Source organism: Tumebacillus permanentifrigoris, from assembly GCF_003148565.1.
Taxonomy (GTDB): Bacteria; Bacillota; Bacilli; order Tumebacillales; family Tumebacillaceae; genus Tumebacillus; species Tumebacillus permanentifrigoris.
The window spans coordinates 1-55223 of sequence record NZ_QGGL01000022.1; the positions used below are offsets into that span (position 1 = coordinate 1).

68 protein-coding genes, 1 tRNA gene, 1 rRNA gene, 1 pseudogene and 1 other annotated feature are annotated in these 55223 nt (G+C 54.5%); of the genes and pseudogenes, 70 read left to right on the forward strand and 1 reads right to left on the reverse strand.

Going from position 1 to position 55223, the window contains the following annotated elements; genetic code table 11:
* Positions 1-39 precede the first annotated feature (39 nt).
* Positions 40-156: ribosomal RNA gene (rrf, locus tag C7459_RS19665) — 5S ribosomal RNA — on the forward strand.
* Positions 157-208: 52 nt separating this feature from the next.
* Here rrf and C7459_RS19670 read toward each other — a convergent pair.
* A complete protein-coding gene (locus tag C7459_RS19670) occupies positions 209-784 on the reverse strand; it encodes a TetR/AcrR family transcriptional regulator (RefSeq protein ID WP_109690993.1) in 576 nt (191 codons plus the stop codon).
* Positions 785-894: 110 nt separating this feature from the next.
* Here C7459_RS19670 and C7459_RS19675 point away from each other — a divergent pair, with 110 nt between their 5' ends.
* The 69 genes and pseudogenes from C7459_RS19675 to rplQ all read left to right on the forward strand — a co-directional run bounded on the left by C7459_RS19675 (position 895) and on the right by rplQ (position 55136).
* Positions 895-1563: an HAD family hydrolase gene (locus C7459_RS19675; protein ID WP_109690994.1), complete on the forward strand. Its 669-nt coding sequence runs from the start codon at positions 895-897 to the stop codon at positions 1561-1563.
* A 165-nt stretch (positions 1564-1728) separates the two neighbouring features.
* Positions 1729-2193, forward strand: coding sequence for a CtsR family transcriptional regulator (locus C7459_RS19680; RefSeq protein ID WP_109690995.1), 465 nt, complete (start codon positions 1729-1731; stop codon positions 2191-2193).
* A gap of 30 nt (positions 2194-2223) precedes the next feature.
* Complete coding sequence (gene mcsA, locus C7459_RS19685; RefSeq protein ID WP_109690996.1) at positions 2224-2802, forward strand: protein-arginine kinase activator protein McsA; 579 nt, start codon at positions 2224-2226, stop codon at positions 2800-2802.
* Positions 2803-2805: 3 nt separating this feature from the next.
* On the forward strand, positions 2806-3882 hold the full coding sequence (mcsB, locus tag C7459_RS19690; protein WP_109690997.1) for a protein arginine kinase: 1077 nt from the start codon (positions 2806-2808) through the stop codon (positions 3880-3882).
* Between the two features lie 53 nt (positions 3883-3935).
* Entirely contained in the window at positions 3936-6386 is a 2451-nt protein-coding gene (locus C7459_RS19695) for an ATP-dependent Clp protease ATP-binding subunit (RefSeq protein WP_109690998.1), read from the forward strand.
* Between the two features lie 215 nt (positions 6387-6601).
* The gene (gene radA / locus C7459_RS19700) at positions 6602-7981 is read left to right on the forward strand and encodes a DNA repair protein RadA (RefSeq protein ID WP_109690999.1); all 1380 of its coding nucleotides are present in this window, start codon (positions 6602-6604) and stop codon (positions 7979-7981) included.
* Between the two features lie 7 nt (positions 7982-7988).
* The gene (gene disA, locus C7459_RS19705; RefSeq protein ID WP_109691000.1) at positions 7989-9068 is read left to right on the forward strand and encodes a DNA integrity scanning diadenylate cyclase DisA; all 1080 of its coding nucleotides are present in this window, start codon (positions 7989-7991) and stop codon (positions 9066-9068) included.
* Positions 9069-9118: 50 nt separating this feature from the next.
* Complete coding sequence (pssA, locus tag C7459_RS19710) at positions 9119-9847, forward strand: CDP-diacylglycerol--serine O-phosphatidyltransferase (protein ID WP_425450735.1); 729 nt, start codon at positions 9119-9121, stop codon at positions 9845-9847.
* Positions 9848-10024: 177 nt separating this feature from the next.
* A complete protein-coding gene (locus tag C7459_RS19715) occupies positions 10025-10516 on the forward strand; it encodes a CarD family transcriptional regulator (RefSeq protein WP_109691002.1) in 492 nt (163 codons plus the stop codon).
* A gap of 94 nt (positions 10517-10610) precedes the next feature.
* Entirely contained in the window at positions 10611-11693 is a 1083-nt protein-coding gene (locus C7459_RS19720) for a PIN/TRAM domain-containing protein (RefSeq protein WP_109691003.1), read from the forward strand.
* Between the two features lie 87 nt (positions 11694-11780).
* Positions 11781-13388: a WXG100 family type VII secretion target gene (locus C7459_RS19725; RefSeq protein WP_109691004.1), complete on the forward strand. Its 1608-nt coding sequence runs from the start codon at positions 11781-11783 to the stop codon at positions 13386-13388.
* 16 nt (positions 13389-13404) lie between these two features.
* The gene (locus tag C7459_RS19730) at positions 13405-13839 is read left to right on the forward strand and encodes a hypothetical protein (protein WP_109691005.1); all 435 of its coding nucleotides are present in this window, start codon (positions 13405-13407) and stop codon (positions 13837-13839) included.
* A gap of 5 nt (positions 13840-13844) precedes the next feature.
* The gene (locus tag C7459_RS19735; RefSeq protein WP_109691006.1) at positions 13845-14537 is read left to right on the forward strand and encodes an enhanced serine sensitivity protein SseB C-terminal domain-containing protein; all 693 of its coding nucleotides are present in this window, start codon (positions 13845-13847) and stop codon (positions 14535-14537) included.
* An 84-nt stretch (positions 14538-14621) separates the two neighbouring features.
* Positions 14622-15314, forward strand: coding sequence for a 2-C-methyl-D-erythritol 4-phosphate cytidylyltransferase (gene ispD / locus C7459_RS19740; protein WP_109691007.1), 693 nt, complete (start codon positions 14622-14624; stop codon positions 15312-15314).
* A 3-nt stretch (positions 15315-15317) separates the two neighbouring features.
* Entirely contained in the window at positions 15318-15794 is a 477-nt protein-coding gene (gene ispF, locus C7459_RS19745) for a 2-C-methyl-D-erythritol 2,4-cyclodiphosphate synthase (RefSeq protein ID WP_211320431.1), read from the forward strand.
* 46 nt (positions 15795-15840) lie between these two features.
* Complete coding sequence (gene gltX / locus C7459_RS19750; protein ID WP_109691008.1) at positions 15841-17283, forward strand: glutamate--tRNA ligase; 1443 nt, start codon at positions 15841-15843, stop codon at positions 17281-17283.
* 299 nt (positions 17284-17582) lie between these two features.
* Complete coding sequence (cysE, locus tag C7459_RS19755) at positions 17583-18257, forward strand: serine O-acetyltransferase (RefSeq protein WP_109691009.1); 675 nt, start codon at positions 17583-17585, stop codon at positions 18255-18257.
* Positions 18238-19626 carry a cysteine--tRNA ligase gene (gene cysS / locus C7459_RS19760; protein ID WP_109691010.1) on the forward strand — a complete coding sequence of 463 codons (1389 nt, stop codon included), beginning with the start codon at positions 18238-18240 and terminating at the stop codon, positions 19624-19626. The genes cysE and cysS overlap by 20 nt, the downstream gene beginning before the upstream one ends.
* Positions 19627-19631: 5 nt before the next feature.
* Positions 19632-20075 (forward strand): Mini-ribonuclease 3, encoded by a 444-nt coding sequence (locus tag C7459_RS19765; RefSeq protein WP_109691011.1) that lies wholly within the window; start codon positions 19632-19634, stop codon positions 20073-20075.
* A 349-nt stretch (positions 20076-20424) separates the two neighbouring features.
* Positions 20425-21162, forward strand: a pseudogene (gene rlmB / locus C7459_RS19770) (23S rRNA (guanosine(2251)-2'-O)-methyltransferase RlmB); the annotation flags it as partial.
* Between the two features lie 20 nt (positions 21163-21182).
* Positions 21183-21695, forward strand: a complete 513-nt coding sequence (locus tag C7459_RS19775) for an NYN domain-containing protein (RefSeq protein ID WP_109691013.1) — start codon at positions 21183-21185, stop codon at positions 21693-21695.
* Positions 21696-21779: 84 nt separating this feature from the next.
* Complete coding sequence (sigH, locus tag C7459_RS19780) at positions 21780-22427, forward strand: RNA polymerase sporulation sigma factor SigH (RefSeq protein ID WP_281272793.1); 648 nt, start codon at positions 21780-21782, stop codon at positions 22425-22427.
* 95 nt (positions 22428-22522) lie between these two features.
* A tRNA-Met gene (locus C7459_RS19785) sits at positions 22523-22598 on the forward strand.
* A gap of 212 nt (positions 22599-22810) precedes the next feature.
* Positions 22811-22960 (forward strand): 50S ribosomal protein L33, encoded by a 150-nt coding sequence (gene rpmG / locus C7459_RS19790; RefSeq protein ID WP_109691014.1) that lies wholly within the window; start codon positions 22811-22813, stop codon positions 22958-22960.
* A gap of 34 nt (positions 22961-22994) precedes the next feature.
* Positions 22995-23237, forward strand: a complete 243-nt coding sequence (gene secE / locus C7459_RS19795) for a preprotein translocase subunit SecE (protein WP_109691015.1) — start codon at positions 22995-22997, stop codon at positions 23235-23237.
* 68 nt (positions 23238-23305) lie between these two features.
* The gene (gene nusG, locus C7459_RS19800) at positions 23306-23842 is read left to right on the forward strand and encodes a transcription termination/antitermination protein NusG (protein WP_109691073.1); all 537 of its coding nucleotides are present in this window, start codon (positions 23306-23308) and stop codon (positions 23840-23842) included.
* Positions 23843-23958: 116 nt separating this feature from the next.
* Positions 23959-24384 carry a 50S ribosomal protein L11 gene (gene rplK, locus C7459_RS19805; protein ID WP_109691016.1) on the forward strand — a complete coding sequence of 142 codons (426 nt, stop codon included), beginning with the start codon at positions 23959-23961 and terminating at the stop codon, positions 24382-24384.
* A 105-nt stretch (positions 24385-24489) separates the two neighbouring features.
* The gene (gene rplA / locus C7459_RS19810) at positions 24490-25176 is read left to right on the forward strand and encodes a 50S ribosomal protein L1 (protein WP_109691017.1); all 687 of its coding nucleotides are present in this window, start codon (positions 24490-24492) and stop codon (positions 25174-25176) included.
* 65 nt (positions 25177-25241) lie between these two features.
* Positions 25242-25386 (forward strand) — a sequence feature (ribosomal protein L10 leader region).
* Positions 25387-25410: 24 nt separating this feature from the next.
* Positions 25411-25902: a 50S ribosomal protein L10 gene (rplJ, locus tag C7459_RS19815; protein WP_109691018.1), complete on the forward strand. Its 492-nt coding sequence runs from the start codon at positions 25411-25413 to the stop codon at positions 25900-25902.
* A 46-nt stretch (positions 25903-25948) separates the two neighbouring features.
* Entirely contained in the window at positions 25949-26308 is a 360-nt protein-coding gene (gene rplL, locus C7459_RS19820) for a 50S ribosomal protein L7/L12 (protein ID WP_109691019.1), read from the forward strand.
* A 127-nt stretch (positions 26309-26435) separates the two neighbouring features.
* On the forward strand, positions 26436-27047 hold the full coding sequence (locus C7459_RS19825; RefSeq protein ID WP_109691020.1) for a class I SAM-dependent methyltransferase: 612 nt from the start codon (positions 26436-26438) through the stop codon (positions 27045-27047).
* Positions 27048-27272: 225 nt separating this feature from the next.
* Entirely contained in the window at positions 27273-30809 is a 3537-nt protein-coding gene (rpoB, locus tag C7459_RS19830) for a DNA-directed RNA polymerase subunit beta (RefSeq protein WP_109691021.1), read from the forward strand.
* Positions 30810-30832: 23 nt separating this feature from the next.
* Entirely contained in the window at positions 30833-34498 is a 3666-nt protein-coding gene (gene rpoC, locus C7459_RS19835) for a DNA-directed RNA polymerase subunit beta' (RefSeq protein ID WP_109691022.1), read from the forward strand.
* A 198-nt stretch (positions 34499-34696) separates the two neighbouring features.
* Positions 34697-34945, forward strand: coding sequence for a ribosomal L7Ae/L30e/S12e/Gadd45 family protein (locus tag C7459_RS19840; RefSeq protein WP_109691023.1), 249 nt, complete (start codon positions 34697-34699; stop codon positions 34943-34945).
* A gap of 106 nt (positions 34946-35051) precedes the next feature.
* Positions 35052-35471: a 30S ribosomal protein S12 gene (rpsL, locus tag C7459_RS19845; protein WP_109691024.1), complete on the forward strand. Its 420-nt coding sequence runs from the start codon at positions 35052-35054 to the stop codon at positions 35469-35471.
* Between the two features lie 51 nt (positions 35472-35522).
* Positions 35523-35993, forward strand: a complete 471-nt coding sequence (gene rpsG / locus C7459_RS19850; RefSeq protein ID WP_109691025.1) for a 30S ribosomal protein S7 — start codon at positions 35523-35525, stop codon at positions 35991-35993.
* A 99-nt stretch (positions 35994-36092) separates the two neighbouring features.
* Entirely contained in the window at positions 36093-38168 is a 2076-nt protein-coding gene (gene fusA / locus C7459_RS19855; protein ID WP_109691026.1) for an elongation factor G, read from the forward strand.
* Positions 38169-38202: 34 nt separating this feature from the next.
* Positions 38203-39390: an elongation factor Tu gene (gene tuf, locus C7459_RS19860; protein ID WP_109691027.1), complete on the forward strand. Its 1188-nt coding sequence runs from the start codon at positions 38203-38205 to the stop codon at positions 39388-39390.
* A 372-nt stretch (positions 39391-39762) separates the two neighbouring features.
* Positions 39763-40071, forward strand: a complete 309-nt coding sequence (rpsJ, locus tag C7459_RS19865; RefSeq protein WP_109691028.1) for a 30S ribosomal protein S10 — start codon at positions 39763-39765, stop codon at positions 40069-40071.
* 30 nt (positions 40072-40101) lie between these two features.
* On the forward strand, positions 40102-40725 hold the full coding sequence (rplC, locus tag C7459_RS19870) for a 50S ribosomal protein L3 (RefSeq protein ID WP_109691029.1): 624 nt from the start codon (positions 40102-40104) through the stop codon (positions 40723-40725).
* 30 nt (positions 40726-40755) lie between these two features.
* Positions 40756-41379 (forward strand): 50S ribosomal protein L4, encoded by a 624-nt coding sequence (gene rplD, locus C7459_RS19875; RefSeq protein WP_109691030.1) that lies wholly within the window; start codon positions 40756-40758, stop codon positions 41377-41379.
* A gap of 2 nt (positions 41380-41381) precedes the next feature.
* Positions 41382-41672 carry a 50S ribosomal protein L23 gene (gene rplW, locus C7459_RS19880; RefSeq protein ID WP_109691074.1) on the forward strand — a complete coding sequence of 97 codons (291 nt, stop codon included), beginning with the start codon at positions 41382-41384 and terminating at the stop codon, positions 41670-41672.
* Between the two features lie 29 nt (positions 41673-41701).
* A complete protein-coding gene (gene rplB, locus C7459_RS19885; protein WP_109691031.1) occupies positions 41702-42532 on the forward strand; it encodes a 50S ribosomal protein L2 in 831 nt (276 codons plus the stop codon).
* A 34-nt stretch (positions 42533-42566) separates the two neighbouring features.
* Positions 42567-42845: a 30S ribosomal protein S19 gene (gene rpsS / locus C7459_RS19890; RefSeq protein ID WP_109691032.1), complete on the forward strand. Its 279-nt coding sequence runs from the start codon at positions 42567-42569 to the stop codon at positions 42843-42845.
* Between the two features lie 33 nt (positions 42846-42878).
* On the forward strand, positions 42879-43220 hold the full coding sequence (gene rplV, locus C7459_RS19895; protein WP_109691033.1) for a 50S ribosomal protein L22: 342 nt from the start codon (positions 42879-42881) through the stop codon (positions 43218-43220).
* A gap of 18 nt (positions 43221-43238) precedes the next feature.
* The gene (gene rpsC, locus C7459_RS19900) at positions 43239-43910 is read left to right on the forward strand and encodes a 30S ribosomal protein S3 (RefSeq protein ID WP_109691034.1); all 672 of its coding nucleotides are present in this window, start codon (positions 43239-43241) and stop codon (positions 43908-43910) included.
* Positions 43911-43913: 3 nt separating this feature from the next.
* Positions 43914-44348 carry a 50S ribosomal protein L16 gene (rplP, locus tag C7459_RS19905; RefSeq protein WP_109691035.1) on the forward strand — a complete coding sequence of 145 codons (435 nt, stop codon included), beginning with the start codon at positions 43914-43916 and terminating at the stop codon, positions 44346-44348.
* Positions 44338-44535, forward strand: a complete 198-nt coding sequence (gene rpmC / locus C7459_RS19910) for a 50S ribosomal protein L29 (RefSeq protein ID WP_109691036.1) — start codon at positions 44338-44340, stop codon at positions 44533-44535. The genes rplP and rpmC overlap by 11 nt, the downstream gene beginning before the upstream one ends.
* Before the next feature lie 36 nt (positions 44536-44571).
* The gene (gene rpsQ / locus C7459_RS19915) at positions 44572-44835 is read left to right on the forward strand and encodes a 30S ribosomal protein S17 (RefSeq protein WP_109691037.1); all 264 of its coding nucleotides are present in this window, start codon (positions 44572-44574) and stop codon (positions 44833-44835) included.
* 44 nt (positions 44836-44879) lie between these two features.
* Complete coding sequence (gene rplN / locus C7459_RS19920) at positions 44880-45248, forward strand: 50S ribosomal protein L14 (RefSeq protein ID WP_109691038.1); 369 nt, start codon at positions 44880-44882, stop codon at positions 45246-45248.
* A 45-nt stretch (positions 45249-45293) separates the two neighbouring features.
* Positions 45294-45623 carry a 50S ribosomal protein L24 gene (gene rplX / locus C7459_RS19925; RefSeq protein WP_109691039.1) on the forward strand — a complete coding sequence of 110 codons (330 nt, stop codon included), beginning with the start codon at positions 45294-45296 and terminating at the stop codon, positions 45621-45623.
* Between the two features lie 35 nt (positions 45624-45658).
* Positions 45659-46192, forward strand: a complete 534-nt coding sequence (rplE, locus tag C7459_RS19930) for a 50S ribosomal protein L5 (RefSeq protein ID WP_109691040.1) — start codon at positions 45659-45661, stop codon at positions 46190-46192.
* 32 nt (positions 46193-46224) lie between these two features.
* A complete protein-coding gene (locus C7459_RS19935; RefSeq protein WP_109691041.1) occupies positions 46225-46410 on the forward strand; it encodes a type Z 30S ribosomal protein S14 in 186 nt (61 codons plus the stop codon).
* A gap of 34 nt (positions 46411-46444) precedes the next feature.
* On the forward strand, positions 46445-46843 hold the full coding sequence (rpsH, locus tag C7459_RS19940; protein ID WP_109691042.1) for a 30S ribosomal protein S8: 399 nt from the start codon (positions 46445-46447) through the stop codon (positions 46841-46843).
* Positions 46844-46873: 30 nt separating this feature from the next.
* Positions 46874-47413, forward strand: coding sequence for a 50S ribosomal protein L6 (gene rplF, locus C7459_RS19945; protein ID WP_109691043.1), 540 nt, complete (start codon positions 46874-46876; stop codon positions 47411-47413).
* A gap of 41 nt (positions 47414-47454) precedes the next feature.
* Positions 47455-47823 (forward strand): 50S ribosomal protein L18, encoded by a 369-nt coding sequence (gene rplR, locus C7459_RS19950; protein ID WP_109691044.1) that lies wholly within the window; start codon positions 47455-47457, stop codon positions 47821-47823.
* A 26-nt stretch (positions 47824-47849) separates the two neighbouring features.
* Positions 47850-48347 (forward strand): 30S ribosomal protein S5, encoded by a 498-nt coding sequence (gene rpsE, locus C7459_RS19955; protein ID WP_109691045.1) that lies wholly within the window; start codon positions 47850-47852, stop codon positions 48345-48347.
* A gap of 15 nt (positions 48348-48362) precedes the next feature.
* Positions 48363-48548, forward strand: coding sequence for a 50S ribosomal protein L30 (rpmD, locus tag C7459_RS19960; RefSeq protein ID WP_109691046.1), 186 nt, complete (start codon positions 48363-48365; stop codon positions 48546-48548).
* Positions 48549-48581: 33 nt separating this feature from the next.
* Positions 48582-49025: a 50S ribosomal protein L15 gene (gene rplO, locus C7459_RS19965; RefSeq protein WP_109691047.1), complete on the forward strand. Its 444-nt coding sequence runs from the start codon at positions 48582-48584 to the stop codon at positions 49023-49025.
* Positions 49025-50314, forward strand: coding sequence for a preprotein translocase subunit SecY (gene secY, locus C7459_RS19970; RefSeq protein WP_109691048.1), 1290 nt, complete (start codon positions 49025-49027; stop codon positions 50312-50314). Before rplO ends, secY begins: the two co-directional genes overlap by 1 nt.
* 28 nt (positions 50315-50342) lie before the next feature.
* On the forward strand, positions 50343-50993 hold the full coding sequence (locus tag C7459_RS19975; protein ID WP_109691049.1) for an adenylate kinase: 651 nt from the start codon (positions 50343-50345) through the stop codon (positions 50991-50993).
* Entirely contained in the window at positions 50990-51736 is a 747-nt protein-coding gene (gene map, locus C7459_RS19980) for a type I methionyl aminopeptidase (protein WP_109691050.1), read from the forward strand. Before C7459_RS19975 ends, map begins: the two co-directional genes overlap by 4 nt.
* A 46-nt stretch (positions 51737-51782) precedes the next feature.
* Positions 51783-52001, forward strand: coding sequence for a translation initiation factor IF-1 (gene infA, locus C7459_RS19985; RefSeq protein WP_038092324.1), 219 nt, complete (start codon positions 51783-51785; stop codon positions 51999-52001).
* A gap of 26 nt (positions 52002-52027) precedes the next feature.
* Positions 52028-52141 (forward strand): 50S ribosomal protein L36, encoded by a 114-nt coding sequence (gene rpmJ / locus C7459_RS19990; RefSeq protein WP_018131305.1) that lies wholly within the window; start codon positions 52028-52030, stop codon positions 52139-52141.
* A 70-nt stretch (positions 52142-52211) separates the two neighbouring features.
* On the forward strand, positions 52212-52580 hold the full coding sequence (gene rpsM / locus C7459_RS19995) for a 30S ribosomal protein S13 (protein ID WP_109691051.1): 369 nt from the start codon (positions 52212-52214) through the stop codon (positions 52578-52580).
* A gap of 19 nt (positions 52581-52599) precedes the next feature.
* Positions 52600-53007 (forward strand): 30S ribosomal protein S11, encoded by a 408-nt coding sequence (gene rpsK, locus C7459_RS20000; RefSeq protein WP_109691052.1) that lies wholly within the window; start codon positions 52600-52602, stop codon positions 53005-53007.
* 82 nt (positions 53008-53089) lie between these two features.
* Positions 53090-53722 (forward strand): 30S ribosomal protein S4, encoded by a 633-nt coding sequence (gene rpsD, locus C7459_RS20005; protein WP_109691053.1) that lies wholly within the window; start codon positions 53090-53092, stop codon positions 53720-53722.
* 86 nt (positions 53723-53808) lie between these two features.
* Positions 53809-54753: a DNA-directed RNA polymerase subunit alpha gene (locus C7459_RS20010; protein ID WP_109691054.1), complete on the forward strand. Its 945-nt coding sequence runs from the start codon at positions 53809-53811 to the stop codon at positions 54751-54753.
* A gap of 17 nt (positions 54754-54770) precedes the next feature.
* Positions 54771-55136 (forward strand): 50S ribosomal protein L17, encoded by a 366-nt coding sequence (rplQ, locus tag C7459_RS20015; protein WP_109691055.1) that lies wholly within the window; start codon positions 54771-54773, stop codon positions 55134-55136.
* Positions 55137-55223: the final 87 nt, after the last annotated feature.

Consider the following 55223-nt stretch of genomic DNA (forward strand, 5'->3'; position numbering starts at 1 on the left):
GTCTTGAACTCACAAAGTTGCTCTACCCAGTTGTCACAGTCTCGTGATGATGGCGGAAAGGTCACACCTGTTCCCATCTCGAACACAGAAGTTAAGCTTTCCAGCGCCGATGGTACTTGGACCGCAGGGTCCTGGGAGAGTAGGACGTCGCGAGGCACTAGCAGCATAAGGAACAAAAAGACTCGATCCATTGCGGATCGGGTCTTTTTTACTTCTCTTGAATTCCTTCCAAAAACAAGTGCGCGTAAATCTCCGAAATCTCCTTCGTGCTTAGCTTGCCACCCTCACGATACCAGCGGTACACCCAGTTGATGGACCCGAGAATCGAAAGTGCCGTGATCCGCGCGTTTACGGGGCGGAACTCGCCAGCCGCGATTCCTTGCTCAATCACTTGCGTCCAGAGGTTCAAGTACTTGTCAGTCAAATCCTGAATCACTTGGTGCTGATCGGCACCCAGCGAGAACGCTTCACGGAGCAGGACCGTCGTGAGCTGGACGTTTTTCGTCACGTACTGCAGGTGATGCTCAATCGCTCGGTGCATGCGCTCGCGATTCGACATCGCGGAGTTGAGGAGGATCTCCTCCAACTGCGTGTTGAAGTCTTGGATCGAGCGATGCGCCAGTTGCATCAGCAGGTCTTCCTTGCTGGATATATAGTGGTACAGCGAGCCTTTCTGCAAGCCGACCTCATCAGCGATATCTTGCACGGAGGTCGCGTGGTAGCCTTTTTTCTCAAACAGCATGACTGCTGCCTTGGTGATCTCTTCGTATTTATTGGTAGCCATCGTTCCTCATCTCCTTGTCACCTTCCGGACACTCTATAAAAAAGAATCATACTTGGTATTTCCTGAATCAGTCAAGCAATATTCCAAAACGAAAGGAGCAATTGCACGAGATGACACCTGAGCCGTATGAAGCGATGATCTTTGACGTAGATGGCACGTTGTTTCAAACGGAGAAAGTCGCGCTCCCAGCATTCCGCCGCACCTTCGAGGAACTGAAGCGCAAGAGCCCCTCCGACGACGAAATCCTCAATGTGTTCGGCATGACGATCCCCGAAGTCTGGGAAACGTTGCTCCCGGATTCCTCGATGGACGAACGCGATCGCGCCAACGAACTGCTCGCCCATGCCGAGATGGAACTGATGCAAACCGGCACCGGCGCCCTCTATCCTGGTGTGCAAAAAACGCTTCAAACACTCCGCGACGCGGGTGTGAAGCTTTTTACCGCCTCCAATGGAGAACTGCGCTATGTGGAGACCGTGATCGAGACACAAGGCCTCCTGCCGCTTTTTGACAAACTCTATTGCGCAGGTGCATACAAGACGGAGAAAAAGCAAGACCTCGTCCAACTCTTGCTGCGCGAACAGCATCTCGATCCCGACAACACCGCCATGATCGGGGACCGCAGATCGGACATCACCGCAGGCCTTGCCAACGGCTTGTTCACGATCGGATGCGACTTCGGATTCGCCAAACCGCATGAACTGGATCAGGCGGATCAGGTCATCACTTCGTTTGACCAATTGCTGAAGGTCAAACATAGTCAAATTGCGAGAAAATAAAAGAAACGGCCCGACTTCTTCGCGAAAATCGGTTATTCCCCTCCAAAACTGGGCAAAGTGAAGGGAGATCGCCCTTGGACTTTTGCCCTGCCATACATATAATGAAGACCAGAAGGTCAAAGTTAGTCAAAGTCAATGATCAGGAGGAGGGAGGTAGCGGGCACCATGCGCAACATCTCCGACATCATTGAACATCACTTGAAGACCATCCTCACCAACTCACACGAGGGCATCATTGAGATCAAACGCAGCGAGTTGGCCGACACATTCAACTGTGTGCCCTCCCAAATCAACTACGTGATCTCCACACGCTTTACGATTGAAAAAGGCTATGTCGTGGAATCAAAACGCGGCGGCGGCGGGTACATCCGCATCCAGCGGGTCGAATTGGACAGGCAGAATATCGTCTTGCATCGCGCGATCCTCGACATCATCGGCAGCTCGATTACCGCTCGTGAGGCGGATGGGTTTCTGCAACGCTTGTTGGAGGAACAGGTGCTGACCGAGCGAGAGGTCTTGATGATGCGTGCGGTGATCTGCAGCGACATTCTCGCGCTCACACCACAGCTTCGAGATCAAGTTCGCGCCAACCAACTGTCGGCGATGCTCGTCGCCATCCTCAAAGGATGACCTCATGCACTCAGGAGGGGAGCGACCCAAATGATCTGTCAGGAATGCAACCAACGAGATGCCACCGTGCACTTCACGAAGATTGTCAACAACACAAAACAGGAGATCCATCTCTGCGAAACCTGTGCCCGAGAGAAGGGGGACGCGATGATGAAGTCCTTCGGCGGCCCCGGATTCGGGACGAATCCTTTTGGTGAACCGACCTACTCGTTCCACAACCTGTTAAGTGGGTTGCTGGGCTACGAGCAGAGCCAAACTCCGATGAGCAAAGGCATCCAAGCACCACAAGCCGGTCCCCATCGCTGTTCCACCTGCGGGTTGAGTTACCCGCAATTCGCCCAACTCGGGCGCGTTGGCTGTGCCGATTGCTATAAACATTTTGCGCCACATCTTGACCCGCTGCTTCGCCGTATCCACGGAGGAGCGACCGCGCACACCGGCAAAGTTCCGGAGCGTTCGGGTGGGCTGATCAAGATGAAGAAACAAATCGAAGAACTGCGCCACGAACTGCAAACCAAGATCCAAGAGGAGCAGTTCGAACAAGCCGCGATCCTCCGCGACCGCATCCGCGAGATGGAACAGGGGATCGGCAACGGAGAGGGGGTATGATCGATGTCCATTCAAGACTTTGTCCGCGATGCCAGCCGTTGGATGCAGGACGATGGCCCGCACTCTGACATCGTGATCTCCACCCGCATCCGTATCGCCCGCAACCTCGTCGACCACCCGTTCCCGCTACTCGCCGATGATGCACAGTCTGAGGAAGTGCTGGAGAAAGTCCGAACCGCGATCGAAACAGACGAGTTTCAGGAAAAAGGACACGGCCACTTCGAGTTTTTGACTCTCCGTGACGTGTCTGACGTCGACCGCCAAGCGCTGGTCGAAAAATACCTGATCTCGCCGTCCCTGGTCGAACATGCCCGCCGTGGTGCAGTCGCCCTGCGCGACGACGAGGAAGTCTCGATCATGGTCAATGAGGAAGACCACCTGCGCCTGCAGGTGTTGATGCCAGGTCTCCAATTGCAAGAATCGTGGAAGCTCGCCACAGAGGTCGACGACCTTTTGGAGTCCAAGCTCAACTATGCGTTCCATGAGCGCTATGGTTTCCTCACCGCCTGTCCGACCAACGTCGGCACCGGCATCCGCGCCTCCGTCATGCTGCACTTGCCAGCGCTGGTCGTCACGCAGCAGATCAACCGCGTGCTATCCGCTCTCAACCAAGTCGGTCTCGTCGTGCGCGGCGTGTACGGGGAAGGCACCGAAGCGGTCGGCAACCTGTTCCAACTCAGCAACCAGATCACGCTCGGGCAGTCGGAGGAGGAGATCATCTCCAACCTCGACTCGGTCGCGCGCAAGATCATCGAGCATGAACAGGCGGCACGGCACTTTTTGCTCAACGAAAACCGCGAAGTGATCGAGGACAAAATCGCCCGCTCCTTCGGCATCCTCGCCTACGCCCGACGTCTCGATTCCAAAGAGACGATGCAGCGGCTCTCCGATGTGCGCCTCGGCATCGACCTCGACGTGATCAAGGGCGTCAGCAAAAACATCCTCAAAGAATTAATGGTGATGACGCAACCCGGTTTTCTGCAAAAATACCACGGTGCAGAATTGGCACCGGGGGAACGGGATTGGCGCCGCGCCGAACTCGTTCGCGAACGCTTACAGATGGACAAAGGCCATATTTAGAATATCTACCCTTTGTCCTCGAATAGGATCAAAGTAACTTGGAGGTGGAACTTATGATGTTTGGACGTTTTACAGAACGTGCACAGAAAGTGTTGGCTTTGGCGCAAGAAGAAGCGAGCCGCCTCGGACATTCTGGGGTTGGCACTGAGCATATCCTGTTGGGCCTCGTCCGCGAGGGAGAGGGCATTGCCGCGAAATCGTTGGTCTCGCTCGGCCTCTCCAGTGACAAGGTACAAAAGGAAGTAGAAAAAATTATCGGCCGTGGCCCGGGCCAATCGGCAGGCATGGCGTACACCCCGCGTGCGAAAAAAGTCATCGAGCTCTCGATCGACGAAGCGCGTAAACTCGGTCACAACTACGTGGGCACGGAGCACATCCTGCTCGGCCTGATCCGCGAAGGGGAAGGTGTGGCAGCCCGCGTGCTGGCCAACCTCGGCGTCTCGCTGAACAAAGCTCGCCAGCAAGTCTTGCAACTGCTCGGCGGCGACACCCACGAATCACACCAAGAAAACGCCCAAGCGGCCAACACCCCGACCCTCGACTCTCTGGCGCGCGATCTGACCCAGATGGCACGCGACCAGAAACTTGATCCGGTCATCGGCCGCGCCAAGGAAATTGAGCGCGTCATCCAAGTCCTCTCCCGCCGTACCAAAAACAACCCGGTGCTGATCGGGGAGCCAGGCGTCGGGAAAACGGCGATCGCTGAAGGTCTTGCGCAGCGCATCGTCGACAATGAGATCCCGGAAACCCTGCGCAACAAGCGCGTCATGGTGCTCGACATGGGGACCGTCGTCGCGGGTACCAAGTACCGTGGGGAATTCGAGGATCGTCTGAAAAAGATCATGGATGAGATCCGCCAAGCGGGCAACATCATCCTGTTCATCGACGAACTGCACACCTTGATCGGTGCGGGCGGAGCAGAGGGTGCCATCGACGCATCGAACATCCTCAAACCGTCGCTGGCACGCGGTGAACTGCAGTGCATCGGCGCCACCACGCTCGACGAGTACCGCAAGCACATCGAAAAAGACGCTGCGCTCGAACGCCGCTTCCAACCGATCACCGTCGACCAGCCGAACAAGGAAGAAGCGATCCTGATCCTGCAAGGTCTGCGTGACCGCTATGAAGCGCATCACCGCGTGAAGATCCTCGACGAAGCGATCGAAGCAGCTGTCAAGCTGTCAGACCGCTACATCACCGACCGCTTCCTGCCTGACAAAGCGATCGACCTGATCGACGAAGCTGCGTCTCGCGTCCGCCTGCGCACCTATACACAACCGCCGAACCTCAAGGAACTCGAGGAAAAGCTCGAAGAGATCCGTTCGGAAAAAGAGTCTGCGGTCCAATCGCAGGAGTTTGAAAAAGCGGCCTCCCTGCGCGACAAGGAACAAAAGTTCCGTGAAGAGCTGGAGTCCCGCAAAAGCGAATGGCAACAGACCCAAGTCAAAAAAGACTCGGTCGTCAATTCGGAGGACATCGCTGACATCGTGGCCTCTTGGACCGGCATTCCGGTCAAAAAGCTCGCAGAAGCGGAGTCGGAGCGCCTCCTGAACATGGAGGAGATCCTGCACGACCGCGTCATCGGCCAAGACGAGGCGGTCAAATCGATCTCCCGTGCGATCCGCCGTGCGCGCGCCGGTCTCAAAGACCCGAAACGCCCGATCGGCTCCTTCATCTTCCTCGGTCCGACCGGGGTCGGGAAAACCGAGCTGGCCAAAGCGCTGGCAGAGGCGATGTTTGGCGATGAGAATGCGATGATCCGCATCGACATGTCCGAGTATGGCGAACGCCACAGCACCGCCCGTCTGGTCGGGGCACCTCCGGGCTATGTCGGCTACGAAGAAGGCGGGCAGCTCACGGAGAAAGTCCGTCGCAAGCCGTATTCCGTCGTGCTGTTTGACGAAGTGGAAAAAGCGCATCCGGAAGTCTTCAACGTGCTGCTGCAAGTGCTCGACGACGGCCGTCTGACCGATTCCAAAGGCCGCACCGTCGACTTCCGCAACACCGTGATCATCATGACCTCGAACGTGGGGGCGCAGACGATCCGCAAGGGCGGCGCACTGGGCTTCACCGCTTCTCGTGAGGCGGACTACACCGACATGAAGGACCGCGTGATGGATGAGTTGAAAAAGCAATTCCGTCCGGAATTCCTGAACCGTCTCGATGACCAGATCGTGTTCCACCCGCTGGCGGAGGAACACATCCGCGAGATCGTCGATCTGATGTCCGAAGACCTCAGAAAGCGCCTGCGCGAGAACGACATTCACTTCCTGCTCTCCGACGAAGCGAAAAAGTTCCTCGCCAAGGAAGGCTACGATCCGCAATACGGGGCTCGTCCGCTCAAGCGTGCGATCCAGCGCCACATCGAAGACCAACTGTCGGAAGCGCTGCTCTCCGGCTCGGTCAAAAAGGGCGACCTCGTCAAGATCGACACCGAGGACGGCAAACTCACCGTCAAAAACGCAGGGTCCGCTGCAGAGGCGGAAGAAACCCAACAAGCATAATCTCGGAAAAGAGCTCGTGCCCGCCCAGCGGTCACGAGCTTTTTTGCTAGAACAAATGTTCGCACCTCGCAAAAACCGCACTTTTTTCCACGATTCATGAAACTCTCGCCCACCTCTTGCGTATGATTCAGGTAGGTCCCTTGTTGCCAGCCTGTCTTTCCTATATGATGGAGGTTGGAACCTTTTTGTAAGACACAAGCGAATAGGGGACAGCTATGGCAAAGTATAAATCAAAATTTGTGTGCCAAGACTGTGGGTATGAAAGCCCGAAATGGATGGGCAAATGTCCGGGATGCGGCCAATGGAACCGAATGGTCGAAGAGGTCGCAACAGCAACGACCGCCCCGTCTGCACACGTAGCGCTCCAACATCTCCAAGGCGAACCTGCCCGCGTCACTCGGATCACCGAGATCGACACGGTGGATGAGCGACGCACACACAGCGGCTACGCTGAATTTGACAGAGTGTTGGGCGGCGGGATCGTCAGCGGATCGCTCGTGCTGATCGGGGGAGACCCTGGGATCGGCAAATCGACCCTGCTGCTTCAAGCGGCGAACGCCATTGCGACCCAAGGTCGCAAAGTGCTCTACGTCTCAGGCGAGGAATCGGCCAAGCAGATCAAACTGCGGGCAGACCGCCTCGGGTCGCTCAGCGAGAACCTGTTGATCCTGCCAGAGACAGATCTGGAACGCATCGAATCACACATCAAGACACACAACCCTGACTTCCTGATCATCGACTCCATCCAGACCGTCTACCGCCCGGGGCTTACGTCCGCCCCTGGCAGCGTCGGTCAGGTCCGGGAGTGTACGGCGTTTCTGCTGCGCATCGCCAAGACCTTGAACCTGGCTACGTTTATCGTCGGCCATGTCACCAAGGAAGGGGCGATCGCAGGTCCGCGCATGTTGGAACACATGGTCGATGCTGTCCTCTATTTTGAAGGTGAAAGACATCACACGTACCGAATCCTGCGCGGCGTGAAAAACCGCTTCGGCTCCACCAACGAGATCGGCATTTTTGAAATGCGCGAAAAAGGCTTGGAGGAAGTGCTGAATCCGTCGGAGCTGTTTCTGTCAGAGCGACCGTTCGGCGTGGCCGGCTCTTGTGTCGTCGCCAGCATGGAGGGCACACGCCCGGTGCTGGTGGAAATCCAAGCGCTCGTCACCCCGTCCTCGTATGGCACACCGCGCCGGATGGCGACCGGGTTGGACCACAACCGCGTCTCGCTGATCATGGCGGTGCTGGAGAAGCGCATGGGGCTGTACCTGCAATCGCAGGATGCCTATGTCAACGTCGCAGGCGGTGTTCGCCTCGACGAACCGGCTGTGGACCTCGGCATCGCGCTGGCGCTGGCCTCCAGTTTCCGCGAGCAGACGATGCCGCCGCATGATTGCTACATCGGTGAGGTCGGATTGACCGGCGAAGTGCGTGGCGTCTCCCGCATCGAGCAACGCGTGCGAGAGGCGATGAAGTTAGGATTCACCCGACTGATCGTGCCGACCAAGAGTCTGCGCGGATGGCAGCCCCCGGCTGACGTTCAAGTCATCGGAGTTGAGACGGTACAGGAGGCGTTCCAAGTAGCATTAGGGGGATGACGGGTTTATGCGTGATGATATCAAAAAAGACACCCTTATCAACAAAATCCTCCGCTTCATCGCACCGGGCACCCCGTTGCGAGAAGGGTTGGAGAACGTCCTGCGGGCAAAAACCGGCGCGTTGATCGTCATCGGCAACTCCCCGCAGGTGATGGAGATCGTGGACGGTGGATTTTCGATCAACTGTGAATTCTCCGCCGCATCTGTCTACGAACTGGCGAAAATGGACGGTGCCATCATCCTCTCCGAGGATGGCAAGCGCATCCTGTACGCCAACACCCAATTGAATCCAGACCCGTCGATTCCGTCGTTCGAGACCGGGACGCGCCACCGCACCGCCGAGCGCGTCGCCAAACAGACGGGTCACCTCGTCGTGTGCATCTCGCAGCGCCGCGACGTGATCACGCTCTACCAGTCCAACTTCCGCTACACGTTGAAGGACATCGGCGTGATCCTGACCAAGGCCAACCAAGCGATCAACACGCTGGAAAAGTACAAATCCGTCCTCGACCAAGCGCTGACCAACCTCAGTGCGCTGGAATTTGAGGAACTGGTGACGTTGCATGAAGTGGCTCTCGTCATGCAACGCATCGAGATGGTGTTGCGGATCAAGTCTGAGATCCGCCGTTACATCACCGAGCTGGGCACCGAAGGCCGCCTGATCTCCATGCAGATGGAGGAGCTGGTCTCCAAAGTCGACGAAGAGGCCTACTTGCTGGTCAAGGACTACTGCAAGGAGACGCTCGACGTCACGCCGCACCAGATCTTGTCGGAACTGCACTCGCTGACTTCTGATGAATTGTTGGAAAGTCTGCAATTGGTGAGAGTTCTGGGGTATACAGGGAACATTAATATCACCGAAGAACCTGTGTCCTCGCGTGGCTACCGGATCTTGAACAAGATCCCGCGCCTGCCGCAACCGGTGATTGAGAATTTGGTGAGTTCCTTTGACTCCTTGCCGCAGATCTTGCAGGCGTCGATTGAAGAGTTGGATGACGTGGAAGGCATTGGGGAAGTGCGGGCTCGTGCGATCAAGGAAGGGCTGAAACGCATTTCCGAGCAAGTGTTTATCGACCGTCATATCTAACCGCAAGCAGTGGGGGTCAAGGGGATAAGGGGAGGTAGGAAAACAACATGATCGTACGTCGTGCACTACCGAGCATGTTTACCGTAGGGAATTTATTTTTGGGCATTATATCCATCATCGTAGCTTTTGAAAGCAATTTTGCATGGGCGGCCTTGCTGGTGATCATCGGCATGGCGCTGGACGGTCTCGATGGCCGCGTGGCCCGCGCGTTGAACGCGCAGAGTGAATTCGGCAAAGAGCTCGACTCGCTGTCGGACGTCATCTCGTTTGGCGTGGCACCGGCCTTCATCATGTACGGAGTCGTGCTGCACGAACTCGGCTGGATCGGCACCGTGATCACGGCGATCTTCCCGATCTGTGGCGCGCTGCGCCTCGCGCGCTTCAACGTGGCGACCGGTACGCCGAACTACTTCATCGGCCTGCCGATCACCGCTGCAGGCGGCGTGCTGGCGACGATGGCGCTGTACCAGGCGTACATCCCGCGCCCGACGATCTGGATGCCGCTGTGCATGCTGTTCCTCGCCTTCTTGATGGTCTCGAACATCAAGTACCCGAACTTCAAAAAAGTCGGCATCCCGAAGTCAGCGTACTACATCGTGCCGCTGATCATCGTGGTGGTCGCGATCGTCTTTTGGCAATTCCGGGAATATGCACCGAAGCTGGTGTTCCTGCCGTTGGCAGCCTATGCGTTCTATGGCGTTTTAAAAAAAAACGACAAACGCAAAACGAAAAAAACGGTGGAGACCGCTCCTGAAGAATACGAAACGATAGCGAAGTAAACGCGAGGACGGAGCACATCTGCGGATGTAGCTCCGTCCTTTTTTCGACAAAAAGTGACCAAGCTGTTGACGAACTATGTCTGAATGTGGTAGTATAATATTTTTAAAATTTGACCGTCTCCCCCTTCTGTGGTATCATGATTCTCAGAAGAATGCGACCAAGATGGGGGTGCTGCTTTGTTTAAAATTGGAGACTGTGTTGTGTATCCCATGCATGGTGCTGGTGTGATTGAAGCGATTGAGGAGAAGGAATTCCTCGGTCAGGTGGAACAGTACTACATCTTGCGGATGCCGTATGGTGGCGAGATGAAAGTGATGATTCCCGTATCGAAGATTGACAACTTGGGCATCCGGGGGACGATCGAGGTCAACTCGGTAGAACGGGTGCTGCAGATCTTGCGCTACGAGAAGGAACGCCAGACGGAGTCGTGGAACAAGCGCTACCGTGAGAACCTCGACAAGCTCAAGGGTGGAGACATCTACCAAGTGGCCGATGTCGTCGGGGAGCTGCTGTACTTCGAGCGGGAGAAGGGTCTCTCCACGGGCGAGCGCAAGATGTACGATACGGCTAAGCATATCTTGGTCAGCGAGTTGCTGTTGGTCGGTGCATCCGGCGAAGAGGAACTAGAGAATCTCTTGACTTCGCTCTCCAAGAAGGCGTCCTCGTGACGTCTTCTTTTGTTAAATCTTCTTGACAAACTTGTGACGATGCGTTTCTTCCCGCAACAGTTTGTCTATAATGCTTGTATTGGGAGGTGACCCTGTGCTAAAGAGAATTGTGCATTTGTTCTTCGCTGTGATAGGGATTGTGCTCGGGTACCAATTTGCGCCTGAGTTGTTCAGTTGGATTCAACTCGACACCAACCCGTTTTCGCATCCGATCTTCGGTGCGGTATTGGGAGGCTCGCTGTTCATCTTGGCGACGAGCTGGGTAGTTGACTATGTGGTCAGTTTGATCAAGTGGTTCGAAGAGAAGTTGCTGAAGACCCCGTTTTCCGACGTGTTGGCCGGAGCATTTGGGATGGTGGCCGGTCTCATTATCGCCTATCTGATGGCGCCTGCAATTGCACTTATACCCGTCGTCGGCAGCGTGGTTCAGTTCTTCGCAAGCGTACTCTTGGGATATATGGGGTTCCGCTTCTTCTTCTCGAAGCGCGAGGACTTCATGAACTTTTTCGCAGGTCGATTTGGCCGGGAGAAGGACAAAGACAAGAAAGGCGAGGAGAAATTGCGTCCAGGCGATGCGAAAATCCTCGACACCTCGGTCATCATCGACGGTCGGATCGCCGACATCGTGAAGACCGGATTCTTGGATGGGGTGTTGATCATTCCGTCGTTCGTGTTGGAAGAGTTGCAACACATCGCGGACTCCTCCGATGTGCTCAAGCGCAACCGAGGCCGTCGGGGCTTGGACATCTTGAACAAGATTCAAAAGGAACTCAAGATCAAAGTTCAAGTGTTGGAGATCGACTTCGATGACATCCAAGAGGTGGATTCGAAGCTGGTGCGACTGGCGAAGAACATCGGGGGCAAAGTCGTGACCAACGATTTCAACCTGAACAAAGTCTGCGAGTTGCAGGGCGTGCTCGTTCTGAACATCAACGACCTCGCCAACGCGGTCAAACCGGTCGTCCTGCCCGGTGAAGAGATCCACGTGCAAGTGATCAAGGACGGCAAGGAATACAACCAAGGCGTCGGCTATCTCGATGACGGCACGATGATCGTCGTCGAGGGTGGGCGTGAGTTTATCGGCACGCGTCTGGAAGTGCTGGTCACGTCCGTGCTACAAACCAGTGCGGGCCGGATGATTTTTGCCAAACCTAAGATGCTGGAGCGCGCGCTCTAGCCATTTAGAAAAAACGTCTCTTAGGAGGCGTTTTTTGTTTTTTGTAGAAAAAGGAAGTAGAGCAGTAGGTGAGGGGGTCAAGGAACATTGCAAGCAAGCCCGACGAGTTTACGATATGGAGCGGGGCGTTTTGCAACAGGCGCGTCCGATCTGAGATATAAAGCAAGCCGTGTGAAAACCTACGCCATACAAACCCAGTGGGTGGGGGAAGCAGGCACAGCATTTCGCCAAGTCTGCGGAATCCTGATCTCCGACTTGCAAAAAGCAGCCGATGCGCTGGAGCGCACGGCTGCTGAACTCGGCACGCTGGCGACCCGAATGGAGCAGATCGAGAACCTGAGACGCCAGATCATGTACATCGAGCAAGACCTGTGGAACCTCCCGCACGACGAGCAGTACCGTCCCGCACGGGTCAATCTCAGCCACCAACTCAACAATCTGCGACAACAAGCAGAGCGCGAGTCACGGGAAGCCGACCAGCGGGCGACCTCTGCGTTCCAGCAGATCCAAGGCGACCTGCACAGCATGCACTTCTACGCCCAAGACCGCAGGTGGTGGGACGACCTCTTAAGCGGCTTAAAGGCCACGGGAGGCTTTGTAGTCGGCGTGGGAGAAGCGGTCGTGGATGCAGTGGTCGGGATTTTTGAATCGATCGCGCATCTGGACGAGACGTTTGCGAATCTGGTGCACATGGTCGAGCACCCGATCCTGACCGGGGAAGCGATCTGGCAGCAAGTCAGCGACTCGTGGACACGGGACGTCACCAATGGGGATGCCTACTCCGCCGGCAAGTGGTGGGGGCAAGCGGTGGGAGGTGTCATACTCTCAATCATAGGAAACAAAGGGGCAGACAAGGTATCATTACTGACAAAGGTTGGGAGGACTGCCGAAGGAGCTGGAGAGGTCGCTTCAACCACGACAGTGCTTTCTTTGACTAACAAATTGTGGACGGGCAGTAAGGAAGGGAAATTGAATTCGGAACGTTTGCAAGAAGTACTTGGCCCTTCCTTCGATTCACAGATTGAAGAAATTCTGAAAAAATACGATATCGATATAAATAGAGAAGAATTTTTGAGTCAAAAAAACAGGCCTCTTGATGAAACGTGGAGCAGTCTAGACGATCAGATGATTGTGAAGCAAGTCCGAGAAACAATTATTTTAGAAAAGGGCGTCGTGATGCAGAAAATCATCGGACGAGAGAAGGTAACGCAATACGTTGAAGAGGGCGCAAATACAGTTGGTGGTTTTACTGCGCGCTATCAGGATGTTGCTGAGCTCAAAACGGCTCATTCCCTAAAAGAAGAACTTCGGTTAGATTATAACCCTTTCTGGGACCCTCATCACCCTCAAAACAAAAACCCCTTCTACAACAAAAAGTATCCGAATCTTTATTTGAATGAATTAGATCAGTTCAAGGATGATCCAGTTTTCGCTTTGCGTTTTCACGTTGATAATCCGAATAACTATCAGCCGCCCTTCAAATCCGTACCCGAAATCAAAGAACAATACCCCTTAACGGGAAATGGATTTGCGGGAGGTTCCACAAGCGTAATTCCGGAATTTGAAATGAAAAAGGGAACAGTGGAGGTATTGGCGAGAGGGGCAGAAATCTACAAAGTCAATCCAGATGGCACGCAAATGCTTGTTGCACGATACAACGGTCGTAAGTGGATTATTGTGGTTGAAAATTGGTAAATTGAGAGGTGCGCATATGGAATTCAAAAAAGGAAAATTTGCTATCTACCATGGCAAGGAATACGTGTTAGAAATGGACCCGGTAACAAGGGAGGATGTTGTGGTAACGGATGACCCGGCAGCCATTTCTTTAGGATTTTCACCTTGGGATGACTACCCCGGTGATTACAAAAAGGTAGTCAAAAAGGAGGATGTTGAGTACGCGTATGAATGCAAAACGTATGCTGTTTATCGAGGGCGGAGCTTTTATGTCGAGAATGTGAGCGACAATATGGTGCTGCTTGCTCATTTTGGTTTAGAAGGGTCAGACGAAGCGTTAGCGCTAGGGTTTACATTTGTGGATCGCTGGGAGTTCACTCAGAAGGTCCAAGTAGATCAAATTGAGGAGTTTCGTGTGGTAACAAGTCAGATTTGGGACCTCCCTATGCCCCACGGTCACCAAGGAGAGTAGAGGCCATGACCACACCCCCCCTCACACACCACCTCCAACAAGCCAAACAAACCCCCGCCCTCCGCTCGGACTTCTATCGAGCCCTCTGGGCGGCGGAGCTGTATTTTATCGGCCAGACGGACAGCCTCTCCTACTATGAGGCCAACGGACGCACGCTGCTCCCGTGTTTCTCTTCGCTGGAGTTGCTCCAGTCCGTAGTTCCCGCCGATGAAACCTACGTCCTGCTCCCAGCCCACGAAGTCTTCCCGAACATTCCGGCCGAGATCACCGTGGTGCTCAACCCGTTCACAGCGGTCGGCAAGGAATTCGACTCCCTCGAACGCCGCGCACTCATGGAAGGCATCCTCTTTGAACGTCCACCTGCACAGGCGGACACATCTGAGCAGATCCTCTTCGGGCAGCCAGCCGAGATGCCGGACGATCTCATCGAAACGCTGCGAGCGTTTTTCAAAAAGCACTCTGCCATCCACACCGCCTACCTCGGGCAGATCTGCATCCCGAGCACGGGCATTCCGCCACACCCGCTGGTCGGACTGTATTGCCCCGCGATCTCAGAATCGCTTTTTCTCGAACTCGCACTCGACATGCAGGCACAAGCAGACACGCCGCTTGAAGTCTACCGCCTCACTCTGAACGACAAACGCGAGATCGCTCGCTACTTGCTCAACGAGACGACGCCGATCTACTCCGCAGAGTGAACGGCGCTTTTTCCGCGCCCAATGGACAAAAACCGAATTTTGCTGTATGAATAAGGCTAGACTGACGTGAAGGGACGAAACAGCATGCAAACGGAAGTGATCGTCGTCGCAGCCGGAAGCGGATCGCGGATGGGAAGTGCGATGAAAAAACAATACCTGCCGCTCGATGGAGCACCGATCCTCGTGCGGACGCTCCAGACGCTGGCGGCCTGCCCGACGGTCGACCGGATCGTGCTGGTGGTGGCGGGTGACGATGTGCAATTTGTCACGGAATTGATCGAAGCCTACCACCTCCACAAAATCGGAGACGTCGTCTACGGCGGCATGGAGCGCCAAGACTCTGTGCGCAATGGCATCGCAGCTCTGCGCCACGACACGGAAGTTGTCGCCGTCCATGACGCGGCGCGTCCGCTCGTCACCGCCGACGAGGTGGAAGCGGTGCTCACCGCCGCCAAATTGTTCGGCGCAGCGACCCTCGGCGTCCCGGTCAAGGACACGATCAAGCGCGTCGACCAAGGCCAAGTCCGCGAAACCCTGCAACGCTCCGACCTCTGGGCTGTACACACACCGCAAGCCTTCAAGTGCGAATGGCTTGCCGAGGCGCACATGCGGGCGTGGGAACAGGGCTACTTTGGCACGGACGACGCCTCGCTCGTCGAATGGGCGGGCTACCCGGTCACGATGGTCGAAGGCCGCTACTCGAACCTCAAGGTCACCACACCGGAAGACCTCGTGATCGCCGAAGCGTTGTGGAAGCAGCGAAAGGGGATGGAGTAATTCATGATGCGAATTGGCATGGGATATGATGTACACAAACTGGTCGAAGGCCGCCCGTTGATCCTCGGCGGCGTCACCATCCCGCATGAAACGGGCCTGCTCGGACATTCCGATGCGGACGTGCTCCTGCATGCGATCAAGGACGCAATCCTCGGAGCCCTCGCACTGGGCGATATCGGCAAGCACTTTCCAGACACGGACGAGCGGTATAGAGGCGCAGACTCGCTCCAACTGCTCGCCCATGTCTGGAACCTCGCCACCGAGCGCGGCTACAGCTTGGGCAACCTCGATTGCGTCGTCATGGCAGAGCGTCCGAAACTGCGTCCCTACATCGACGAGATGCGTGGCGTGCTGGCCCGCGAACTGGGTGCAGAGCTTGACCAGATCAATGTAAAAGCGACGACCACCGAGAAGCTCGGCTTCGTCGGCCGCGAGGAAGGCATGGCGGCACAGGCAGTCGTCCTCTTGCTGAAAAAGTGATATACTTAGAAAAATTTGTTTCAAAGAGATGGAGGCATTACAACCCATGACAGTTCGTTTGCGCTATGCACCGAGCCCGACCGGGCACTTACATATCGGCGGGGCTCGCACCGCCCTTTTTAACTACCTGTACGCCAAAAAACTCGGCGGGGAGTACATCCTGCGCATCGAGGACACCGACCAAGCCCGGAACAAGGAAAACGCCGAAGTCGGCTTCATGAACGGCTTCGAATGGCTGGGTCTGAACTGGGATGAAGGCCCGCGCGTCGGCGGGGAGTACGGTCCGTACTCCTGCATGGAGCGCCTCGACATCTACCAAACGTACACCGACCAACTGCTCGCAGAAGGCAAGGCGTTCCACTGCTACTGCTCGGCGGAAGAGCTCGAAGCGGAACGCGAAGCCCTGTCTGCCAAAGGCGAAACGCCGCGCTACATGGGCAAGTGCCGCAACTTGACTGCCGAGGAACGCTCCGCACATGAAGCAGCCGGCCGCAAAGCGTCGATCCGTTTCCGCGTGCCGGATGATCAAGTTTTGAAGTTCCACGACATGATCCGCGGCGACATCGAGTTCGAATCGAACGGCATCGGCGATTATGTCATCGTCAAGTCGGATGGCATCCCGACCTATAACTTCGCGGTGACCATCGATGACGCGCTGATGAAGATCACGCACGTCGTGCGCGGTGAGGAACACCTCTCGAACACCCCGCGCCAGTTGTTGATCTACGAAGCGCTGGGTTGGGCGCTCCCAGAGTTTGCCCACCTGCCGCTGATCCTCAACGAAACGGGCAAAAAGCTCTCCAAACGCGACGAGTCGATCGTCCAATTCATCGAGCAATACGCGGAGCTTGGCTACCTGCCGGAAGCGATCAACAACTTCCTCGCGCTGCTCGGCTGGTCGCCGGGCGGCGAGCAGGAGATCTTCTCGATGGACGAACTGATCGCACAGTTCTCGTTTGAACGCGTTCAGAAGTCGGGCGCGATTTTTGACTCGGGCAAGTTGGCGTGGATGAACGGCCAGTACATCAAGGCGGCGGAACTCGATCGCATCGTCGACCTCGCGATCCCGTTTTTGCAAAAAGCGGGCTTCATCGGAGCCGATTACGACCGCGCATGGGTTTCGCAGCTCGTCGAACTGTACAAAGACGGGATGAACGCCGTCTCTGAAATTGCCGAGCTCTCGCAGATGTTCTTTGCCACCGATGTTGCATATGATGAAGCAGCGCAAGCCGTGCTCAGCGAAGAGTCGGCTCCGACCGTGCTCGCAGCCTTCCGCGACCAGGTCCAAGAACTGCCAGACTTCAACGCCGACACGATCAAAGCCGCACTCAAAGACGTCCAAAAAGCGACCGGCTTCAAAGGCAAGCAACTGTTCATGCCGGTGCGCGTCGCCGTCACAGGTCAAGAGCACGGACGCGATCTCAACATCACCCTGTCCTTGTTGGGTCGGGAAAAAGTTGTCAATCGACTTACGCAACTGGTACAATAAGTAGGAAAGATCAGGAGCAAGGAAAAGTAGCGCGGCACGACCTGCCAGAGAGCACACACCATGACGACAACGTCGAGGCTGGAAGTGGGTGCGAGGTGACGACCCGTGAAATGCGCCTTGCTTGATTTCGCGGGAGGCAATGCCCGACGCCTGACCTCCGTTATCGGGTCCTGAAGCGGGTCGACCCTGTTCACAGGGAGACCAAGCAGAGTGGAACCACGGCGTTTACAGCCCGTCTCTGTCCTTGTGGCAGAGACGGGCTTTTTTTGGCATCTACGAGATACAGAGGGGGGACGAACATGTTTGCAAGGGTACGAGAGGACATCCAGACCGTTTTTCAATTGGACCCGGCGGCTCGCAACGCTCTTGAAGTGCTGTTGACCTACTCGGGTGTTCATGCGATCTGGTACCACCGCATCTCGCATCGGCTCTGGAACATGGGATGGCAGACGCTCGCCCGGCTGGTTTCACAGTTTGGACGCTGGGTAACGGGCATCGAGATCCATCCAGGGGCACAGATCGGGCGGCGGTTGTTCATCGACCACGGCATGGGCGTGGTGATCGGAGAGACGGCGATCATCGGGGATGACTGCATCCTCTACCAAGGTGTCACCCTTGGAGGTACGGGCAAGGAAAAAGGCAAGCGCCATCCGACGCTCGGCAACAACGTGATGGTGGCATCAGGTGCCAAAGTGCTCGGCTCGTTCATGATCGGGGACAATTCCAAAATTGGCGCAGGCTCTGTCGTGCTGCGTGAAGTGCCACCCAATTCCACCGTCGTGGGGATTCCGGGCAAGGTCATCGTGCAGGATGGGCGCCGCGTCGATCAGTTTGATCAATGCAACATGCCTGACCCGGTGATGGAGCTGTTCAAACAAATGCAGCAACAGATTGATGATTTGAAGGCGGAAGTGGAAAACTTACATCAGAAGCAGCAAAGGGGAGAGCAGACCGATGTCCATCCAAGTCTATAACACCCTGACGCGTCAAAAGGAACCATTCGTACCGCTCGAAGACCACAAAGTCAAGATGTACGTCTGCGGTCCGACCGTCTACAACTATTTCCACATCGGCAATGCGCGCCCGTTCGTCGTGTTCGACCAAGTGCGCCGCTACTTGCAATATCGAGGCTACGAAGTCAAGTACGTCATGAATTTCACCGACGTCGATGACAAGATCATCAAGCGTGGCCTCGAAGAAGGCATTTCGCCACAGCAAGTTGCCGACAAATATGTGGAGGCGTTTTTCACCGACGTGGAAGCGTTGCACGTCGAGCGTGCAGATGTGTACCCGCGCGTGACCGAAGAGATGCAGGAGATCATCGCGATGATCGAAGAGCTGATCTCCACCGGGCATGCGTATGCGTCAGAGGGCGATGTGTATTTCTCCGCGCACTCGTTCGACGAGTACGGCAAGCTCTCCAAGCAAACGCTGGAGAACCTGATCGCCGGCGCCCGCGTCGAAGTCAGTGAGAAAAAGCAAAATCAAGTGGATTTCGCACTCTGGAAAGCGGCAAAACCAGGTGAAATCGCGTGGTCCGCTCCGTGGGGCGAAGGTCGTCCGGGCTGGCACATCGAGTGCTCGGCGATGATTCGCAAGCACTTAGGCGAGCAGATCGACATCCACGGCGGCGGTGTCGACCTGACGTTCCCGCACCATGAGAACGAGATCGCCCAGTCGGAGGCTTGCACGCACAAGCCGCTGGCGAAGTACTGGATGCACAACGAATTCCTGAACTTGAACCACGAAAAAATGTCGAAGTCCACGGGCAACTTCCTGACCACCCGCGGTCTGCTCGAACAGTACGAAGGGGCAGCGCTGCGCTTCCTGCTGCTCTCCGCGCACTACCGCAACCCGGTCAACTTCTCGCCAGACCTCGTTGAAAATGCGAAAAATGGGCTAGATCGCATCCGCAGTTCCTACGCCAACCTCCAGCACCGATTAGAGACGGCGGTGGGCGGTGATGCTGAAAAGGTGGAGGTTGAAACCTTCCGCGCTCAATTTATCGCAGCGATGGATGAGGACTTCAACACCGCCGATGCGATCACGGCGATTTTCGAACTGGCGAGCGATGCCAACAAGTACCTCCGCCAAGAGCGTGTACAGCGGCACGCGCTGGAAGCGTATGTGGCGCTTTTTGAAGAACTGATGGGTGTGCTGGCCTTGCCGTTGGTCGCAGAACAAGCCGATCTGGATGCGGAGATCGAAGCGTTGATCGCTGAGCGTACAGAAGCGCGCAACACCAAGAACTGGGCACGTGCCGATGAGATTCGCGACCAATTCAACGCGATGGGCATCGTGCTGGAAGACACGCCGCAAGGGATTCGGTGGAGACGGAAGTGAGAGAGATGAACGAGAACGCCAACAACATTATCCAAGGGCTGACTCTCAACAAGCCCTTGGTCAAAAAACCGCATGAAATGCCGGGCCTCGCCCTCGCGTATATGGGCGATGCCGTCTGGGAGATGTACATCCGCCAGCACTTGCTCTGCAAGGGGGAGATGCAGCCCAACTCCCTGCACAAGTATGCGACCCGCTATGTAAAAGCCAAGTCGCAGGCGGGGGTGCTCCATTTCTTGGCGGAGAGCTTGTCCGAGGAAGAGATGAGCGTCATGAAGCGCGGCCGCAACGCCAAGTCCGGGTCCACGCCGAAAAACGGCGACCTGATCGACTACCGCCATGCGACCGGCTTTGAAAGCTTGCTAGGCTACCTGTACCTGCAAGGCCGCTTCGAGCGCTTGCAGGAACTCGCCACCCGCTCGATCGAGTGGCTGGAGTCCCAAGACAACTAAGAACTCAGAGGAGACGATCTATTTTATGAAAAAATACCCTTCCCAAGCAGCACGCGCTAAAAAAGCACCAGGTGGCCCGCGTGGCCGTGGCGGCGCCGACAAATTTGCCGGCAAAGCGAAATTTGTACACACGGCCGGTGAAGAGCGTCCGGAGCGCGGCACTCGCGATACCTTCGAGCGCGGCGCACGCCCGGAACGCAGCAATGACCGTCCGGACCGCGGCGGTTTTAAAAGCGGTGGCTTCAAAAGTGGTGGTTTCAAAAGTGGCGGTCGCAACGACCGCAATGACCGTGGCGCACGTGATGACCGTCGTGCCCAAGGCTTTGGCGGCGAAGATGCAGCCAACCCGAACGAGCAGGTAGAAGGCCGTCACCCGGTGTTGGAAGCGCTGAAGTCGGGCCGCACGATCAACAAAATCCTCATGACCGAAGGTGCGACCGGCACTACCGTGATGGAGATCCTCGCCAAAGCACGCCAAGCGTCTGTGATCGTGCAGACCGTTCCGAAAAACAAACTCGACCAGATCGCCGATGGCCGCAACCACCAAGGCGTCATCGCCTACATCGCGGCGAAGGACTACGCAGAGCTGGAAGACATCATCGAAGCGGCGACCAATTCCCCGCGTCCGGGCCTGATCATCGTCCTCGACGAGATCGAAGACCCGTTCAACTTGGGTTCGATCCTGCGTACCGCTGATGGCGTAGGCGCACATGGCGTCGTGATTCCGAAGCGCCGCGCTGTGCCGCTGACCGCAACGGTCGCCAAAGCATCTGCGGGTGCGATCGAGCACGTGCCGGTCGCTCGCGTTGCGAACATCTCGCAAACGATTGAGACCTTGAAGAAAATGGGCTACTGGGTCGTGGGCACCGACGTCGACGGCGAGAGCATGTACCACCAAATCGACATGACCGTCCCGATCGTCATGGTGATCGGCAATGAAGGCACCGGGTTGGGCGAAGCGATCAAAAAACGTTGCGACTACCTCGTGCGCTTGCCGATGATCGGACAAGTTCAGTCCCTGAACGCAGGTGTCGCGACCGGAATCCTGCTCTATGAAGTCCTGCGTCAGCGCGGCGAGAAGCGCTAACGGCATGGACCCCCACCCTCATGCGTGAGGTGCTCATCGTCGACGGGTACAACATCATCGGAGACTGGCCCGAGCTGCGCCAATTGAAAGCGCAAAGCCTCGAGGCGGCTCGAGATCAACTGCTGGAAGATCTCAAGGAATACAAGGCGATCACGGGCCGGGACGTGATCGTCGTCTTCGATGCACACTTGTCCCGCGGCGGGCAATCGGAGGAAACGGTCGGCGGTGTCCGACTGCTGTACACCAAAGAGTTGGAAACGGCGGACGAGTTGATCGAACGCTTGGTCTATGAATTTGAACGGGAGAAAGTCCGCCGCCATCTCTTTGTGGCGACGAGCGATTACGTCGAGCAACAGGTGACGTTTGGCGGCGGTGCTCTCCGCATCTCTGCAAGGGAATTGCGCATCGATGTGCGGGCAGCGAAAAAGGAAATCCAAGAGCGTGTCGACAACCTGACAACACGTTCAAACCGACTTGGAAACCACCTAACACCCGAAGTTCGAGAAATGTTCGAAAAGTGGAGAAGGAAATGACGGAAGTTAGCAATTGACCCTACTAGATTACATAAAGTATAATGATCTCATTCTCGGCGGACGCCAAGGTCGGAGGGATGAGAGTTGGCTATCCATGTAACTACAGGTCAAACGGTAGACCTCGAAGCGATGTCTGACGAGGACTTGGTCGAACTCGTCCGCCAGGGCGACGACGAAGCGCTTGAGCACCTGATCAATAAGTACAAGAATTTTGTACGCGCAAAAGCACGCTCCTACTTCCTCATCGGAGCGGATCGTGAGGACATCGTCCAAGAAGGGATGATTGGACTCTACAAGTCGATCCGCGACTTCCGCGATGACAAACTTGCCTCGTTCAAAGCCTTCGCAGAACTCTGCATCACACGGCAGATCATCACTGCGATTAAAACTGCAACCCGTCAGAAGCACATCCCCTTGAACTCTTACGTTTCCCTTGATAAACCGATCTACGACGAAGACTCTGATCGCACGCTGCTCGATGTGATCTGCGGCTCCCGCGTCACCGATCCGGAAGAGCTGATCATCAACCAAGAGGAGTTTGACGACATCGAAGTTCGCATGGGTGAGATCCTGAGCGACTTGGAACGCAAAGTCCTGATGCTCTACTTGGATGGCCGCTCCTACCAAGAGATCGCGGTGGATCTGAAACGCCACGTCAAGTCGATTGACAATGCGCTGCAGCGCGTCAAGCGCAAGTTAGAACGCTATCTAGAAGTTCGGGACGTAAACTAAATGACGAACCGGGCTTGCATTATGTAGAGTGATCAGGTATACTAAGTCTTGTCGGCTGAGGCAAGCGCTTCTGCACCTACTTCAGCCGATCCCGTCGCGGGGTGGAGCAGTTGGCAGCTCGTCGGGCTCATAACCCGAAGGTCACAGGTTCAAGTCCTGTCCCCGCAACCAACCTTATAAGAAAGAGAGACGCCATGAGCGTCTCTCTTTTTTTGCAGGTATTGTATGGCAAGTTTTTGGTTATCATGCAAGTAGTGCCTATGGCAATTGCAGAGGCCTCTTGGTTGACATGACCCTGACGTTGTGATAAATTAACATAGGTATTCATGTCTGGATGGACAAGTATATTGAAAATAGCATCCATAAGTAGGAGGTGTCCATAGATGCGCGTGAACGTTACCATGGCTTGCACCGATTGCAAGCAACGGAACTACATCACCAAGAAGAACAAGAAGAACAATCCGGACCGCATCGAGTTGAAGAAGTTCTGCAAGTTCTGCAACTCTCACACTGCGCACCGCGAAACCCGCTAATGGTGTAGCACTCGGACAAGGGGTGAACACACAAATGGCAGGATCTTCTACGGTAGCACCTGATGCGAAACAACCGCGTCCGAACGTCTTCAAGCGTACTGGTCTGTTTTTCAAGGACGCTTGGGGCGAACTAAAGCGCGTGCGTTGGCCGAACCGCAAAGAACTTGTGAGTTATACGATGGTCGTACTGGGTACGTGCATCTTTATGATTCTCTTGGTCTTTGCTTTCGACCTCGGCATCAGTTATCTGTTGCGTCTCATCGGCCTGGGCAAGTAACGGCCTAGGTTATCACACTCACTGAACTTAGGGGGGAAGGGCATCCTGCCCTCGCGTACATGGAACAGTTGGAAAAACGCTGGTATGTCGTCCATACCTATTCTGGTTATGAAAACAAGGTGAAGGCGAACCTGGAGAAACGTGTCATCTCCATGGAGATGGAGGACAAGATCTTCCGCGTCCTCGTTCCGGTGGAAGAGGAAACGGAAGTCAAGAACGGGAAGCAAAAGTCCGTCATGCGGAAAGTATTCCCGGGCTATGTGCTCGTCGAGATGATCATGACCGACGACTCTTGGTACGTCGTGCGTAACACGCCGGGTGTCACAGGCTTTGTGGGTTCAACGGGTGCCGGTTCCAAACCGACCCCGCTCATGCCGTCTGAAGTCCGCACCATTCTTAAGCAGATGGGCGTGGATGCCGCGACACGTAAACCGGTGGACTATACGCTCAAAGAAGCGGTGCGTGTCACGGATGGCCCGTTTGCCAACATCGTCGGATCCATCGAAGAGATCGACGTAGATCGTTCGAAGCTCAAGGTGCTGGTCTCGATGTTCGGACGCGAAACCCCGCTCGAACTTGACTTTGATCAGGTTGAGAAGTTATAATCTACTTCGGTTCAAGTTTGGTCTATCATGGCTCAGCCATCGTATAGACCTGTTTTTAAGTGGGAGGGGCATCTGTTCCCGTCTAACCACATTCTTTCTAGAAGGAGGTGTCTGTTGTGGCTAAAAAGGTTATGAAACTCGTGAAGCTGCAAATTCCGGCAGCGAAGGCCACCCCTGCACCGCCGGTTGGTCCGGCTCTCGGTCAGGCTGGGGTAAACATCATGGGGTTCTGCAAGGAGTTTAACGCTCGCACCGCAGAACAAGCTGGTCTCATCATCCCGGTAGTTATCACCGTTTATGAAGACCGCTCTTTCACTTTCGAAACCAAAACCCCGCCGGCTGCTGTCCTGCTCAAAAAAGCGGCAGGTATCGAGTCGGGTTCCGGTGAACCGAACAAGAAGAAAGTTGCAACCGTAAAGCGTGACAAGGTCCGTGAAATCGCGGAAACCAAAATGCCTGACCTCAACGCAGCGAACGTCGAGTCCGCTATGCGTATGGTCGAAGGTACTGCACGCAGCATGGGCATCGTAATCGAAGACTAATCTCTTCGTTTTTCTTCACGGGTTGGTGGGGTCAAGTGCTCTGCCAACCTTTATTCGTGGGAGGTTTTTTCTACCGCTATAACCACATGAGGGAGGGTACTTTAAATGCCGAAACAAGGTAAGAAATACACCGAAGCAGCGAAACTCGTTGACACCAACGCAGTATACGAACCTGCTGAAGCGCTCGAACTGGTGAAAAAGACCGCTCGTGCGAAATTTGACGAAACTGTTGAAGTTGCTTTCCGTCTGGGCGTTGACCCGAAGAAAGCTGACCAACAAATCCGTGGTGCAGTCGTACTGCCGCACGGCACTGGTAAAACCCTGCGTGTACTCGTATTCGCAAAAGGCGAAAAAGCAAAAGAAGCGGAAGCTGCTGGCGCTGACTTCGTTGGCGATGATGATATGATTGCAAAAATCAACACCGGTTGGTTTGATTTTGATGCTGTCGTCGCAACTCCGGACATGATGGCATCTGTTGGTAAGCTCGGTCGTGTACTCGGTCCGAAAGGCCTGATGCCGAACCCGAAAACCGGTACCGTCACTTTCGACGTAACCAAAGCTGTAAACGAGATCAAAGCGGGTAAGATCGAATACCGCGTCGACAAGCAAGGGAACATCCACGCTCCGCTCGGCAAGATCTCCTTCGAAGACGAAAAACTGCTGGAAAACTACCAAACCCTGCTTGATACCCTCGTGAAGGCAAAACCGGCTGCTGCAAAAGGTACCTACCTGCGCAACATCACCTTGTCCTCCACCATGGGCCCGGGCGTAAAAGTGAACCCGCAGAAGTAATTTTGCGGAACCAGCAATTTCCGTTTTGACTTTCTAAACCAAGCATGATAAGATATGTCCTGTTGCAACTGAATATGCTGCGACCGTAGACAGCGGGTGCTGGAGCCGAAGGCTTCGCTTAATACCCCGCCGAGGACGAATTCGATTTCACCTTGGTTGTGAAACGTATGCCCTCGTGAGTTTACTTGCGAGGGCTTTTTGTCTGCGCATGACATATAAACAGGAGGTGTAACGATGGGTATCCGTGAAGAAAAAGTATCGATCGTTAGCGAGATCGCTGAGAAGCTGCAAGCTTCGAAATCGACGATCATCACTGACTACCGTGGTCTGACTGTTGGCGAAGTAACCGAACTCCGCGCGCGTCTTCGTGACGCAGGCATCGAGTTCCGCGTTCTCAAAAACACCATGACCCGTCGTGCTGCTGATCAAGTCAACATGTCGGAAGTCAACGAGTTCCTCGTTGGCCCGAGCGCAATCGCGTTCTCCACTGCTGATGATGTAGTAGCACCGGCGAAAATCCTCAACGAGTTCGCGAAAACGCACAAAGCTCTTGAGCTCAAAGCTGGTATCGTCGATGGCAAAGTCATCGGCCAAGCTGAAGTTCAAGCACTGGCTGAACTGCCGTCCCGCGAAGGTCTGCTCTCCATGCTTCTCTCCGTGCTCCAAGCTCCGATGCGCAACTTTGCGTACGCGGTTCAACAGATCGCAGACAAGCAAGAGGCGTAAGCTCGCATAATCAACGAATCATACAACTATTAGGAGGTTTCCCCACATGGCGATCCAAGATATCATTGAACAGATCAAAGGCATGACCGTTCTCGAACTGAACGACCTCGTTAAAGCAATCGAAGAAGAATTCGGCGTAACCGCAGCAGCTCCGGTAGCAGCTGGCGGCGCTGCAGTTGCAGCAGTCGAAGAACAATCCGAGTTCGACGTAATCCTCAACTCGGCTGGCGCTTCCAAGATCAACGTAATCAAAGTTGTTCGCGAAATCACCGGTCTGGGCCTCAAAGAAGCAAAAGAAATCGTCGACAACGCTCCGAAAGCTCTGAAAGAAAAGATCTCCAAAGAAGAAGCAGACGCTATGAAAGCGAAGCTCGAAGAAGCTGGCGCTTCCGTAGAAGTGAAGTAATTTCACTTTCTCGCTTCACCAAAAAGCACCTGGCCGCTCGCGGTCGGGTGCTTTTTTTTCATACATGGTTTATACTAGGGAATCTGGAAATTGGGTAACCTAAAAAGGTGAGGGAGGGTGTGCGCCCGTGAGTGATCACTACTTTTCGAACAAACCAACCGTGGAGCATGACTTGCGCACGATCCGCGTCGCGTTGCGCGGGCAAGAATTTGTATTTTGGACAGATGCCGGTGTGTTCTCCAAGGCAGGTATCGACTTTGGCAGTGAACTGCTGATTGAATCGATGGAGATTCCGTCCGATGCGACCGTCCTCGATGTAGGCTGTGGCTACGGGCCGATTGGACTCGCGGCGGCAAAATTGGCAGCAGCAGGCCAGGTCACGATGCTCGATGTCAACGAGCGCGCCGTGGAATTGGCGCGCAAAAACGCAACGTCCAACGGCATCGCCAATGTAGAGATTCTCGTCAGCGACCGCTATGAGCACGTGCAAGGCCGCCGCTTCGATGTGATTCTGACCAATCCGCCGATCCGTGCGGGGAAGCTCGTCGTCCACTCGATTTTTGACGGGGCGGTGGAGCATCTGACGGAGCGCGGAGAACTCTGGGTGGTGATTCAGAAAAAGCAAGGCGCGCCGTCGGCCAAGAAGCGTCTCGAAGAGTTGTTTGATTCCGTAGAGGACGTCGCACGGGATGCTGGGTTCCGGATCTTCCGGTGCAGCCAGCCGCTGCCCAAGCCTTAGAATCTATGCCAAGATTTTGTTGACACGGCAGTTTCGTTGTTGTATAGTTATTTAATGCGTAATCCTACACTGCGCTACATGTCCTCACCACAAGAGGTATGGGGTACAGGGTTTCTGGTTACGAATGAATATTACGTAGGTTGTCAAGAAATGTGTTTACATAGCGTACTCGCATTTTATTTTTTTGGTAACAAATGTCGACCAAAGGTATGAGGGGTGACAGATTTGAAGGGACAACTAGTGCAATACGGCAAACGGCATCGCAGAACGTATGCGCGCCTCGAAGAAGTATTGGAACTGCCGAACCTGATCGAGATCCAGCAGAAGTCCTATCAATGGTTTCTTGACGAAGGTTTGAAGGAGATGTTCCAAGACATCTCTCCGATTCAGGACTTTACTGGTAACCTGGTTCTGGAATTTGTGGATTACAGCCTGGGTGATCCGAAATACTCAGTCGATGAGTCGAAGGAGCGCGACGTAACCTACGCAGCGCCTCTGCGTGTGAAGGTCCGCTTGATCAATCGCGAGACCGGTGAAGTAAAAGAGCAGGAAGTCTTCATGGGTGATTTCCCGCTGATGACCGATACCGGTACGTTCATCATCAACGGTGCCGAGCGTGTCATTGTTTCCCAGCTGGTTCGTTCCCCAAGCGTCTACTTCAATACCAAGATCGACAAAAACGGGAAAAAGGCGTTCACTGCGACCGTCATCCCGAACCGTGGGGCTTGGCTGGAATTGGAGACCGACGCGAAGGACATTATCTATGTCCGCATCGACCGTACGCGGAAAATCCCCGTGACGGTGCTTTTGCGCGCATTGGGCTTCTCTAGCGACGCTGAAATTCTGAACCTGCTTGGTGAGGACGAGTTCCTGCGCAACACGCTGGACAAAGACAACACCGAAACCACGGAGAAGGCGTTGCTTGAGATCTACGAGCGCCTGCGTCCGGGCGAACCGCCGACGCTGGATAACGCCCGCAACCTGTTGATTTCTCGCTTCTTCGATCCGAAGCGCTACGATCTTGCGAACGTTGGCCGCTACAAGATCAACAAGAAGTTACATATCAAGAACCGACTGCTCGGCCAACGCCTTGCTGAAACCTTGGTCGATCCGGCAACGGGTGAGATCATCGCAGAAGCGGGTGCTGTGCTCGACCGCCGCTTGCTTGACAAGATCCTGCCGGCTCTGGAGAACAACTCCGTCAACTACGTCGACTACAAGTCTACGTCTGGTGTTGTTGAGGAAGAGAACATTCGGATGCAAGAGATCAAGATCTTCTCGCCGCGTGAAGACGGCAAGGTGATCAAGGTCACGGGCAACGCGAACGTTGACAAGAACGTGAAGCACATCACACCGGCGGACATCCTGTCGTCGATCTCGTACTTCATGAACTTGTTGCATGGCGTCGGAAACACCGACGACATCGACCACCTCGGGAACCGTCGTCTGCGTTCCGTCGGCGAATTGCTGACCAACCAGTTCCGCATCGGTCTGTCCCGGATGGAGCGCGTCGTTCGTGAGCGGATGTCGATCCAAGACGCGAACGCGATCACGCCGCAAGCGCTGATCAACATCCGTCCGGTCATCGCCGCGATCAAAGAGTTCTTTGGCTCCTCGCAGCTCTCGCAGTTCATGGACCAAACCAACCCGCTGGCAGAACTGACGCACAAGCGTCGTCTCTCGGCACTTGGCCCGGGCGGTCTGACCCGTGAGCGCGCAGGCTTTGAAGTCCGTGACGTCCACCATTCTCACTATGGTCGGATGTGCCCGATCGAGACCCCGGAAGGTCCGAACATCGGGTTGATCAACTACTTGTCTACCTACGCACGAATCAACGAGTACGGCTTCATCGAGACTCCGTACCGCAAAGTAGACCCGGAGAACCAACGCCTCACCGAGATCATTCACTACATGACCGCTGACGAAGAGGACAACTACGTCATCGCGCAGGCGAATGCAGGTATCGATGAGAACCTGACCCTGATCGACCCACAAGTTGTCGTTCGTTACAAGGAAGAGACCCTGTTGCTCGCACCGGAGCGCGTCGACTACATCGACGTCTCGCCGCGTCAGGTCGTATCTGTCGCGACCGCGTGCATTCCCTTCCTGGAGAATGACGATGCCAACCGCGCCTTGATGGGATCGAACATGCAACGCCAAGCGGTTCCGCTCCTGAAGCCGGCTGCACCGTATGTCGGCACGGGTATGGAACACAAAGCAGCGAAGGACTCCGGTTCCACCGTGGTCTCTCGTCATGATGGGCTCGTCGAGCGTGTGGCTGCGAACGAAGTTTGGGTTCGTGAACAGAAAAACATCGACGGCCGCCTCGTCAATGGCGACCTGCACAAGTACAAAATGCTCAAGTTCACCCGCTCCAACCAAGGGACCTGTATCAACCAGCGTCCGATCGTCGAACAAGGCGAGACGATTACCAAGGGCACGATCATCGCCGACGGTCCTGCGACCGACAATGGTGAATTGGCACTGGGTAAAAACGTCATCGTCGCGTTTATGACGTGGGAAGGGTACAACTACGAGGATGCGATCCTGCTCTCCGAAAAAATGGTGAAGGAAGACGTGTACACGTCCCTGCACATTGAAGAATACGAAGCAGAAGCACGAGATACCAAGCTCGGTCCGGAAGAAATCACCCGCGACATCCCGAACGTCGGCGATGACGCGCTGAAAAACCTCGACGAGCGCGGCATCATCCGCGTCGGTGCAGAGATCGACGCAGGCGACATCCTGGTCGGAAAAGTTACGCCGAAGGGCGTGACCGAACTGACCGCTGAGGAGCGTCTGCTCCACGCGATCTTCGGGGAAAAAGCTCGTGAAGTCCGCGACACCTCGCTGCGCGTTCCGCATGGCGGCGCCGGCATCATCGTGGACGTCAAAGTCTTCACCCGCGACAACGGCGACGAACTGCCGCCGGGCGTCAACCAGCTCGTGCGCGTCTACATTGCGCAAAAGCGTAAGATCTCCGAAGGTGACAAGATGGCAGGTCGCCACGGGAACAAGGGTGTCGTCGCTCGCATCATGGCGGAAGAAGACATGCCGTTCCTCTCCGATGGTACCCCGGTTCAGGTCGTACTGAACCCGCTGGGCGTTCCGTCGCGGATGAACATCGGTCAGGTCCTCGAGACGCACTTGGGGATGGCCGCTCGTTTCCTCGGTCTGCACATGTCGACGCCGGTCTTCGACGGCGCGCGTGAGTCCGATGTATTCGATACCTTAGAAGAAGCCGGCCTGCCGCGCGATGGCAAGCAAGTGCTGTACGATGGCCGTACCGGCGAACCGTTCGAAAACCGCGTCACCGTTGGTTGTGTGTACATGTTGAAACTCCACCATCTGGTCGACGATAAAATCCACGCACGCTCCACAGGCCCGTACTCCCTCGTCACCCAGCAGCCGCTCGGTGGTAAGGCGCAGTTCGGTGGTCAGCGCTTCGGGGAGATGGAGGTCTGGGCGCTCGAAGCGTATGGCGCAGCGTACACCCTCCAAGAAATCCTCACCGTCAAGTCTGATGACGTGGTCGGCCGCGTGAAGACCTACGAAGCGATTGTCAAAGGCGAGAACGTGCCGGAACCGGGCGTTCCAGAATCGTTCAAAGTCTTGATCAAGGAATTGCAATCGCTGGGTATGGACGTCAAGATCCTCTCCGAAGACGAGCAAGAGATCGTCATGCGCGAGAGCGACGAAGAAGACGATTCAGGTGAAAAACTCAACCTGAATTTAAGCGCGCGTGAAGTCGGCGAAGAGTAAGTACTGAAAGGGAGGTAGGCCCCTTGTTGGACGTCAACAACTTTGAGTACATGAAGATCGGTCTGGCATCCCCGGAGAAGATCCGTTCGTGGTCACACGGGGAAGTCAAGAAGCCGGAGACGATCAACTACCGGACCCTCAAACCGGAAAAAGAAGGTTTGTTCTGTGAAAAAATCTTCGGACCGACACGCGACTGGGAATGCCATTGCGGCAAATACAAGCGCGTTCGTTACAAAGGCGTCGTCTGTGATCGTTGCGGCGTCGAAGTAACGAGAGCGAAAGTCCGTCGGGAACGGATGGGCCACATTGAATTGGCGGCCCCCGTTTCTCATATCTGGTACTTCAAGGGTATCCCGAGCCGGATGGGCCTCGTGCTCGACATGAGCCCGCGTTCGCTGGAAGAAGTTATCTATTTTGCTTCCTACGTGGTCACCTCTCCGGGTGAAACCCCGCTGGAATACAAGCAGTTGCTTTCCGAAAAGGAATTCCGCAGCTACCGTGAGAAGTACGGCTACGCGTTTGAAGCGGGCATGGGTGCAGAAGCGATCAAGAAATTGCTCCTGCAAGTTGAGGTCGAAAAGGAAGTTGTTCAACTCAAAGAAGAGTTGAAGACTGCTCAAGGCCAACGCCGTAACCGTGCAATCAAACGTCTGGAAGTCATGGAAGCGTTCCGTACCTCCTCCAATGACCCGTCCTGGATGATCCTCGACGTGTTGCCGGTCATTCCGCCGGAACTGCGCCCGATGGTCCAACTCGACGGCGGTCGCTTTGCGACCTCCGACTTGAACGACCTCTACCGCCGCGTCATCAACCGGAACAACCGACTCAAGCGTCTGCTTGACCTCGGGGCTCCGGACATCATCGTTCAAAATGAAAAGCGCATGCTCCAAGAAGCAGTCGATGCGCTGATCGACAACGGCCGTCGTGGTCGTCCGGTCACCGGTCCGGGTAACCGTCCGTTGAAATCCCTCTCGCACATGCTGAAAGGGAAGCAAGGGCGTTTCCGTCAGAACTTGCTCGGGAAGCGTGTTGACTACTCTGGCCGTTCCGTTATCGTTGTCGGCCCGCACCTGCGTATGTACCAGTGCGGTCTGCCAAAAGAGATGGCGCTTGAGTTGTTCAAACCGTTCGTCATGAAGGAACTCGTCGCCAAGGGCCTCGCACACAACATCAAGTCTGCGAAGCGCAAGGTTGAACGCGTCTCGGCTGAAGTCTGGGATGTTCTCGAAGATGTCATCAAGGAACACCCGGTACTGCTGAACCGCGCACCAACCCTTCACCGTCTGGGGATTCAGGCGTTCGAACCGACCCTCGTCGAGGGCCGTGCGATCAAACTGCATCCGCTCGTCTGTACGGCGTACAACGCCGACTTTGACGGTGACCAAATGGCTGTTCACGTACCGTTGTCTGCCGAAGCACAAGCAGAAGCACGCTTGCTGATGCTCGCTGCACACAACATCCTGAACCCGAAGGACGGCAAGCCGGTCGTTACCCCGACGCAGGACATGGTCCTCGGTTCGTATTACTTGACGATGGACCGCGCAGGTCTCCCAGGCGAAGGTCGCGTCTTCCGTTCGGCCAACGAAGCGATGATGGCATACGACGAAAAGCAGATCGCTCTGCATACGCGTATCCTCATCCCGGCGAATCAAGTTCACAAAACTTCGCTCACGGCGGCACAACAGGATGCGCTGATGATCACCACCGTAGGCAAGATCGTCTTCAACGAGATCTTCCCGGCTGATTTCCCGTTCATCAACCATTCGAAGGATTCGAACCTCTTGAAAGGGTTGGCGGATGAATTCTTCGTGTTCGAAAAAGGTACCGACCTGCGTGCGGCTGTGGCGAAAATCGGACCGCAAGAAGCCGTGACCAAGAAATTCTTGGGTCAGATCATCGGTGAATGCTTCCGCATCTACGGCACGACCATGACGTCTGAGATTCTCGACAGAATCAAGCAGCTCGCGTTTAAATACTCGACGCGCGCCGGGATCACGATCTCTGTTGCGGACATCATCGTACCGGAAGCGAAGTACAAGATCCTCGACGAAGCGGAAGGCAAAGTCACCACCGTCACCCGCCAATTCCGTCGTGGTCTGATCACCGACGACGAGCGCTACGACCGTGTCATCTCGATCTGGTCGAAGGCGAAGGATGAGATCACCAAGGTCCTGATGGACTCCTTGGACCGTTACAACCCGATTTACATGATGGCGCACTCTGGTGCGCGTGGTAACGTTTCGCAGATCACCCAGCTCGCGGGGATGCGCGGTCTGATGGCGAATCCGTCCGGCCGGATCATCGAGCTCCCGATCAAATCGAACTTCCGCGAAGGCCTGACCGTCCTCGAGTACTTCATCTCGACGCACGGTGCTCGTAAAGGTCTGGCGGATACCGCACTGCGTACCGCTGACTCCGGTTACCTGACCCGTCGTCTCGTTGACGTCGCGCAGGACGTAATCGTCCGTTCGGAGGATTGCGGCACCGACAAAGGTCTGTACGCAGAGGAGATTCGTGACGGCAAGGAAGTCATCGAGGACCTGATCGACCGGATCGTAGGTCGTGTTGCGTACCAAAACATCATCCACCCGCAAACCGGCGAGACGATCGTGTCGCTCAACGAGCTGATCGACGAACAAGCGGGCCGCGACATCATCGAAGCGGGCATCAGTCGCGTTCACATTCGCTCTGTCACCACCTGCCGCACCCAGCATGGGGTTTGCATCAAGTGCTATGGCCGCAACCTGGCGACCGGTAACATGGTCGAAATCGGCGAAGCTGTCGGCATCATCGCAGCACAGTCGATCGGGGAACCGGGAACCCAGCTGACGATGCGTACCTTCCATACCGGGGGCGTTGCCGGCGATGACATCACCCAAGGTTTGCCGCGTATCCAGGAATTGTTCGAGGCGCGCAATCCGAAGGGGCAAGCGATCATCACCGAAATCGACGGGACTGTCTCCGAGATCCGCGAAGTCAAAGACAAGCGTGAGATCGAAGTCTCGGGCGATGCAGAGGTAAAAGTGTACCCGGTACCGTATGGTTCCCGCATCCGCGTTGCTGTCGGCAAAGTTGTCGAAGCGGGCGATGAGTTGACCGAGGGTTCCATCGATCCGAAGGAAATGCTCAAAGTCAAAGGGATCCACGGCGTACAGATGTACTTGCTGCGTGAAGTACAGCGCGTATACCGTCTGCAAGGCGTTGAGATCAATGACAAGCACGTAGAGGTCATGGTACGTCAGATGTTGCGTAAAGTCCGGATCAACGATGCGGGCGACACGGCTCTGCTGCCAGGCACCTATGTCGACACCTTTGAATTCGAAAAAGCGAACCTGCCAGTGTTGCTTGGCGGTGGCGAACCGGCTGTTGCTCGTCCGGCGCTGCTCGGGATCACCAAGGCCTCGCTGGAGACTGACTCCTTCCTGTCTGCTGCATCCTTCCAAGAGACCACCCGTGTCCTCACAGAAGCTGCAATCAAAGGCAAGGTGGATAAACTGCTCGGCCTCAAGGAAAACGTTATTATCGGGAAACTGGTACCTGCGGGTACTGGTATGGCTCGTTACCGCAACATCAAGATCAACGACGGAACCAACCTGGACGAAACGGTGGCAGAAGCCAATGCTTCCGCACCTTCGACCGGCGAGTTGAAGGAAGTCGATCTTGAGACGGCGAAAACGCTCGCTGACTAATTCGTTTTTCTGTCACAAATGCGCGTAGAACGAAGCGCTCTGCATGGGCAGAGCGCTTTCTCTGCGGCAAAAAATGAGAGCGTATACGAATTTTTTCAAAGGCACCGTCATATAGAGTTGACTAATCCTATTTAAGGTGCTAAAATCTCGTAGTGTGCCTAACAGTAACAGTTGGTGTACAAGGAAGGATGGTTGAGAGTGGAAGCCCGCATCCGGGAGTCAAGCCGCATTGCGGTTGGTCTCAACCAAACAACCAAGGCCATTGAGCGCTCGACTGCGGTCGAACTGTTCGTGGCGCGAGACGCCGACCAGCGAATGAAATCGCGCATCGCACTGCTTGCTGAAACGCATAACGTTCCCATCACATGGGTTGAGACGATGAGGGAGCTGGGGAGTGCTTGCGGCATCGCAGTTGGAGCCGCCACCGCAGCCATTGTCGTACGATAGGTACTGGACTCCGGTACACCCGGACAACCATTTACCTTTTTCATTTGCCGTCTAATGAGCCGCTAGGCTCTGTGGACTTGAAACTTTGAGAAGGAGGTGCAGTTTCATGCCGACAATTAACCAGTTGGTTCGCAAAGGCCGTAAGAGCATCGAAAAGAAATCGACCGCTCCGGCTCTGCAAAAAGGTTACAACAGCTTCGTTAAGGAGCAAACCGATCTGCCGTCCCCGCAAAAACGTGGGGTCTGCACCCGTGTAGGTACCATGACGCCGAAGAAACCGAACTCCGCGCTGCGTAAGTATGCACGTGTTCGTTTGACCAACGGCATCGAGGTTACCGCGTACATCCCGGGTATCGGTCACAACTTGCAAGAACACAGCGTCGTGCTCGTTCGCGGCGGTCGTGTAAAAGACCTTCCGGGCGTGCGTTACCACATCGTTCGCGGCGCTCTTGACACCGCAGGTGTTAAAGACCGCAAGCAAGCTCGTTCCAAATACGGAGCGAAGCGCCCGAAAGTGAAAAAGTAATTTCGTTGAGACACGATAAACTCTCACAAGTACTGAAAGGAGGCGAATTGCATGCCGCGTAAAGGTCCAGTCCCGCGCCGTGACGTTCTGCCGGATCCGATCTACGGATCCAAACTCGTCACCCGCCTGACCAATAAGCTCATGTACGATGGTAAGAAAGGTACCGCTCAAGCCGCTGTTTACGGCGCGTTTGACCGTATCAAAGAAAAAACCGGTAACGATCCGCTCGAAGTCTTCGAAACTGCTATGAAAAACATCATGCCGGTACTCGAAGTTAAAGCTCGCCGCGTAGGGGGCGCTAACTACCAAGTTCCGATCGAAGTTCGTCCGGAACGCCGCACCACCCTCGCGATCCGTTGGCTCGTTGACTACTCCCGTAAGCGCAACGAGAAAACCATCGAAGAGAAACTCGCGAACGAATTGATGGATGCTGCCAACTCTACCGGTGGCTCCGTAAAACGTCGTGAAGATATGCACAAAATGGCGGAAGCGAACAAAGCGTTTGCTCACTACCGCTGGTAGGATTGGTACGACAAAGCGCGTTTTCGGATGGATCTCTGGATCTATCCGAGCGCCTTTCCTATACCTAACCATTTATGATAAGGAAGGAGGATGTTCCCAATGGCACGTCAGTTTCCGTTAGAAAAGACTCGTAACATTGGTATCATGGCGCACATCGACGCTGGTAAAACTACCACGACCGAGCGCGTTCTGTTCTACACCGGCCGCGTTCACAAGATCGGTGAAGTTCACGAAGGCGCAGCGACCATGGACTGGATGGTACAAGAGCAAGAGCGCGGTATCACCATCACCTCTGCTGCAACCACCGCTGAGTGGGATGGTCATCGGATCAACATCATCGACACGCCGGGTCACGTGGACTTCACCGTAGAGGTTGAGCGTTCCTTGCGCGTACTCGACGGTTCCGTCGGCGTTTTCTGTGCAAAGGGTGGCGTTGAGCCGCAATCCGAGACTGTATGGCGTCAAGCGGACAAGTACAACGTACCGCGTATCGCCTACGTCAACAAAATGGACATCATCGGTGCAGACTTCGACCGTTGCGTATCCATGATGCGTGATCGCCTCAAAGCGAATGCTGTTCCGATTCAATTCCCGATCGGCGCAGAAGATCAATTCCTTGGCATGATCGACTTGGTTGCTATGGAAGCGATCATCTACACCGACGACCTCGGCCGTACCTCTGAAACGTCGGAAATTCCGGCTGAGTATGTGGAACGCGCAAACGAGTACCGCAACAACCTCATCGAGGCAGTTGCAGAACTCGACGAAGATCTGATGATGAAATACCTCGAAGGTGAAGCTTTCACCACCGAGGAAATCAAAGCAGCTCTCCGTAAAGGCGTCTTGAACGTACAGATCATCCCGGTTCTCTGCGGCTCTTCTTACAAGAACAAAGGCGTACAACCGATGCTTGATGCTGTTGTTGCTTACATGCCGGCTCCGACCGACGTCCCTGCAATCAAGGGCGTTACCGATGACGGCGTTGAGACTGAGCGCCCGTCCTCCGACACCGAGCCGTTTGCGGCTCTGGCGTTCAAGATCATGACCGACCCTTACGTCGGCAAACTTTCCTTCTTCCGCGTATACTCCGGCACGATCAACGCAGGTTCCTACGTCCTTAACTCGACGAAGAACAAGCGTGAGCGTATCGGTCGTATCGTACAGATGCACGCGAACCACCGTGAAGAGATCTCTACGGTCTATGCAGGTGATATCGCAGCAGCTGTAGGTCTGAAGGATACCACGACTGGCGATACCCTGTGCGACGAGAAGAGCATCGTTATCCTCGAGTCCATGGAGTTCCCGGAACCGGTAATCTCCCTCTCCCTCGAGCCGAAGACCAAAGCAGACCAGGACAAACTGGGTATTGCTCTGTCCAAGCTCGCTGAGGAAGACCCGACCTTCAAAACCTTCACCGACCAAGAAACGGGTCAAACCATCATCTCGGGTATGGGTGAACTTCATCTTGAGATCATCGTTGACCGTCTCCTGCGCGAGTTCAAAGTTGAAACGAACGTAGGTAAGCCGCAAGTTGCTTACAAAGAGACGATCAAAAAAGACGTCAAGATCGAAGGCAAATTCGTACGTCAGTCCGGTGGTAAAGGTCAGTTCGGTCACGTATGGCTGACATTGCAACCGCTTGAGCGCGGTACTGGTTACATCTTCGAAAACAAAGTTGTAGGTGGCGTGGTTCCGCGTGAATACGTGCCGGCAGTTGACAACGGCGTTCAAGAAGCAATGGCAAACGGTATCCTCGCAGGCTACCCGCTGATCGACATGAAAGTTACCATCATCGATGGTTCCTACCATGACGTCGACTCCTCGGAGATGGCGTTTAAGATCGCAGGTTCCATGGCACTCAAAGCTGGTGCTCAGAAAGCTGATCCGTGCATCCTTGAACCGATCATGCGCGTTGAAGTAACCGTTCCGGAAGAGTACATGGGCGATATCCTTGGTGATATCAACTCCCGTCGTGGTCGCATCGAAGGTATGGATGCGCGCGCGGGTGCACAAGTCATCCGTGGCTTCGTGCCGCTCTCCGAAATGTTCGGTTACTCGACCACCTTGCGTTCCCGTACCCAGGGCCGCGGCCAGTACTCGATGGAGTTCTTTGCCTTCGAGGAAGCACCTAAGTCCATCGCTGCAGAAATTATCGCCAAAAACAAAGGCGAATAATTTATAACCTACTTTTGTGAGGAGTTGACCACCAATGGCAAAAGCTAAGTTTGAACGTAACAAAATGCACGTTAACATTGGTACCATCGGTCACGTTGACCATGGTAAAACCACTTTGACCGCTGCTATCACCACTGTACTCGCTAAAACGGGCGGCGCACAGGCAATGGACTACGGTTCTATCGACAAAGCACCGGAAGAGCGCGAGCGCGGTATCACCATCAACACCGCACACGTTGAGTACGAAACCGCTAGCCGTCACTACGCACACGTTGACTGCCCGGGCCATGCCGACTATGTTAAAAACATGATCACCGGCGCAGCTCAAATGGACGGCGCGATCCTGGTTGTTTCCGCAGCTGACGGCCCGATGCCGCAAACTCGTGAACACATCCTGCTGTCCCGCCAAGTAGGCGTTCAGCACATCGTTGTCTTCATGAACAAATGCGACATGGTTGATGATGAAGAACTTCTCGAGCTGGTTGAAATGGAAATCCGTGACCTGCTCAGCGAATACGACTTCCCGGGCGATGACATTCCGGTCATCAAGGGCTCCGCTCTGAAAGCTCTCGAAGGCGACGATGCATGGGAAGGCAAAATCCATGAACTGATGGAAGCTGTCGACACCTACATCCCGGAACCGGTTCGTGAAACTGACAAGCCGTTCCTGATGCCGGTCGAGGACGTGTTCACGATCACTGGTCGTGGTACCGTTGCTACCGGTCGTGTAGAACGTGGCATGCTCAAAGTCGGTGACGAAGTTGAGATCGTTGGTATCGCAGAAGAATCCCGTAAATCCATCGCGACTGGTATCGAGATGTTCCGTAAACTTCTCGACTCCGCTCAAGCTGGTGACAACATCGGCGCACTGCTTCGCGGTGTTGACCGCTCCAACATCGAGCGCGGTCAAGTTCTCTGCAAGCCGGCTTCCATCAAGCCGCACACCAAGTTCAAAGCAGAAGTTTACGTTCTGACCAAGGAAGAGGGCGGCCGTCATACTCCGTTCTTCTCCAACTACCGTCCGCAATTCTACGTTCGTACCACTGACGTTACCGGCGTAGTAACCCTGCCGGAAGGTACCGAAATGGTAATGCCGGGCGACAACATCGCAGTTGACGTTGAACTGATCGCTCCGATCGCTCTTGAAGAAGGTACCCGCTTCTCCATCCGTGAGGGTGGCCGTACCGTTGGATCCGGCGTTGTTACCTCGATCCAAGCGTAACATTTGATCCTTTCAAGGTCGGAAAAGAACGAACTCATACGAGTTCGTTCTTTTTTTTAGTTGGCGAATTGACATTTGCTCCTCGATGTTATAAACTATCTAAGGTTGCTTCAGTAGCCATGACAACGCTCTCGTGTGTTTCATAAATGATAGAACGCAGCTACCAAGAAGTTCTATGTATAAATAACGAAACACCCGGCTCTGGTGCTTGTGTTTTTGGGCCTGAAGTAGTATAATTTACTCTTGTGTTGGTGTTTTGACTGCGATGATGCAAGAGGTTGCTGAAGTGCCGGATTCGCCATATGCGGCACCGATCAGGTTAAATTCTTGCGGAGTATGTCCAATTAAATGGGCGAAAAGGAGGGAATTCATATGGCAAAACAGAAAATCCGCATCCGTCTCAAAGCTTACGACCACAAAATCCTCGACACTTCTGCTGAGAAGATCGTGGACACGGCGAAGCGCTCGGGTGCTTCCGTCTCGGGTCCGATCCCGCTTCCGACTGAGAAGCAGATCATCACGGTCTTGCGAGCTACGCACAAGTACAAGGACTCTCGTGAGCAATTCGAGATGCGTACACACAAGCGTCTGATTGACATCGTCAATCCGACTCCGCAAACTGTTGACGCCCTTATGCGTCTGGACCTGCCGTCCGGCGTTGATATTGAAATCAAACTGTAATACATTTTCTACCTCAGGGAGGTGTCACACATGAAAGGTATCTTGGGACGCAAACTCGGCATGACTCAAGTGTTTACCGAAGACGGCAACGTCGTTCCGGTAACGGTCATCGAAGCTGGCCCGAACGTAGTTCTTCAGAAGAAAGACCTGGCGAACGACGGTTATGAAGCGGTTCAGATCGGTTTTGCAGATAAGAAAAACGTGACCAAGCCTGCTGCTGGCCACGCTGCAAAAGCAAACACCACGCCCAAGCGCTACGTTCGCGAACTGCGCGGTGTTGATCTCTCCGCTTACGAAGTTGGTCAAGTTCTCGGCGCGGATGTTTTCGCTGCTGGTGACGAAATCGACGTAACCGGTATTTCCAAAGGGAAGGGCTTTGCTGGTGCGATCAAGCGCCACAACCAATCCCGCGGACCGATGGCTCACGGTTCCCGTTACCATCGTCGTCCGGGTTCCCTCGGCTCCATCAACCCGGGCCGTGTATTCAAAGGCCAAACCTTGCCGGGCCGTATGGGTGGCGAACGCATCACTGTTCAAAACCTCGAAGTTGTTAAGGTAGATACCGAACGCAACTTGCTGCTCGTCAAAGGCTCCGTTCCGGGCCCGAAGAACGCATTCGTAACCGTTAAGACCGCTGTAAAAAGCGGCAAATAGATACATTCCTTAAGGAAAGGAGGATCCCTCATGCCGAAAGTGGCTGTATACAACATCACCGGCGCTCAAGTCGGTGAGATCGAACTGTCCGAAACCGTGTTCGGGATCACCCCGAATGCACACGTCCTGCATGAAGCTGTTGTCATGCAACAAGCGTCCCTGCGTCGTGGTACTCACGACACCAAAGGCCGTTCCGAAGTTCGCGGCGGTGGTCGTAAACCGTGGCGTCAAAAAGGTACTGGTCGTGCTCGTCAAGGCTCGATCCGTGCACCTCAATGGGTAGGCGGCGGTACCGTATTCGGTCCGACCCCGCGCTCGTACTCCTACAAGCTGCCGAAGAAAGTTCGTCGTCTGGCTCTGAAATCTGCGCTCGCTACCAAAGTGAACGCAAACGAGATCATCGTCCTCGACGTACTGAGCATCGACGCTCCGAAAACCAAAGATATGGTGAAGATCCTCTCCAACCTGAAAGTTGCGAAGAAAGCCCTGATCGTTTCCTTGGAAGCTGACCAGAACCTTGCGCTCTCCGCTCGTAACATTCCGGGTGTGAAAGTCGTTGACGCAACTGGCATCAACGTACTTGATCTGATCCATCACGACGCACTCGTCATCACCAAAGACGCAGTGGCTAAAGTCGAGGAGGTGTTCGCATAATGTTGAAAAACCCGCGCGACATCATTAAGCGTCCGGTCATCACCGAGCGCACCACCGACCTGATGGAAGAAAACAAGTTTGCTTTCGAGGTTGACCTCAGAGCGAACAAGACCGAAATCAAAAAAGCAATCGAAGATATCTTTGGCGTTAACGTCGAGAAGGTTAACACCCTCCGCGTTCCGTCCAAGAAAAAGCGTGTCGGCCGTCACGTAGGCCGTACTTCCGAGTGGAAAAAGGCGATTGTCACCCTTACCTCGGATTCCAAACCGCTGAACTTCTTCGAAGGCGCTTAATCTAAGACCTTTTAGAAGGAGGGAAACCCATGGGTATCAAGAAGTATAAACCGACTTCGCCAGGTCGCCGCTTTATGTCGGTACTGACCTACGAAGAACTCACGACCGATAAACCGGAAAAATCCCTTCTCGAGCCGCTCCATAACAAGGGTGGCCGGAACAACCAAGGGAGAACGACCGTTCGTCATCAAGGTGGCGGGCACAAGCGTAAGTACCGTATCATCGACTTCAAGCGCAACAAGGACGGGATCCCGGGCCGCGTTGCTACCATTGAATACGATCCGAACCGTACTTCGTTCATCGCACTGATCAACTACGTCGACGGCGAGAAGCGTTACATCCTCGCGCCGGTTGGACTGAAAGTCGGCGACACGATCCAATCGGGTACCGATGTTGATATCAAAGTGGGGAATGCTGCACCGCTCGCAAATCTGCCGGTCGGTACCATGATCCACAACATCGAACTGAAAGCAGGCAAAGGCGGCCAATTGGCACGTGCTGCCGGCGCAGAAGCTCAGCTCCTTGCAAAAGAAGCAGAGTACTGCCACGTTCGTCTTGCATCTGGTGAAGTTCGTCTCATCCGTTCCGAGTGCCGCGCGACCATCGGTCAAGTTGGTAACCTGGATCATGAACTCGTAAACATCGGTAAAGCTGGTCGTAACCGTCATCGCGGTATCCGTCCGACTGTCCGTGGTGTTGTCATGAACCCGAACGATCACCCGCATGGTGGTGGTGAAGGTCGTGCACCGATCGGCCGTAAATCTCCGATGTCTCCGTGGGGCAAGCCGACTCTGGGTAAGAAAACCCGCAAAAAGAAGAAGGCTTCCGACAAGTTCATCGTTCGTCGTCGTAAGAAGTAATAAGGTAGTTGCCTAAGGAAGGGAGGTTGCCCTAATGGGTCGCTCGCTCAAGAAAGGTCCGTTCGTAGACGATCACCTCATGAAAAAAGTTGAGGACATGAACGTTGCAGGTGACAAGAAAGTCATCAAGACTTGGTCCCGCCGTTCTACGATCTTCCCGCAGTTCATCGGTCACACCTTCGGAGTGTACGATGGTCGCAAACACGTTCCGGTATACGTTACCGAGGACATGGTTGGCCACAAGTTGGGTGAATTCGCTCCGACTCGTACCTACAAAGGTCACGGAGCTGACGAAAAAACGTCTCGCCGTTAATTGATATATGATCGGTAGAGAGGAGGTTATTACATGCAAGCGAAAGCAGTCGCTCGTTACGTGCGTATCGCACCGCGTAAAGTTCGCCTCGTCGTGGATTTGATCCGCGGTAAAAAGGCTTCGGATGCACTGTCGATCCTGAAGTACACCCCGAAAGCTGCGTCCCCGGTTGTTGAAAAGGTCTTGAACTCCGCTCTGGCGAACGCAGACCACAACTTCAACCTGGATCTCGAGAACCTGTACGTAACCGAAGTGTTCGTTGACCAAGGTCCGACACTGAAGCGTTTCCGTCCGCGTGCTCAAGGTCGCGCATTCCGTATCCACAAGCGCACCAGCCACATCACCGTGGTGCTCGGCGAAAAAACCCAGAAATAAAGAAGGAGGTATATAAGGATGGGACAAAAGGTTAATCCCATAGGCCTTCGCGTTGGTATTATCCGCGATTGGGAATCCAAGTGGTTCGCTAACAAGAAGGAATACACCGAACTGTTGCATGAAGACATCAAAGTTCGCGAGTTTGTTCTGAACCGTCTCAAAGACGCTTCCGTAGCGACTGTTGAAATCGAACGTGCAGCGAACCGCATCAACGTGAACATCCACACCGCAAAGCCGGGTATGGTTATCGGCAAGGGCGGCGCTGAGGTTGATAACCTTCGCAACACCCTCGCTCAAATGACCGGCAAGCGTGTACACCTCAACATCTCGGAGATCAAAACTCCGGACCTCAACGCTCATCTGGTTGCTGTTAACATCGCACAACAGCTCGAACGCCGTATCGCGTTCCGTCGTGCAATGAAGCAATCGATCCAACGCACCATGCGCGTAGGCGCAAAAGGTATCAAAGTTCAAGTCTCCGGCCGTGTCGGTGGCGCTGAGATCGCTCGTACCGAAGGTTACTCCGAAGGTACCGTTCCGCTCCACACCCTCCGTGCAGACATTGACTACGCTACCGCAGAAGCTCACACCACCTATGGCCGTATCGGCGTAAAGGTATGGATCTACCGTGGTGAAGTTCTGCCGACTCGCAGCGCTAAGAAAGAAGCTGCTGAAGAAGGAGGTAAGTAATCCATGTTGCTCCCAAAGCGCGTAAAACATCGTAAAGAGCACCGAGGTAACCTGTCTGGTCGCACCAAAGGCGGCGAACATGTAACTTTCGGCGAATTCGGCCTGCAAGCTCTCGAACCGGCTTGGATTACCAACCGCCAGATCGAAGCAGCTCGTATCGCTATGACCCGTTACATCAAACGTGGCGGTAAAGTTTGGATCAAGATCTTCCCGTCCAAACCGGTCACCGCAAAACCGGCTGAAACCCGTATGGGTGCTGGTAAAGGTTCCCCGGAGAAGTGGGTTGCAGTTGTTAAGCCGGGCCGTGTAATGTTCGAGCTGGCTGGCGTCTCCGAAGAAGTCGCTCGTGAGGCTATGCGTCTCGCAATGCACAAACTGCCGATCAAGTGCAAGTTTGTAAAACGTGAAGAAGTGGGTGGTGAGGCAGATGAAAGCTAAAGACATCCGTAACTTGTCCACCGTCGAGATTGAAACGGAAGTGAACGATCTTAAGGATGAGCTTTTCAACCTGCGCTTCCAGCTGGCAACGGGTCAACTCGACAATCCGATGCGCATTCGTGAAGTGCGCAAGGGCATCGCTCGTGCGAAGACGATCCTCCGCGAGCGTGAACTGGGCATCGGTTAAATCTCTGACTGTCAGTGTTAGGAAGGAGGATATTAGATGAGCGATCGTAACTACCGCAAAGTTCGTACCGGCAAAGTCGTTTCGGACAAGATGGACAAAACCATCGTTGTAGCTATCGAAGAACAAAAGAAACATCCGTTGTACGGAAAGCTCGTCATCGTAACCAAGAAATTCAAGGCTCACGATGAGAACAACACCGCGAAAATCGGTGATGTGGTCAAGATCATGGAAACCCGCCCGCTGTCCAAAGACAAGCGCTGGCGCCTGGTCGAAGTTGTAGAGGAAGCTGTAATCCTCTAATCCATGTACGGATCCCATGCTCAATCTGAAGGGAGGTACCAAACGTGATTCAACCGCAAACTCGTCTGGTCGTAGCAGACAACTCTGGCGCGAAGGAAATCATGTGCTTCCGCGTACTCGGCGGCTCGAACCGCAAGAGCGCGAACATCGGCGACATTATCGTTGCTTCGGTGAAAAGTGCAACACCCGGAGGCGTTGTCAAGAAGGGTGACGTTGTCAAAGCTGTCATCGTTCGCACTAAGTTTGGCGCTCGTCGCAAAGATGGCACGTACATCCGTTTCGACGAAAACGCAGCCGTTATCATCAAAGAAGACAAGTCCCCGCGCGGTACCCGTATCTTTGGTCCGGTTGCTCGTGAACTGCGTGACAAGGACTTCATGAAGATCCTCTCTCTCGCACCGGAAGTTCTCTAATATTCGGTACGGTAACGAAAACACCTGAGGAGGTGTAGCAGCTCAATGGCAAAGGCAAAATTGCACGTGAAAAAGGGTGACCAAGTCGTCATCATTACGGGCAAGGACAAAGGTAAAAAAGGTACGATCCTTGAATCTTACCCGTCCGAGAACCGTGTTCTGGTCGAAGGCGTTAACATCGTGAAGCGCCATACGAAACCGAACCAGGTCAACCCGCAAGGCGGCATCATTGAAAAGGAAGCCCCGATTCAAGCTTCCAACGTCATGATGGTCGATCCGAAGACTGGCGCACCGACCCGCGTCGGCAAAAAGATCCTCGCAGACGGCACGAAAGTACGTTACGCGAAAAAATCCGGCGAATCCCTCGATAAGTAATCTCGCAAGAAAGGAGGAAAATCCTCGTGGCTCGTATGCAAGAGTTCTACAAAAATGAAGTCGTTCCGGCTCTCATGACCAAGTTCGAATACAAGTCCGTGATGCAAGTGCCGAAACTCGACAAGATCGTTATCAACATGGGTCTTGGCGAAGCGGTCGCTAACGCGAAAGTCCTCGACACTGCAGTCGGTGACCTTGCACTGATCTCCGGTCAAAAACCGGTTGTCACCAAAGCGAAGAAGTCTATTGCAGGCTTCAAAATCCGTGAAGGCATGCCGATCGGCGCAAAAGTCACCCTCCGCGGTGACCGTATGTACCACTTCCTCGACAAGCTCTTCAACGTCGCGCTTCCGCGTGTACGTGACTTCCGCGGTATCTCTCCGAAAGCGTTCGATGGCCGTGGCAACTATACCCTCGGTCTCAAAGAACAGCTGATCTTCCCGGAAGTTGAGTACGAAAAGGTTGATAAAGTGCGTGGTATGGACATTATCTTCGTAACCACCGCAAAGTCTGATGAAGAAGCACGTGAGTTCCTGAAACTGATGGGCGCTCCGTTCCGTCAAGCCTAAATTCCGCAAACAAAGAACAGGAGGTATGGACATTGGCACGTAAAGCTATGGTTATTAAGCAACAACGTGAGCCCAAGTTCAGCACTCGCGCATACACTCGTTGCCGCGTGTGCGGTCGTCCGCACTCGGTTTTGCGGAAGTTCGGCATCTGCCGGATCTGCTTCCGCGAACTTGCACACAAAGGCCAGTTGCCGGGCGTTAAGAAGGCAAGCTGGTAATCGATAGAATGTAAGGGAAGGAGGTTTTTCCACAATGGTGATGACTGACCCGATCGCAGATATGCTGACCCGTATCCGGAACGCGAACACCGTGGGCCACGAGAAAGTGGAGATCCCGGGTTCCAACCTGAAGAAAGCAGTTGCTGAAATCCTCAAGGCTGAAGGTTTCATCCGCGATGCTGAATTCATTCCGGACAACAAGCAAGGCGTTATCCGCGTATTCCTCAAGTACGGTGCTAACCAAGAACGTGTAATCACCGGCCTGAAACGCATCTCGAAGCCGGGCTTGCGTGTGTACGCTAAATCGACTGAAATCCCGCGTGTCCTGGGCGGCCTGGGGATCGCAATCCTCTCGACTTCTCAAGGCATCCTGACCGACAAAGCTGCTCGCAAAGCACAAGTCGGCGGCGAAGTACTCTGCTACGTTTGGTAATTAACTGCTCTCACGAATGGAGGTGTAACTGTGTCTCGTATCGGTAAGAAAGTAATCGAAATCCCGGCTGGCGTTGAGTACAGCAACAACGACAACGTGATCACGGTCAAAGGTCCGAAAGGCACCCTGACTCGCGAGTTTCATAAAGACATGATTTTCAAGCAGGAAGAAGGCCAGCTCACCGTAGAACGTCCGACGGATAACAAGCTGCACCGTTCCCTGCACGGCACCACCCGTTCCGTCCTGAACAACATGGTCGAAGGCGTAACCAAAGGTTTCGAGAAAAACCTCGAACTCGTTGGCGTCGGTTACCGTGCTGCAAAGGCTGGCAACAAACTGACCCTGTCCCTTGGTTTCTCCCACCCGGTAGAAATCGAACCGGAAGCAGGCATCGAGTTCGATGTCCCGGCTCAAACCAAGGTTATCATCAAAGGGATCAACAAAGAACAAGTCGGTCAAGTTGCTGCGAAGATTCGCTCCCTGCGTGAACCGGAACCGTACAAAGGTAAAGGTATCAAGTACGAAGGCGAAGTCGTCCGTCGCAAAGTTGGTAAGACCGGTAAGAAATAATAAACACCATGCATCGGTAGCATGAAGGGAGTGAAAACTCGATGATCACTAAAGGTGACAAGAATAAAGCTCGTAAGCGTCGTCACTTCCGCGTACGCCGCAAGGTAGAAGGTACGATGGCACGTCCGCGCCTGAACGTATTCCGTTCCACCAAGCACATCTACGCTCAATTGATCGATGATGTCACGGGCATCACCCTCGCTTCCGCTTCCACCGTTGACCCGGAGCTCAAGGGTTCCGTCGAGCACGGCGGCAACGTTGATGCTGCTAAAAAAGTCGGCGAACTCGTTGCAAAGCGCGCTCTGGAAAAAGGCGTGAAGGAAGTTGTCTTCGACCGCGGCGGTTACCTCTACCACGGTCGTATCCAAGCCCTGGCTGACGCAGCTCGTGAAGCAGGTCTTGAATTCTAATTCTTTCAAGAAGGAGGGAAAACTCAGTGCGTATCGATCCGAACCAACTCGAACTGTCTGAAAAAGTCGTTGCGATCAACCGCGTTTCGAAAGTCGTAAAAGGCGGTCGTCGCTTCAGCTTCAGTGCACTTGTCATCGTCGGCGATGGCAACGGCCACGTTGGCGCAGGCCTCGGCAAAGCTGGCGAAGTGCCGGATGCTATCCGCAAAGGCATCGACGATGCCAAGAAGAACTTGGTATTCGTGCCGCTCGTCGGCACCACTGTACCGCACCAAATCCTTGGTAAGTTCGGCGCAGGCGAAGTCCTGATCAAGCCGGCTAAAGAAGGTACTGGTGTTATCGCCGGCGGTCCGGCACGTGCGGTTCTCGAACTCGCAGGTGTCAAGGATATCGTCACCAAATCCCTTGGTTCTTCCAACTCCATGAACATGGTTAACGCAACCATCAACGGCCTCAAGCGCCTCAAGCGCCCGGAAGACGTTGCGAAACTCCGTGGCAAGTCTTTGGAAGAGATCCTGGGTTAAGGAGGGGAAATTACAATGGCGAAATTGCAAATCACCCTCAAGAAGTCCCCGATCGGCCGTCCGGAAGATCAAAAGGTAACCGTTCGCACCTTGGGACTGCGCAAGCTTAACCAAACCGTGGTTCACGAAGCTACCCCGCAAATCCGCGGGATGGTCTTCAAAGTGTCCCACCTCGTTGAAGTCAAAGAACTCGAAGCATAAGAACGTATTCTACAATAGAGGAGGTGCATCGGAATGAAACTGCACGAACTCAGCCCGACTCCGGGTTCCAAGCACCCGCGCAAGCGTCTCGGCCGTGGTATCGCGTCCGGTACCGGAAAAACTTCTGGTAAAGGTCACAAAGGTCAAAACGCTCGCTCTGGCGGTGGCGTACGACTCGGCTTTGAGGGTGGTCAGACTCCGCTGTTCCGTCGTCTGCCGAAGCGCGGTTTTAACAACAGCGTGTTCGCGACCGAACTCGTAGAAGTGAACGTCTCCAGACTGAACAAGTTTGAAGCGGGCACTGTTGTTACCCCGGCTCTGCTCAAAGAAGCAAACATCATCAAGGCGTTCAAAGATGGCGTCAAGATTCTGGGCAACGGCGATCTTACCGTAGCTCTTACTGTACAAGCTAAATCCTTCTCCAAGTCCGCTATCGAGAAGATCGAAGCAGCTGGCGGTAAGGCTGAGGTGATCTAATGTTCACGGCGATCTCGAACATCTGGAAAGTCTCGGATCTTCGTAACCGAATCCTTTTTACTCTGCTGATGATCTTGGTCTTCAGGATCGGGAGCTATATCCCGGTCCCGAACGTCAATGCGAAGGTGCTAGCAGATGCGAGTGCCACCAACCCGCTGTTCGGGATGTTGAACACTTTCTCTGGAGGGGCCCTTCAGAACTACTCTATCTTTGCGATGAGTATCACCCCTTACATCACGGCATCGATCATCGTGCAACTTCTCGCGATGGGGGTCATCCCCAAGTTTGAGGAGTGGCAAAAAGAGGGGGAGGCTGGCCGTAAGAGGCTGGCGCAGATCACCCGGTACGGCACTGTCATTCTCGGGTTGATTCAAGCTTTCGGTCTCACGGTAACGTTCAGCCGGACCGTATCAGGTCTTCTGGTCGATACCAGCTGGACTTCGTACGCGCTGATCACGATCACGCTGACGGCGGGTACGGCTTTCTTGATGTGGCTCGGTGAGCAAATCACCGACAAAGGGATCGGCAACGGGATTTCGATCATTATCTTCGCCGGCATCATCGCGGGCGTTGAGCGTGGCGCACGTCAGATCTACGCGGGTTGGTTCTCCAATGAAGGACCGCTCGGTATGGCGTTCGTAAAGCTCGGCCTGCTGATCGTCGGCATTGTACTGCTCATCGCTGCGATTGTCTTCATCTACCAAGGTGTTCGCCGCGTTCCTGTCCAGTACGCCAAGCGCGTGGTTGGACGGAAACAAGTCGGTGGTCAATCGACGCACATCCCGCTTAAAGTGAATGCATCTGGGGTTATCCCGGTCATCTTCGCTTCCTCGCTCCTGACGTTCCCGATGACGCTCGCGCAGTTCCTGCCGAAAAGCACGGTGACCGACTGGATCCAAGCGAACCTGGCTGCGGGCCATCCTTTGTACGTATCATTCGAAGTGCTGCTCATCATCTTCTTCACGTACTTCTACACGTTTATACAGATCAACCCTGTACAACTGGCAGATGGAATGAAGAAGAACGGTGGCTTTATTCCGGGCATCCGGCCTGGTAAGCCGACCGAGATGTTTATCACTCGGGTCATGAACCGCATCACGCTCGCAGGGGCGATCTTCCTCGCTGCGATCGCGGCGTTGCCGGTTATTTTCATGAATGTATCCGGATTGAATATGTATTTCGGCGGCACGGGTCTCCTGATTGTCGTCGGGGTTGCACTGGAAACGATGAAGCAAGTCGAGAGTCAGCTCCTGCAACGTCATTACAAAGGTTTTATCCGGAACAGATAATGGACAGAATCCATGGAGGGATGAAGTAATGCAAATCATCTTTATGGGTCTTCCCGGTGCAGGTAAAGGGACGCAAGCAGAGCGCATCGTCGCCGAGTTCGGCATCCCGCATATCTCGACCGGAGACATGTTCCGGGCGGCTATTGCAGAATCTACTCCTCTTGGACTTGAAGCCAAGTCGTTCATTGATCAGGGCCTTTTGGTCCCTGATGAAGTGACCATCGGGATCGTGCGTGAACGCCTGCAAAAGTCGGATGCCGTAAAAGGTTTCTTGCTCGATGGCTTCCCGCGCACCTTGGATCAAGCGGAAGCACTGAATGCAATGCTGAATGATCTCGGTCGCAAGATCGACGTCGTCATCAACATGCACGTGAAGCGTGAAAACTTGCTGGCGAGATTGACAGGTCGTCGGATCTGCAAGTCCTGTGGGGCTACCTATCATGTTGTGTTCAACCCTCCGGCAACGGAAGGTCAATGCGACAAGTGTGGCGGTGAACTGTTCCAGCGTTCGGACGATACCGAAGATGTGGTAGCGACGCGATTGGATGTAAACATCAAGCAGTCGGAGCCGATCTTGGCGTTCTATGACGCCAAAGGCCTGCTGCAGACGATCGATGGCGAACAATCCATCGATACGGTCTACAACCGAATCTCTTCCATCTTACGAGGTGTTGAATGATCGTCAGTAAGTCCAAGGTAGAGTTGGATCTGATGCGCGATGCCGGAAGGATCGTGGCGTTGACTCACAAGGAGTTGCAACAAGCAGTTCGACCGGGGATTACCACGAAGGAGCTTGACCAGATTGCAGATGATTTCATCCGCAAACAAGGTGCGCTTCCTTCCTTCAAGGGATACCACGGGTATCCGGCTTCCATCTGTGCGTCTGTCAATGAAGAGTTAGTCCATGGCATCCCGGGGAACCGCTCGTTAGAAGAAGGGGACATCATCTCCATCGACATCGGTGCGAACATCCACGGGTACCACGGTGACTCTGCTTGGACCTGGGGCGTTGGTACGATTAGCGAGAACGCTCGGAAACTGCTCGATGTAACGGAACAATCTCTCTACCAAGGGATTGAACAAGCGCGAGACGGCAACCGACTCTCCGATATCGGCCACGCTGTCCAGTCGTGCGTAGAGTCCCACGGCTTTTCAGTCGTGCGGGAATACGTAGGGCACGGCATCGGGAAAAAGATGCATGAAGACCCGTCGATCCCAAACTATGGTCCTGCTGGGCGTGGACCTCGACTGAATGCGGGCATGACGCTGGCGATCGAACCGATGGTAAACATCGGCAGCTATAAAACCCGAACCCTCCAAGACGATTGGACGGTTGTCACGGCAGACGGCTCTCTCGCAGCACACTTCGAACACACCGTAGCTGTGACGGAAGATGGTCCAGAGATTCTCACCAAGGCATAAGAATGGGATAGTCGACTCAGATGAAGTCCGAAAGGGAGTGAACCAGGTGGCGAAAGATGATGTCATCGAAGTGGAAGGGAAAGTAATCGAACCCCTTCCGAACGCAATGTTCCGTGTAGAGCTCGAGAATGGCCATAAAGTTCTCGCACACGTATCTGGCAAAATCCGGATGCACTACATCCGCATTCTACCGGGGGACCGTGTAACCGTTGAGTTGTCTCCGTACGACCTGACGCGCGGACGGATCACCTACCGCTACAAATAAGGACTTACGGATAGGAGGAAATCGCGATGAAGGTACGGCCTTCTGTTAAGCCCATTTGCGAGAAATGCAAGATCATTCGTCGCAAAGGTGCCGTCATGGTTATCTGCGAAAACCCGAAACACAAGCAAAAACAAGGTTAATCGACAACTGCGCGAATCGCTGGTTGTTTCAATAAATCATGATCCAAACACTCGGGAGGTGTAACTGAACATGGCACGTATTGCAGGTATCGACTTACCGCGCGACAAGCGCGTCGAGATCTCTTTGACCTACATCTTCGGTATTGGTCGTAAGACTTCCAACCAAATCCTCGAAGCAACCGGCGTCGACAAAGACGTTCGCGTCAAGGATCTGTCCGAAGAGCAAGTAAACAAACTGCGTGAGTACATCGACAAAACCGTTAAGGTTGAAGGTGACCTCCGCCGTGAGATCGCGCTGAACATCAAGCGTCTGATCGAGATCGGTTCCTACCGTGGTATCCGTCATCGCCGTGGTCTTCCGGTTCGTGGCCAACGCACCAAGACCAATGCTCGTACTCGTAAGGGTCCGCGCCGCACTGTAGCTGGTAAGAAGAAATAATAAGGGGGGGAAATAGCACATGGCAAAAGTGAAAGCACGCGGTAAAGTTGCAACTCGTACGAAGCGCCGCGACCGCAAGAACATTGAAGTGGGCGTTGCTCACATCAAGTCGACCTTCAACAACACCATCGTCACCATCACCGACGTTCAAGGCAACGCGATCTCTTGGGCAACCGCTGGCGGCTCCGGCTTCAAAGGTTCCCGTAAGAGCACCCCGTTCGCTGCACAGTTGGCTGCTGAAACGGCTGCAAAAGCTGCGATGGAACATGGCATGAAGAGCCTCGAAGTCTTCGTAAAGGGTCCGGGTGCAGGTCGTGAAGCTGCGATCCGTTCTTTGCAAGCTGCTGGTCTCGAAGTCTCCATGATTAAGGACGTAACCCCGATCCCGCATAACGGTTGCCGTCCGCCGAAGCGCCGCCGCGTGTAATTGCGCGGGCGCTTCGCCCACCTAATCGAACGGAAACTTTAGGTTTGAAAGTATAATCCTAACAGGAGGTGTCAAGACTAGAATGGCAAGATACACCGGTTCTGTATGCCGTCTGTGCCGCCGTGAAGGTGTGAAACTCTACCTGAAAGGCGAGCGCTGCTACACCGATAAATGTGCCATCGACCGCCGTGCGTATGCACCGGGTCAACATGGCCAAGCATCGGCCCGCAAGAAAGTTTCCGAATACGGCACCCAGCTGCGCGAGAAACAAAAAGCTCGCCGCGTCTATGGCGTTTTGGAAAAACAATTCCGTGGGTATTATGAAGACGCTGCCCGTCGCAAAGGTATTACGGGTGAAACGCTGCTTCAGATCCTCGAAAGCCGTCTTGACAACGTCGTGTACCGTCTGGGCTTCGCTGCTTCCCGTCCGGAAGCTCGTCAGCTCGTTAAACACGGTCACTTCAATGTGAACGGCCGTCGCGTTGACATTCCGTCCTTCCTGACCAATGTTGGCGACGTGGTTGCTTTCACCGAGAAGTCCCTCGAGTCCCCGCGCGTGAAGGAACTCGTGGAAGTTGCTGAATCCAAAGCAACTGTGACCTGGCTCGAGAGAGACCTGAACACCAAGTCTGGCCGCATCGCTCGCGTTCCGGCACGTGACGAGATCGACGTTCCTGTTGTAGAACAAATGATCGTCGAACTTTACTCCCGCTAAGATTTGAGTGACTCGGCAGATCTTCACCCTCAAAGCCTTGGTCTCACACCAGATTGTTCGAGTTGTCGTGAAGGAGGGTTACGTGCATGATTGAAATTGAAAAGCCGAGAATTGAGACTGTCGAAATCAACGAAAACGGTTCGTACGGGAAATTCGTGGTGGAACCGCTGGAGCGGGGTTACGGGACCACCCTCGGGAACTCGCTACGGCGTATTTTGCTGTCGTCCCTCCCAGGGGCGGCTGCAACCTCCGTTAAAATCGAAGGAGTTCTCCATGAGTTCTCCACGGTACCGGGCGTTGTTGAAGACACCACAGAGATCATCCTCAATCTCAAACGGCTTTCGCTGAAGATCCATTCCGACGAGGAAAAAACGCTGACGATCGACGCTGAGGGTCCTGGCGTTGTGACGGCAGCCGATATCCGTGTGGATTCCGATGTTGACGTGCTCAATCCGGATCTCCACATCGCGACTTTGGCCGATGGCGCGCGCCTCTTCATGGAGATTGCGGCGAACCGTGGACGTGGTTATGTCCCGGCAGACCGTAACAAGAAAGAAGACATGGAGATCGGTGTCATTCCGATCGACTCCATCTACACGCCGATCGAACGCGTGAACTACACCGTAGAGAATACCCGCGTCGGACAGGTAACCAACTATGACAAGCTAACTCTCGAGGTCTGGACAGACTCTAGCATCCGTCCTGACGAAGCAGTCAGCCTGGGTGCAAAAATTCTGACTGAACACCTGATGTTGTTTGTGGGCCTGACCGACAAAGTTCGTGATACGGAAATCATGATCGAGAAGGAAGACGACAAGAAAGAAAAAGTCCTCGAGATGACCATCGAGGAGCTGGAGCTTTCTGTACGTTCCTACAACTGCTTGAAGCGCGCTGGTATCAACACGGTACAAGAGCTGTGCTCCAAGACAGAAGAAGAGATGATGAAAGTCCGTAACCTCGGACGCAAGTCGCTCGAGGAAGTGCAAGAAAAACTGCATGACCTCGGCCTCTCGCTCCGACAAGAAGATTAAAGAAGGAGGGAAACAACGTGGCATACAGAAAGCTGAACCGCCGTTCCGGTAACCGTAAGGCATTGTTCCGCAGCATGGTAACCGACCTGTTCATCTACGAGCGTATCCAAACCACCGAAGCAAAAGCAAAAGAACTGCGCGGTGTTGCGGAAAAACTCATCACTCTGGCTAAGCGTGGCGACCTGCACGCTCGCCGTCAAGTTGCGTCCTTCGTTCGCCCGGAAATCGCGAATGAAGAAACCAACCAAGACGCTGTTCAAAAACTGTTCTCCGAGATCGCTCCGCGCTTTGCTGAGCGTCCGGGTGGCTACACTCGCATTCTGAAAGTCGGCCCGCGCCGTGGTGACGGTGCTCCGATGGTGTTCCTCGAACTCGTTGAATAATCTTCAATGTGAGACGATGCGAGAATGCGTACGAGGTTTGCTGGCACCAGCAAGCCTCGTTTTGTGTATCCGCTCGTCCCTTTGTGG

What these genes read in the sequence shown, in the direction of transcription:
- rplL (WP_109691019.1), top strand. Translation starts at nt 25,949, where the DNA reads ATGGCGATCCAAGATATCATTGAACAGATCAAAGGCATGACCGTTCTC.
- map (WP_109691050.1), top strand. Translation starts at nt 50,990, where the DNA reads ATGATCGTCAGTAAGTCCAAGGTAGAGTTGGATCTGATGCGCGATGCC.
- cysE (WP_109691009.1), top strand. Translation starts at nt 17,583, where the DNA reads ATGTTTGCAAGGGTACGAGAGGACATCCAGACCGTTTTTCAATTGGAC.
- rpsH (WP_109691042.1), top strand. Translation starts at nt 46,445, where the DNA reads ATGGTGATGACTGACCCGATCGCAGATATGCTGACCCGTATCCGGAAC.
- rplP (WP_109691035.1), top strand. Translation starts at nt 43,914, where the DNA reads ATGTTGCTCCCAAAGCGCGTAAAACATCGTAAAGAGCACCGAGGTAAC.
- rplC (WP_109691029.1), top strand. Translation starts at nt 40,102, where the DNA reads ATGAAAGGTATCTTGGGACGCAAACTCGGCATGACTCAAGTGTTTACC.
- rpsG (WP_109691025.1), top strand. Translation starts at nt 35,523, where the DNA reads ATGCCGCGTAAAGGTCCAGTCCCGCGCCGTGACGTTCTGCCGGATCCG.
- rpsD (WP_109691053.1), top strand. Translation starts at nt 53,090, where the DNA reads ATGGCAAGATACACCGGTTCTGTATGCCGTCTGTGCCGCCGTGAAGGT.
- C7459_RS20010 (WP_109691054.1), top strand. Translation starts at nt 53,809, where the DNA reads ATGATTGAAATTGAAAAGCCGAGAATTGAGACTGTCGAAATCAACGAA.
- rpmD (WP_109691046.1), top strand. Translation starts at nt 48,363, where the DNA reads ATGGCGAAATTGCAAATCACCCTCAAGAAGTCCCCGATCGGCCGTCCG.
- rpsL (WP_109691024.1), top strand. Translation starts at nt 35,052, where the DNA reads ATGCCGACAATTAACCAGTTGGTTCGCAAAGGCCGTAAGAGCATCGAA.
- C7459_RS19765 (WP_109691011.1), top strand. Translation starts at nt 19,632, where the DNA reads ATGAACGAGAACGCCAACAACATTATCCAAGGGCTGACTCTCAACAAG.
- rplO (WP_109691047.1), top strand. Translation starts at nt 48,582, where the DNA reads ATGAAACTGCACGAACTCAGCCCGACTCCGGGTTCCAAGCACCCGCGC.
- rpsM (WP_109691051.1), top strand. Translation starts at nt 52,212, where the DNA reads ATGGCACGTATTGCAGGTATCGACTTACCGCGCGACAAGCGCGTCGAG.
- rpsK (WP_109691052.1), top strand. Translation starts at nt 52,600, where the DNA reads ATGGCAAAAGTGAAAGCACGCGGTAAAGTTGCAACTCGTACGAAGCGC.
- mcsA (WP_109690996.1), top strand. Translation starts at nt 2,224, where the DNA reads ATGATCTGTCAGGAATGCAACCAACGAGATGCCACCGTGCACTTCACG.
- rplX (WP_109691039.1), top strand. Translation starts at nt 45,294, where the DNA reads ATGGCAAAGGCAAAATTGCACGTGAAAAAGGGTGACCAAGTCGTCATC.
- secE (WP_109691015.1), top strand. Translation starts at nt 22,995, where the DNA reads ATGGCAGGATCTTCTACGGTAGCACCTGATGCGAAACAACCGCGTCCG.
- rpsS (WP_109691032.1), top strand. Translation starts at nt 42,567, where the DNA reads ATGGGTCGCTCGCTCAAGAAAGGTCCGTTCGTAGACGATCACCTCATG.
- mcsB (WP_109690997.1), top strand. Translation starts at nt 2,806, where the DNA reads ATGTCCATTCAAGACTTTGTCCGCGATGCCAGCCGTTGGATGCAGGAC.
- C7459_RS19975 (WP_109691049.1), top strand. Translation starts at nt 50,343, where the DNA reads ATGCAAATCATCTTTATGGGTCTTCCCGGTGCAGGTAAAGGGACGCAA.
- C7459_RS19675 (WP_109690994.1), top strand. Translation starts at nt 895, where the DNA reads ATGACACCTGAGCCGTATGAAGCGATGATCTTTGACGTAGATGGCACG.
- disA (WP_109691000.1), top strand. Translation starts at nt 7,989, where the DNA reads ATGCGTGATGATATCAAAAAAGACACCCTTATCAACAAAATCCTCCGC.
- rplB (WP_109691031.1), top strand. Translation starts at nt 41,702, where the DNA reads ATGGGTATCAAGAAGTATAAACCGACTTCGCCAGGTCGCCGCTTTATG.
- tuf (WP_109691027.1), top strand. Translation starts at nt 38,203, where the DNA reads ATGGCAAAAGCTAAGTTTGAACGTAACAAAATGCACGTTAACATTGGT.
- ispF (WP_211320431.1), top strand. Translation starts at nt 15,318, where the DNA reads ATGATGCGAATTGGCATGGGATATGATGTACACAAACTGGTCGAAGGC.
- C7459_RS19775 (WP_109691013.1), top strand. Translation starts at nt 21,183, where the DNA reads ATGCGTGAGGTGCTCATCGTCGACGGGTACAACATCATCGGAGACTGG.
- rplJ (WP_109691018.1), top strand. Translation starts at nt 25,411, where the DNA reads ATGGGTATCCGTGAAGAAAAAGTATCGATCGTTAGCGAGATCGCTGAG.
- C7459_RS19730 (WP_109691005.1), top strand. Translation starts at nt 13,405, where the DNA reads ATGGAATTCAAAAAAGGAAAATTTGCTATCTACCATGGCAAGGAATAC.
- secY (WP_109691048.1), top strand. Translation starts at nt 49,025, where the DNA reads ATGTTCACGGCGATCTCGAACATCTGGAAAGTCTCGGATCTTCGTAAC.
- rplA (WP_109691017.1), top strand. Translation starts at nt 24,490, where the DNA reads ATGCCGAAACAAGGTAAGAAATACACCGAAGCAGCGAAACTCGTTGAC.
- rpmG (WP_109691014.1), top strand. Translation starts at nt 22,811, where the DNA reads ATGCGCGTGAACGTTACCATGGCTTGCACCGATTGCAAGCAACGGAAC.
- gltX (WP_109691008.1), top strand. Translation starts at nt 15,841, where the DNA reads ATGACAGTTCGTTTGCGCTATGCACCGAGCCCGACCGGGCACTTACAT.
- ispD (WP_109691007.1), top strand. Translation starts at nt 14,622, where the DNA reads ATGCAAACGGAAGTGATCGTCGTCGCAGCCGGAAGCGGATCGCGGATG.
- fusA (WP_109691026.1), top strand. Translation starts at nt 36,093, where the DNA reads ATGGCACGTCAGTTTCCGTTAGAAAAGACTCGTAACATTGGTATCATG.
- cysS (WP_109691010.1), top strand. Translation starts at nt 18,238, where the DNA reads ATGTCCATCCAAGTCTATAACACCCTGACGCGTCAAAAGGAACCATTC.
- rpsJ (WP_109691028.1), top strand. Translation starts at nt 39,763, where the DNA reads ATGGCAAAACAGAAAATCCGCATCCGTCTCAAAGCTTACGACCACAAA.
- rplD (WP_109691030.1), top strand. Translation starts at nt 40,756, where the DNA reads ATGCCGAAAGTGGCTGTATACAACATCACCGGCGCTCAAGTCGGTGAG.
- C7459_RS19680 (WP_109690995.1), top strand. Translation starts at nt 1,729, where the DNA reads ATGCGCAACATCTCCGACATCATTGAACATCACTTGAAGACCATCCTC.
- rplE (WP_109691040.1), top strand. Translation starts at nt 45,659, where the DNA reads ATGCAAGAGTTCTACAAAAATGAAGTCGTTCCGGCTCTCATGACCAAG.
- rpsQ (WP_109691037.1), top strand. Translation starts at nt 44,572, where the DNA reads ATGAGCGATCGTAACTACCGCAAAGTTCGTACCGGCAAAGTCGTTTCG.
- rplV (WP_109691033.1), top strand. Translation starts at nt 42,879, where the DNA reads ATGCAAGCGAAAGCAGTCGCTCGTTACGTGCGTATCGCACCGCGTAAA.
- rpmJ (WP_018131305.1), top strand. Translation starts at nt 52,028, where the DNA reads ATGAAGGTACGGCCTTCTGTTAAGCCCATTTGCGAGAAATGCAAGATC.
- rpsC (WP_109691034.1), top strand. Translation starts at nt 43,239, where the DNA reads ATGGGACAAAAGGTTAATCCCATAGGCCTTCGCGTTGGTATTATCCGC.
- C7459_RS19735 (WP_109691006.1), top strand. Translation starts at nt 13,845, where the DNA reads ATGACCACACCCCCCCTCACACACCACCTCCAACAAGCCAAACAAACC.
- rplR (WP_109691044.1), top strand. Translation starts at nt 47,455, where the DNA reads ATGATCACTAAAGGTGACAAGAATAAAGCTCGTAAGCGTCGTCACTTC.
- C7459_RS19695 (WP_109690998.1), top strand. Translation starts at nt 3,936, where the DNA reads ATGATGTTTGGACGTTTTACAGAACGTGCACAGAAAGTGTTGGCTTTG.
- rpmC (WP_109691036.1), top strand. Translation starts at nt 44,338, where the DNA reads ATGAAAGCTAAAGACATCCGTAACTTGTCCACCGTCGAGATTGAAACG.
- radA (WP_109690999.1), top strand. Translation starts at nt 6,602, where the DNA reads ATGGCAAAGTATAAATCAAAATTTGTGTGCCAAGACTGTGGGTATGAA.
- C7459_RS19670 (WP_109690993.1), bottom strand. Translation starts at nt 784, where the DNA reads ATGGCTACCAATAAATACGAAGAGATCACCAAGGCAGCAGTCATGCTG.